The 57,671-nt window shown below is 65.0% G+C and carries 46 protein-coding genes and 1 tRNA gene (1 of these 47 running past the window's edge); 9 read left to right on the top strand and 38 right to left on the bottom strand.

Going from position 1 to position 57,671, the window contains the following annotated elements; translation table 11 throughout:
* The 17 genes from BCUN_RS04760 to BCUN_RS04840 form a co-directional block, all read right to left on the bottom strand.
* Positions 1 to 387, bottom strand: a 387-nt coding sequence (locus BCUN_RS04760; protein WP_156100126.1) for a helix-turn-helix domain-containing protein, incomplete at its 3' end; no start/stop codon positions are given.
* 150 nt (positions 388 to 537) lie between these two features.
* Positions 538 to 777, bottom strand: coding sequence for a hypothetical protein (locus tag BCUN_RS04765; protein ID WP_033516369.1), 240 nt, complete (start codon positions 775 to 777; stop codon positions 538 to 540).
* Between the two features lie 156 nt (positions 778 to 933).
* The gene (locus BCUN_RS04770; protein ID WP_033516368.1) at positions 934 to 1,689 is read right to left on the bottom strand and encodes a tyrosine-protein phosphatase; all 756 of its coding nucleotides are present in this window, start codon (positions 1,687 to 1,689) and stop codon (positions 934 to 936) included.
* A 97-nt stretch (positions 1,690 to 1,786) separates the two neighbouring features.
* A complete protein-coding gene (locus tag BCUN_RS04775; protein ID WP_051920790.1) occupies positions 1,787 to 2,098 on the bottom strand; it encodes a hypothetical protein in 312 nt (103 codons plus the stop codon).
* A gap of 102 nt (positions 2,099 to 2,200) precedes the next feature.
* A complete protein-coding gene (locus BCUN_RS04780; protein WP_051920791.1) occupies positions 2,201 to 3,340 on the bottom strand; it encodes a glycoside hydrolase family 5 protein in 1,140 nt (379 codons plus the stop codon).
* A 236-nt stretch (positions 3,341 to 3,576) separates the two neighbouring features.
* Positions 3,577 to 3,780: a hypothetical protein gene (locus tag BCUN_RS04785; protein WP_033516367.1), complete on the bottom strand. Its 204-nt coding sequence runs from the start codon at positions 3,778 to 3,780 to the stop codon at positions 3,577 to 3,579.
* Between the two features lie 136 nt (positions 3,781 to 3,916).
* Positions 3,917 to 5,845, bottom strand: a complete 1,929-nt coding sequence (locus BCUN_RS04790; RefSeq protein WP_238552329.1) for an ABC transporter ATP-binding protein — start codon at positions 5,843 to 5,845, stop codon at positions 3,917 to 3,919.
* A gap of 131 nt (positions 5,846 to 5,976) precedes the next feature.
* Positions 5,977 to 7,911 carry an ABC transporter ATP-binding protein gene (locus BCUN_RS04795; RefSeq protein WP_081895544.1) on the bottom strand — a complete coding sequence of 645 codons (1,935 nt, stop codon included), beginning with the start codon at positions 7,909 to 7,911 and terminating at the stop codon, positions 5,977 to 5,979.
* Positions 7,908 to 8,609, bottom strand: coding sequence for a MarR family winged helix-turn-helix transcriptional regulator (locus BCUN_RS04800; protein ID WP_051920793.1), 702 nt, complete (start codon positions 8,607 to 8,609; stop codon positions 7,908 to 7,910). Before BCUN_RS04800 ends, BCUN_RS04795 begins: the two co-directional genes overlap by 4 nt.
* A 202-nt stretch (positions 8,610 to 8,811) precedes the next feature.
* Entirely contained in the window at positions 8,812 to 9,375 is a 564-nt protein-coding gene (locus tag BCUN_RS04805) for an NADPH-dependent FMN reductase (protein ID WP_033516365.1), read from the bottom strand.
* A 137-nt stretch (positions 9,376 to 9,512) separates the two neighbouring features.
* The gene (locus BCUN_RS04810; RefSeq protein WP_033516364.1) at positions 9,513 to 9,992 is read right to left on the bottom strand and encodes a hypothetical protein; all 480 of its coding nucleotides are present in this window, start codon (positions 9,990 to 9,992) and stop codon (positions 9,513 to 9,515) included.
* 269 nt (positions 9,993 to 10,261) lie between these two features.
* A complete protein-coding gene (locus BCUN_RS04815; protein ID WP_033516363.1) occupies positions 10,262 to 12,580 on the bottom strand; it encodes a glycoside hydrolase family 3 N-terminal domain-containing protein in 2,319 nt (772 codons plus the stop codon).
* A 166-nt stretch (positions 12,581 to 12,746) separates the two neighbouring features.
* Positions 12,747 to 14,063, bottom strand: a complete 1,317-nt coding sequence (locus BCUN_RS04820; protein ID WP_033516373.1) for an MFS transporter — start codon at positions 14,061 to 14,063, stop codon at positions 12,747 to 12,749.
* Positions 14,064 to 14,767: 704 nt separating this feature from the next.
* Complete coding sequence (locus BCUN_RS04825) at positions 14,768 to 15,391, bottom strand: TetR/AcrR family transcriptional regulator (RefSeq protein WP_033516362.1); 624 nt, start codon at positions 15,389 to 15,391, stop codon at positions 14,768 to 14,770.
* A 35-nt stretch (positions 15,392 to 15,426) separates the two neighbouring features.
* Complete coding sequence (locus BCUN_RS04830) at positions 15,427 to 16,275, bottom strand: histidine phosphatase family protein (protein WP_051920795.1); 849 nt, start codon at positions 16,273 to 16,275, stop codon at positions 15,427 to 15,429.
* A 112-nt stretch (positions 16,276 to 16,387) separates the two neighbouring features.
* Entirely contained in the window at positions 16,388 to 17,659 is a 1,272-nt protein-coding gene (locus BCUN_RS04835) for a glutamate-cysteine ligase family protein (protein ID WP_033516361.1), read from the bottom strand.
* A gap of 194 nt (positions 17,660 to 17,853) precedes the next feature.
* Entirely contained in the window at positions 17,854 to 22,464 is a 4,611-nt protein-coding gene (locus tag BCUN_RS04840) for an acyl-CoA dehydratase activase-related protein (protein ID WP_033516360.1), read from the bottom strand.
* A gap of 302 nt (positions 22,465 to 22,766) precedes the next feature.
* On the opposite strand from BCUN_RS04840, the gene BCUN_RS04845 reads away from it, so the two are divergent.
* Positions 22,767 to 23,555 (top strand): hypothetical protein, encoded by a 789-nt coding sequence (locus tag BCUN_RS04845; protein WP_051920800.1) that lies wholly within the window; start codon positions 22,767 to 22,769, stop codon positions 23,553 to 23,555.
* A 257-nt stretch (positions 23,556 to 23,812) separates the two neighbouring features.
* Here BCUN_RS04845 and BCUN_RS04850 read toward each other — a convergent pair whose 3' ends face one another.
* From BCUN_RS04850 to nrdD, 3 genes are all read right to left on the bottom strand, one after another.
* Positions 23,813 to 24,100, bottom strand: coding sequence for a helix-turn-helix domain-containing protein (locus tag BCUN_RS04850; protein ID WP_033516359.1), 288 nt, complete (start codon positions 24,098 to 24,100; stop codon positions 23,813 to 23,815).
* A 231-nt stretch (positions 24,101 to 24,331) separates the two neighbouring features.
* Positions 24,332 to 25,033 carry an anaerobic ribonucleoside-triphosphate reductase activating protein gene (nrdG, locus tag BCUN_RS04855; RefSeq protein ID WP_081895545.1) on the bottom strand — a complete coding sequence of 234 codons (702 nt, stop codon included), beginning with the start codon at positions 25,031 to 25,033 and terminating at the stop codon, positions 24,332 to 24,334.
* A gap of 104 nt (positions 25,034 to 25,137) precedes the next feature.
* Entirely contained in the window at positions 25,138 to 27,531 is a 2,394-nt protein-coding gene (gene nrdD, locus BCUN_RS04860; protein WP_033517313.1) for an anaerobic ribonucleoside-triphosphate reductase, read from the bottom strand.
* A gap of 418 nt (positions 27,532 to 27,949) precedes the next feature.
* On the opposite strand from nrdD, the gene xseA reads away from it, so the two are divergent.
* Both xseA and BCUN_RS04870 read left to right on the top strand, forming a co-directional pair.
* Complete coding sequence (gene xseA, locus BCUN_RS04865) at positions 27,950 to 29,251, top strand: exodeoxyribonuclease VII large subunit (RefSeq protein ID WP_033517311.1); 1,302 nt, start codon at positions 27,950 to 27,952, stop codon at positions 29,249 to 29,251.
* Positions 29,252 to 29,359: 108 nt separating this feature from the next.
* Positions 29,360 to 29,677, top strand: coding sequence for an exodeoxyribonuclease VII small subunit (locus BCUN_RS04870; RefSeq protein ID WP_033517309.1), 318 nt, complete (start codon positions 29,360 to 29,362; stop codon positions 29,675 to 29,677).
* A 68-nt stretch (positions 29,678 to 29,745) separates the two neighbouring features.
* Here the strand turns inward: BCUN_RS04870 and BCUN_RS04875 are convergent, their stop codons facing one another.
* Positions 29,746 to 30,765 carry an endonuclease/exonuclease/phosphatase family protein gene (locus BCUN_RS04875; RefSeq protein WP_033517307.1) on the bottom strand — a complete coding sequence of 340 codons (1,020 nt, stop codon included), beginning with the start codon at positions 30,763 to 30,765 and terminating at the stop codon, positions 29,746 to 29,748.
* 327 nt (positions 30,766 to 31,092) lie between these two features.
* On the opposite strand from BCUN_RS04875, the gene BCUN_RS04880 reads away from it, so the two are divergent.
* Both BCUN_RS04880 and BCUN_RS04885 read left to right on the top strand, forming a co-directional pair.
* Positions 31,093 to 31,165, top strand: a tRNA-Arg gene (locus tag BCUN_RS04880).
* 314 nt (positions 31,166 to 31,479) lie between these two features.
* Positions 31,480 to 32,190: a DUF4391 domain-containing protein gene (locus BCUN_RS04885; protein WP_033517305.1), complete on the top strand. Its 711-nt coding sequence runs from the start codon at positions 31,480 to 31,482 to the stop codon at positions 32,188 to 32,190.
* A 112-nt stretch (positions 32,191 to 32,302) separates the two neighbouring features.
* On the opposite strand, the gene BCUN_RS04890 is transcribed toward BCUN_RS04885, so the two are convergent.
* A complete protein-coding gene (locus tag BCUN_RS04890; protein ID WP_033517303.1) occupies positions 32,303 to 33,268 on the bottom strand; it encodes a Ppx/GppA phosphatase family protein in 966 nt (321 codons plus the stop codon).
* A gap of 30 nt (positions 33,269 to 33,298) precedes the next feature.
* Positions 33,299 to 34,501 carry a pyridoxal phosphate-dependent aminotransferase gene (locus BCUN_RS04895; RefSeq protein WP_033517316.1) on the bottom strand — a complete coding sequence of 401 codons (1,203 nt, stop codon included), beginning with the start codon at positions 34,499 to 34,501 and terminating at the stop codon, positions 33,299 to 33,301.
* 975 nt (positions 34,502 to 35,476) lie between these two features.
* On the opposite strand from BCUN_RS04895, the gene BCUN_RS04900 reads away from it, so the two are divergent.
* Together BCUN_RS04900 and BCUN_RS04905 are read left to right on the top strand one after the other, a co-directional pair.
* Positions 35,477 to 36,619 carry a Gfo/Idh/MocA family protein gene (locus tag BCUN_RS04900; RefSeq protein ID WP_274518378.1) on the top strand — a complete coding sequence of 381 codons (1,143 nt, stop codon included), beginning with the start codon at positions 35,477 to 35,479 and terminating at the stop codon, positions 36,617 to 36,619.
* Positions 36,620 to 36,779: 160 nt separating this feature from the next.
* Complete coding sequence (locus BCUN_RS04905; RefSeq protein WP_033517301.1) at positions 36,780 to 38,219, top strand: hypothetical protein; 1,440 nt, start codon at positions 36,780 to 36,782, stop codon at positions 38,217 to 38,219.
* Positions 38,220 to 38,270: 51 nt separating this feature from the next.
* Here the strand turns inward: BCUN_RS04905 and BCUN_RS04910 are convergent, their stop codons facing one another.
* Together BCUN_RS04910 and glmM are read right to left on the bottom strand one after the other, a co-directional pair.
* Positions 38,271 to 38,918 (bottom strand): peptide deformylase, encoded by a 648-nt coding sequence (locus tag BCUN_RS04910; RefSeq protein WP_033517759.1) that lies wholly within the window; start codon positions 38,916 to 38,918, stop codon positions 38,271 to 38,273.
* 49 nt (positions 38,919 to 38,967) lie between these two features.
* Positions 38,968 to 40,350, bottom strand: coding sequence for a phosphoglucosamine mutase (gene glmM, locus BCUN_RS04915; protein WP_033517758.1), 1,383 nt, complete (start codon positions 40,348 to 40,350; stop codon positions 38,968 to 38,970).
* Positions 40,351 to 40,548: 198 nt separating this feature from the next.
* Between glmM and BCUN_RS04920 the strand changes: the two genes are divergently transcribed.
* Together BCUN_RS04920 and BCUN_RS04925 are read left to right on the top strand one after the other, a co-directional pair.
* On the top strand, positions 40,549 to 41,952 hold the full coding sequence (locus BCUN_RS04920; protein ID WP_033517756.1) for an Eco57I restriction-modification methylase domain-containing protein: 1,404 nt from the start codon (positions 40,549 to 40,551) through the stop codon (positions 41,950 to 41,952).
* Complete coding sequence (locus BCUN_RS04925; protein ID WP_033517754.1) at positions 41,934 to 42,884, top strand: BsuBI/PstI family type II restriction endonuclease; 951 nt, start codon at positions 41,934 to 41,936, stop codon at positions 42,882 to 42,884. Before BCUN_RS04920 ends, BCUN_RS04925 begins: the two co-directional genes overlap by 19 nt.
* A gap of 26 nt (positions 42,885 to 42,910) precedes the next feature.
* Here the strand turns inward: BCUN_RS04925 and BCUN_RS04930 are convergent, their stop codons facing one another.
* From BCUN_RS04930 to BCUN_RS04990, 13 genes are all read right to left on the bottom strand, one after another.
* Positions 42,911 to 46,822, bottom strand: a complete 3,912-nt coding sequence (locus BCUN_RS04930) for a type VII secretion protein EccC (RefSeq protein ID WP_033517752.1) — start codon at positions 46,820 to 46,822, stop codon at positions 42,911 to 42,913.
* Complete coding sequence (locus BCUN_RS12240; RefSeq protein WP_051920804.1) at positions 46,823 to 47,941, bottom strand: FHA domain-containing protein; 1,119 nt, start codon at positions 47,939 to 47,941, stop codon at positions 46,823 to 46,825.
* Complete coding sequence (locus tag BCUN_RS12245) at positions 47,935 to 48,192, bottom strand: hypothetical protein (RefSeq protein ID WP_051920806.1); 258 nt, start codon at positions 48,190 to 48,192, stop codon at positions 47,935 to 47,937. Before BCUN_RS12245 ends, BCUN_RS12240 begins: the two co-directional genes overlap by 7 nt.
* Before the next feature lie 27 nt (positions 48,193 to 48,219).
* The gene (locus tag BCUN_RS12250; RefSeq protein ID WP_051920807.1) at positions 48,220 to 48,879 is read right to left on the bottom strand and encodes a hypothetical protein; all 660 of its coding nucleotides are present in this window, start codon (positions 48,877 to 48,879) and stop codon (positions 48,220 to 48,222) included.
* A 45-nt stretch (positions 48,880 to 48,924) separates the two neighbouring features.
* Positions 48,925 to 49,329: a hypothetical protein gene (locus tag BCUN_RS04945; RefSeq protein ID WP_051920809.1), complete on the bottom strand. Its 405-nt coding sequence runs from the start codon at positions 49,327 to 49,329 to the stop codon at positions 48,925 to 48,927.
* 32 nt (positions 49,330 to 49,361) lie between these two features.
* Positions 49,362 to 50,441, bottom strand: a complete 1,080-nt coding sequence (locus BCUN_RS11395) for a hypothetical protein (RefSeq protein WP_051920811.1) — start codon at positions 50,439 to 50,441, stop codon at positions 49,362 to 49,364.
* Positions 50,438 to 51,688 (bottom strand): hypothetical protein, encoded by a 1,251-nt coding sequence (locus BCUN_RS12255; protein WP_033518029.1) that lies wholly within the window; start codon positions 51,686 to 51,688, stop codon positions 50,438 to 50,440. The genes BCUN_RS11395 and BCUN_RS12255 overlap by 4 nt, the downstream gene beginning before the upstream one ends.
* 48 nt (positions 51,689 to 51,736) lie before the next feature.
* On the bottom strand, positions 51,737 to 53,251 hold the full coding sequence (locus tag BCUN_RS12260) for a hypothetical protein (protein WP_156100127.1): 1,515 nt from the start codon (positions 53,249 to 53,251) through the stop codon (positions 51,737 to 51,739).
* A gap of 34 nt (positions 53,252 to 53,285) precedes the next feature.
* On the bottom strand, positions 53,286 to 54,836 hold the full coding sequence (locus BCUN_RS04970; protein WP_162178411.1) for a S8/S53 family peptidase: 1,551 nt from the start codon (positions 54,834 to 54,836) through the stop codon (positions 53,286 to 53,288).
* Positions 54,837 to 54,909: 73 nt separating this feature from the next.
* Positions 54,910 to 56,505, bottom strand: coding sequence for a S8/S53 family peptidase (locus BCUN_RS04975; protein ID WP_051920816.1), 1,596 nt, complete (start codon positions 56,503 to 56,505; stop codon positions 54,910 to 54,912).
* Between the two features lie 56 nt (positions 56,506 to 56,561).
* A complete protein-coding gene (locus BCUN_RS04980) occupies positions 56,562 to 57,017 on the bottom strand; it encodes a hypothetical protein (protein ID WP_152598163.1) in 456 nt (151 codons plus the stop codon).
* Positions 57,018 to 57,144: 127 nt separating this feature from the next.
* A complete protein-coding gene (locus BCUN_RS04985) occupies positions 57,145 to 57,432 on the bottom strand; it encodes a WXG100 family type VII secretion target (protein WP_033517289.1) in 288 nt (95 codons plus the stop codon).
* Between the two features lie 69 nt (positions 57,433 to 57,501).
* Positions 57,502 to 57,671, bottom strand: partial view of a WXG100 family type VII secretion target gene (locus BCUN_RS04990; RefSeq protein ID WP_033517287.1) — the 3' portion only. The gene runs 142 nt beyond the window's last position; 170 of the gene's 312 nt are visible here — the last part of the coding sequence; its start codon lies off the right edge, out of view; the stop codon is at positions 57,502 to 57,504.

Below are 57,671 nucleotides of genomic sequence, written 5' to 3' on the forward strand. Positions count from 1 at the left end.
CGCTCGCGCGTGGGCTCGACCGGCTTGTTCACCCGACCCCCTAGGCCGTCCCCGGGGCTTGGCGCGCAACGCATCGTCCCCGCCTTGCTTCCACGCGGCCCGCCACCGGGCCAGCACGCTCCTGGACGCGATATGCAACCCGGCCATCACCTGGCGCGGCGACTCACCCGCCTCCAGACGGCGTACCGCCTCGAGCTTGGTCTCGTACGCGTACGAACGATGCGTGCTTCCCATATCCAGCAAAGCCTCCTTGCCACAAGCCTCGTACAGGTCCTGCCAAGCACGTGCCACGCCCTGGCCTATGCCCAGTTTCGAGGAAACCGCACCATACTTGAACCCGTACTCGAACAGGACCAACGCCTGCTCACGTACCTCACGACGATACACAACCAAAAGAACCGTCCTCCTATTTCCTGTGTCCAGAAAACGGGGGACGGATCATTTTTCGTGGTATTTCTAGGGCGGACCGCTGGGGCGGTCCGCCCTAGAAATACCACGAAAAACGAGAGATTTCTCGGGGCTCGTATGTTGCGGGGGTTACTCCGGGACCTCCATGTGCTGCCAGGTGTCGGCGGACTCGAACAGGAGGTCCTTCTCGTTCTGCTCGGCCAGCTTCTCATGGCTGTCCTCGGTAACGTTGCGGATGCCCTCGTCCTCGGCTTCGCCGGTCACAGGATCCACCTGCTCGGGGCCGGAGGTCTCCTTCATGACGCCCTTGAGCTGCTCGATCCGCTCCTCGCTGAGGGCCTCGAGTCCTTCCTTCTTGTCTTCCGCCATGGGTGCTCCTTCACGTGTCGTGTTCCAATGGGTGGCCCGTCTGCAATGACGGCACGTCCCACTCTAGCCGATTCCCGACTTGCACACGCGGAAGAAACACCTTCTTTTCCCAATTGGCAGAACATGATAAGCGCTTCAGTAACGGGCAGCCCGGCATCACTCCAGATACGTTTCGCGCAGCGTGGCCAGGTCGTCGTCGCTCACCGCGCAGCGTTCCTGCAGATAGCCGACGGGACCGCCGAAGGAGGAGGTGACGTCGAGGTACGTGTCGAAATACAGGGGGGAGGCCACGAGGAACTCGTCGATGTCGGCGTCCATCCGCTCACCCAGGTGGGGTTCCATCTCCTCGACGAAATCGGGGATCTCCTTGCCCATGTACAGGTTCGTCTGCAGGTAGTCGTCACGGATCAGGGCCTCGTCCACCCCGAGCGCGGCCAGCACGAGCGCGGCGGCCACGCCAGTGCGGTCCTTGCCCTGGGTGCAGTGGAACAGGGTGCCGCCCTGGTTGTCCACGAGCAGCCGGAAGAAGGCCGTCCAGCAGTCCACAGCGGCCTGGTCTAGCACGAGATGCGGGTAGAGGTCCTCGATGAAGGTACCCGGCCGGGTGACCAGGTCGCGCAACTGGACCTTGAGTTCCCCGGCCTCGCGGAAGGTCGGCAGTTCTGCCACGGTCCAACCGGGCAGCAGCCTGTCGCGCTTGAGCCGGCGTTCGGGGCGCGAGCGCAGGTCGACGACATGCCGGACGCCCCGGCAGTCGAGGGTTTCGAGGTCGTCGTGGCTGGCGTGGTGCAGGTTGGCGGAGCGGATGAGCAGGCCGTCCTTGACGTGCCGTCCGTCGGTGGTGGGGATGCCGCCGAGGTCGCGGCAGTTGTCGATGCCGGACAGTTCGAGGTGTTGGGAGACGATGCGCATGGATGGTTCCTTCGGTTCGGTTCGGTATACGGCATCGGCCGCGGGCGCCGGGGTCTTCCCGGGGCCCGCGGCCGATGTGGTCACGGGTGTGCGTGAATCAGGCTTCGCCGTTGCCTTCGCGGGCCATGGCGGAGTCCTCCATGTAGGTGTCCTCCCACTGGTTGGCGTTGGTGTCCTCCTCGGGGGCGTCCACTGCCATCTGCACGGCTCCGTCGTGCTCTTCACGGCGTTCCTTGGCCTGTTCGTCCACGCCGAGCTCGTCGTGCGGCACGTCGGTGTTCGGCTTGCCGGTGATCGGGTCGTCGTAGGGGTGGTCGGTGGCGTCGACGACATTCGCCATCTCCTTGGCCTGCTCGTCGCTGATCGCGTCGAGTCCTTCGTGGGTGTTCGCCACGTCTTCTGCTGCCATGGTGCGCTCCTTTATATATGGGCTGTGTTGCTGTGTGTCCCACTATAGTGCGCGTCCCGTGGGCCTGTCGCTCCTTCACCCCTGCGGCGAATGGAAGGCGGCTCACTGCCGGTCGGCGTGCGCGCGCAGGTAGCCGCGGTACCAGCGTCCCTGTTCGGACAGGTCGGATTCGGTCGGGTGCGTGCTGTTGTCCGTGGTGAACAGCGCGGAGGACTCTTCCTTGTCGGACAGGCTCCAGATGACGTAGGAGACGTGGTACCGGTCGAGCACGTCGAGCCAGTTCTCGGCGGCTGCGGTGTTCACGGTGCCGTTGCCGCCGGCGTCGGTGGTGCCGAATTCGGAGACGAAGATGGGCGTGCCGGCTTCAACGGCGGCCACCAGCCGGTCGCGCAGCTGGGCACTGTGTTCGTTGGCGTAGAAGTGCAGCGTGTACATCACGTTGTCGAAGTCGAGGGGGTCGCGTTGCGCGTCGGCGAGGTCCTGGTCCCAGTCGGGGGTGCCGACCAGCACCACGGCGTCGGCGTCGTTGGCGCGGATGGCGGGGATGACCTGCCCGGCGTAGCGTTTGACGTCGTCCCAGTTGGTGGCGCCGTTGGGTTCGTTGCAGATCTCATAGAGTACGTTGGCCTTGCCGGCATACTCCTTGGAGATGGCGGAGAAGAACTCCTTGGCTTCCTCGACGTGTGTGTTGGGGTCGTTGTCGGAGAGCGTGTGCCAGTCGACAATCACGTACAGGTCGTGTGCGATGGCCGCGTCGATGCCTTGGCGCATCAGGTCGGTCAGCCGTGCGCGGTCGCCGTCGGTGCAATAGCCGTCGCTTTCCGCGGTGTACATGCTCAGTCGCACCGTGTTGATGTCCCAGTCCTCCTTGAGCCAGCCGAAGAGGTCGCCGTTGACGTATTGCGGGAACCAGGCGATGCCGTGGGTGGAGACGCCGCGCAGCTGCTTGGGCTGTCCTTGCGCGTCCACGAGGTACGCGCCGGAGACGTGCAGCGGGACGACGGCGTCGGCAGACTGGACATTCGACGGCGAAGTGTCCGGCGACGGTTCGTCGCGTCGGGTGACGGTGGTAGGGGTGTCGGTCGGCGATGCATCGCCTGCGGTGGCGGCGGCATCCGTGGCGCCGCAGCCGGCGAAGAGCGGCGACAGCAGCAGCAACAAGCTGACGAGTATGGCAGTCGCCATCAGGTGGGTCGGTCTGACGTCACCTGCGGGACCATGGTTCTCCTTCCAGGCGTTCATGGGTCCACTCCCGAGATTCTTCTTGGTCTTCTGTGTCTCTCTGCCGCCCGAGGGCAGTCTCGTGCACAAGATAACAAAAAGCTTTCCGCGGCGGGAGGAAAATTTTCCGGCAGCTGATTTCGCCGCATGGCGTCCATGCAACACAAAGGGACCCACCGTGTCGGCGGGTCCCCATGCTCAATCCTGTGATTCCCATGCCGGACCGCTCGGGACCGGCGCAAGTCTCATTCCCTGACTCAGTGGGTCTGGTGGGTTTCCTCGGCGTGCGCGATGCGCTGCTTGTCCTCGTCCTCGACGGAGGCGGATTCCCAGCCTTCCTTGGCACCCTTGACGGCACCCTTCACCTTCTCGGCCATCGGGCCGAAGTCGTCCTTGTGCTCTTCGATGCGTTCCTTGATCTGCTCGAAGTTTTCCTTCATCTTGTCGGTCATGTCAGTCATGTCTACCGTCCTTATGTCGTTTCCGTTCGGTCTGACTTCCATTACAGCACACTGCGCAACCGCGGCGGGGCGGTTGCGCAGTTAGGGGAAAGATGACACCCCCGGCGTGGCTGCCGGAGGTGTCGTCGGATATGCCTTACTCCAGTTCCAGGGAACCGGTGTAGAGCTGGTAGTACTCGCCCTTCTCGGCAATGAGTTCGTCGTGCGATCCGCGTTCGATGATGCGGCCATGGTCGAGGACCATGATCACGTCCGAGTTGCGCACGGTGGACAGGCGGTGGGCGATCACGAAGACCGTACGGCCTTGCATGAGGTTGTCCATGCCCGCCTGGACGACAGCTTCGGTGCGCGTATCGATTGACGAGGTCGCCTCGTCGAGGATGAGCGCCGGCGGGTTGGCCACGGCGGCGCGCGCAATCGAGATCAGCTGGCGCTGGCCCTGCGAGAGGCCGGAGCCATCGCCTTCGAGCACGGTGTTGTAGCCTTCGGGCAGCATGCGGATGAAGCTGTCTGCGTTGGTCAGCTTCGCCGCGGCGATGCATTCCTCGTCGGTGGCGTCGAGCTTGCCGTAGCGGATGTTGTCCATCACGGTGCCGGTGAACAGGTTGACGTCCTGCAGCACGATGCCCAGCGAGCGGCGCAGGTCGGGCTTGCGAATGCCCTTGACGTTGATGCCGTCGTAGAGGATCATGCCTTCCTGCACGTCGTAGAACCGGTTGATGAGGTTCGTGATCGTCGTCTTGCCCGCGCCGGTGGCACCGACGAGCGCGATCTTCTGGCCCGGCTTGGCGAACCAGGTGATGTCGTGCAGCACCGGCTTGGCCGGATCGTAGCCGAAGGTGACGTCGGTGAAGCGCACGTCGCCGCGCAGCAGCGTCAGGCGGCCGTTGGACGAGGTGACCGCCTGCTCGTGCGCCTTCTGCGCCACTTCGAGCGCCTTCGGGGAGAGCTTGCGGGCGGCTTCGCGCGAACGGGTGCCGTCGTCGCTGGCTTCGCGCTTCCATGCCCAGTGGCCGGTCACGCGGTCGGTCTCGGTCATGGTGCGGCCGTCGGAGCCGAGCTCGACGTTCACCAGGGTCACGGTGCCCTCGTCGGTCTCCGGCTGGGCGTCCATGAGCTCGAAGATGCGCGAGGCGCCGGCCAGGGCCATCATCACCATGGTGAACTGCTGGGAGACCTGGCCGATCGGGTTGGTGAAGGAGCGCGACAGGGTCAGCAGGGAGATGATCGTGCCCAGCGAGTAGACGCCGACGCCCGTCAGGCCGAAGTTGCCCCAGTTGCCCAGGATCGCGAGTCCGCCGAAGACGGCGGACAGCACGTACAGCAGATAGCCGAGGTTGCCGACGACCGGCATGGTCACGTTGCCATAGGTGTTGGCGGCGGTGCTGGCGTCGTAGAGGCGGTCGTTGCGCGCATCGAAGTCGGCCTGCATGGCGTCTTCGTGGTTGAAGACCTTGACGACCTTCTGGCCGTTGACGGCTTCCTCGACGAAGGCGTTGACGTCGCCGAGCTCCTGCTGCTGCTTGACGAAGTAGCGGCCGGAGCGGGAGACGAGCACGCGCAGGATGAGCACGAGCAGCGCGGAGAACACGAGCACGAACAGCGTGTACGGCACGGACAGGTACAGCATGGCGATCAGTGCGGCCAGCGCGGTGACGCCCGAGGAGAGCATCTGCGGGAAGGACTGGCTGATGGCCTGGCGCAGGGTGTCGGTGTCGTTGGTGTAGCGGCTCATGACATTGCCGTGTTCGTGGGTGTCGAAGTAGGCGATCGGCAGGGTCTGCTGGTGGGCGAACATGTCGTCGCGGATGGTCTTCATGACGCCCTGCTCGACGTCGACGAGCAGGAAGTTGAAGAGCCACTGCGCGAAGGTGCCCACCGCGTACAGGCAGCCCATGAGCACGAGCGCCTGGACCAGCGGCGCCCATACGGGGTTCGACTTGCCGACCAGCGGCAGGATGTAGCGGTCGATCAGGGTCTGCAGGAACAGTGCGGAGCCGGCCTGAGCGACTGCCGCGAGGATGATGCTGACGACGATGATGACGATGCGCACCTTGTATTTCATGATGTAGCCGAACAGGCGCTTGAGGGTGCCCGGGTTGGCCTTGCGCGCGGGGTCCGTGCCCGGCTTGCGGGCATCGTCGTTGAGGGTGTCCTCATCTGTGACCATGGCGACGGGAGCGGTTGCTGCGCTGCTCATCGTGCGTCACCTCCTTCCGTCTTGGTGCCGGCGGCGGCTTCGTCGTGCATGTACTGCTGCTTGAATGCGGCGGCCTCGGCCTCTTCCTCATGCCAGTCCTGGGACTCCTTGTCGAGGTCCTGGGCGCTGTGCTGCTGGGTCTGGGACTCGTAGATGCTGCGGTATTCCTCGCAGCTGGCCATGAGCTCGTCGTGTGTGCCCTTGTCCAGGACGCGGCCCTCGTGCATGACGATGATCATGTCCGACTCCTCCACGGAGGCGACGCGCTGCGCGATGATGATCTTCGTGGTGTCCGGGATCTCGTGGTGGAAGGCCTCGCGGATGAGCTTGTCGGTCTTCGTGTCCACAGCGGAGGTCGAGTCGTCGAGGATGAGGATCTTCGGCTTCTTGAGCAGTGCGCGGGCGATGCACAGGCGCTGGCGCTGTCCGCCGGACACGTTGGTGCCGCCCTGCTCGATCCAGGTGTCGTACTTGTCGGGGAACTCCTGGATGAAGCCGTCGGCCTGCGCGAGCTGGCAGGCGTGGCGAATCTCCTCGTCGGTGGCGTCGGGGTTGCCCCAGCGCAGGTTCTCGGCGATGGTGCCGGAGAAGAGGATGTTCTTCTGCAGGACCATGGCCACCTGGTCGCGCAGGCTCACCAGGTCGTAGTCGCGCACGTCGGTGCCGCCGACCTTGAGCGAACCTTCGGTCACGTCGTACAGGCGCGGGATCAGCTGCACGAGGCTGGACTTCGCCGAGCCGGTGCCGCCGATGATGCCGACGGTCTGGCCGGAGCGGATGTGCAGGTCGATGTCGTCGAGCACGGGCTTCTCGGAGTTCACCGAATAGCGGAAGGAGACGTGGTCGAAGTCGATGGAGCCGTCCTTGACGTCCTTGACGGGGGTGGCCACCTCGCGGATGGTGCTCTCCTCGGTCAGCACGGAGCAGATGCGCTCGGCGGAGGCGCGGGAGATGATCACCATGACGAAGATCATGGAGAGCATCATCATGGCCATCATGATCTGCATGGCGTAGGTCACCAGGGCGGTCAGGTCGCCAGTGGTCAGGCCGACCGCGGCGTTGTTGCCGGAGGCGACGATCTGGCGGGCGCCGATCCACGCGATGGTGATCAGGGAGGTGTACATGCACAGCGAGAACAGCGGCGAGTTGATGCTCAGCATCTTCTCGGCCTTGCAGAACTGGCGGTAGATGAGCATGGAGACCTTCGAGAACTTGCGGTCCTCGTGGTCCTCGCGGTTGAAGGACTTGACCACGCGGATGCCCTGGAGGTCCTCGTCGACGATGTTGTTGAGCTCGTCGTAGGTGTGGAAGACGCGTTCGAAGATCGGGTGCACGGCGGCGGCCATGCCGATCAGGCCCACGCCGAGCACCGGAATGCAGGCGAGGAACACCAGCGAGATCTGCGGGCTGATGCGGTACGCGAAGATCCAGGAGACGATGAGCATGACCGGGGCGCGCATGCCCACCCGGATGAGCATCTGGTAGGCGTTCTGGACGTTCGTGACGTCGGTGGTCAGTCGCGTGATGATCGAGCCGGTCGAGAAGCGGTCGATGTTGGTGAAGGAGAAGTCCTGCACCTTCTTGAACTCGTCATGGCGCAGGTTCTTCGCGAAGCCGGACGAGGCGACCGCGGCGAAGCGGCCGGACAGGAAGCCGGCGCCCAGGGAGACGGCGGCGCAGACGATGAGGATGCCGCCGTATTCCCAGATGTCGTGCATGGAGCGGCCCGTGATGCCCTTGTCGATGAGGACGGCGATCACGGAGGGGATCACGATTTCGATGACGCCTTCGACGACGACGAAGAGCGGCGAAAGCAGGCTCGCGGTCTTGTATTCACGCAGTGACTTGAGCAACGTGCGTATGGTGTGCTTGGGCGGCAGCTTGGTCTTGGCTGCCGTGGCTGCAGGCGCATCCACTGTGATGGCGCTCATTGCGCATCGTCTCCTTTCTTGGTGTTCTTGGTGTTCTTGGTGTTGTCTTGCCTCGCGGGCGACGTTTCGTCGGCCTCATGGGAGGAGATGGGCGGGGCGTGGGTCGGCTGCGGCGGGGAGCCCACCGCATCGGTGGCATGGTCCGTGCCGACGAGCCCGGTGCCGATGAGGTTGCGACGCATGGCCAGGAGCATGTCCATCGCCTGGCTGCGTTCCTCTGGCGAGAACCCTGCGAACAGGATCCGTTCGAGGTTGGTGGCGGCCTGCTTGAACCGGACGGCATAGTCCGTGGCGGCATCCGTGAGCGTGATCTTGCGCACGCGCGCATCCCAGTCCACGCCGGTGCGTTCGACCAATCCCTTCTTCTCCATGAGGGAGAGGACGCGGGATGCGGTGGAACGCGTGATGGAGAAGGCCCGTTCGATGTCGTATTGGAAGACATCGTCGTCACGGTGATCATGCAGGTACAGGATGATGGGGGTATTCGAGCCCGACATGCCGGAATCCTGCGGAATGGAGGCATTCCAGTAGCGGCCGATGAGGTTGTGCAGGGCGCGGATTGCGCGGCTCGGCTGCAAGTCCATGACGTCCGCACTCTCGATGTCGTTCGCGTCGCACATGTCCGTCACCCTCTTGTCGTTCTCGTCGCTCTCGTTCCCGGCGTCACCGCCGTCTGCGTGCATGGTGGCAGTGGCCATGCCCGTTGGAACCGAAAAGCATTATATGTTGTCTCACATACAACAGTTGCATCTGCAACGAGTGTCATCCCTGAGCGTAATGCTGTGGGGGCTCTGGAAATCTCACGGAAAAACGAGAGATTTCCAGAGCCCCCACAGCATTACGACGCGAGGCCGCGTCCGGCAGTGCCGGGCGCGGCCTCGCAAAGGGGAATCGGCTGCCTTACTTCTCTTCGTTCTCGGAGATGAAGGCCAGGAAGTCGTCGGCCTGCATGTCGATGGCCTTGACGTCGGCCTCGTCCAGCACCCACTTGTCGGTGGCGAGGGCCTCGTCCGGCACGGACAGGCCGACCTCGACCGGGAAGACGCGCATGTTGTTGGCCTCGAGCAGGTCGCCGAGCTGCACGCGGGCGAACATGCCATTGAAGCCGCCAACGCCGGTGATGGCGACCGGCTTCTGGTCGAGCACGCTGGTGGTCTGGCTGTCGTTGGCCATCGGGGTGCTCAGCCAGTCGAAGAGGTTGTGGACCATCGGCGGGATGGACTTCTGGTACTGGGAGATGAAGACCCACACGGCGTCCGCGTTGCGGAACTTGTCGCGAATCGCGAGCGCGGCATCAGGGGCGGCCAGCTTGGACTTCTCGTTGAGCAGCGGCAGGTCCTCGTAGTCGACGGTGATGACCTCGGCGCGGTCGCCGATGGCCTTGATGGCTTCCTTGGCCAGGTCGGCCTCGAAGGAGCCGTCCGTCAGCGATGTTTCCACGAATGCGATATTCGGCTTTGCCATAAGTGTTCCTCCTTGTGACCCGAGGGGACGCGCATGGAGGTCATGGGCGCCGTACAGGCCGTGAACTAGGTACCATCATGGCCCCGCCGTCACGGTTGCGCGCCGCGTCATCGCCAGCAGTGAAAACCAGCTTCCTGTCAGTCTACGGTGATTCGCATGCGCTCGAAGACGTCCCGGGCTTCCTGCTCGCCGGCCTGACTGCCCAGCAGGACGGCGGTGGAGGAATCCTTCACGCGGATCACGTAGTCATACTCCATGGTGCCGTCGTTGTCGACGCTCCAGAACAGGTATTCGTTGCCGCCCTGCTCACCTTCGGCGATCACTTCGGCATCCTCGTCGTCGGCCACCTGCTGGCTGTAGAGAGAGTAACCCTCGTCGCCCTTGAGGAAGGTGCCCTGGGTGACGGTCTCACCGTCCTTGGTCACGGTGAAGGGTACCTCGTCGTCGATGTCGTAGCCGCCGGTGGTGTCCAGTTCGATCTTGATGGCGTCACCGGTATCCACGTTGTAGGTGTAGGACTTGGCGGTGTGCGTGGAGCAGCCGCCCAGTGCGAGGATCGTGGCGAGCGCGGCCGAGGCGAGGGCCGAGGTGCGAGGGGTGCGGATGGCGGTGGTCATGGTCTCTTTTCTCTCCTGTGCTTGCCCGTTCGCGTGGCGGGCGTGCGCACAGTGTAGGCATCCGTGAGGCGTCCACGGCGCACTTGCTCGCATCGCGGGACTGGCGCATGCGGGTAAAGGTAGGAGGTGGCGTGTGCCACCGCACCAACCGATATGCCGCTATGGCTATTGCCTGTAATACACGGTGCCGTCGGTAGGAGCCATACGCCTTCCCGACTCTCCGAAGCCAATCTCGCCCATTTCGGCATTCGAGAAGGCCCCACAGGCCCCTACCGCACGGTGAACGCCGCCTCCTGCAGGTCCTTGAGGCGGCTGGAGTGGCCGACGAGCACCTTGAACTCGCCGGACTCGACCACGCGCCTCGCCTCGCCGTCCACGACGGTGCAGTCGGCCACCGGCAGCTCGAATTCGACGGTGGTGCGCTCCCCCGCCTCGAGGCAGACGCGCCGGTAGGCCTTGAGCTCACGCTCCGCCCAGGTCCACGAGGTGACCACGTCGCTCACGTAGAGCTGCACGGTCTCGGTGCCGGCACGCGGTCCCACGTTCTCCAGCTCGACTTCCACGTGCACCGTGTCCCCCACGCCGAATTCACTGCCGTTCACGATGCGCGGCTCGCCATAGGAGAACTCGGTGGTGGACAGGCCCTCGCCGAAGGCGAAGGCGGGATCCTGGGTGAGGTCGGCGTAGCGGTCGCCGTGCTGGCCGCGCACCTGGTTGTAGTAGACGGGCAGCTGGCCGGCATGCCGCGGGAAGGTGATGGGCAGGCGTCCGCTGGGCTCCGTCACGCCGAGGATGATCTCCGCGATGGCGCGGCCGCCTTCCATGCCCGGGTTGGCCGCGTAAAGGAACGCCGCGACGCCGTCGGTGCAGGAGTCATCCACGAAGACCCCGTTGCGCCCGATCACGCACGGCGGCATGACCTGCGGCTTGGAGCTCATGAGCACCACCACGAGGGGCTTGCCGGTTTCACGCGCCTGGGCGGCGAGCGCCTCGAGCAGCCGGTTCTGGCCGCCCTGCAGTTCGAGGGTGGCGGTGGAGCAGGTCTCCCCCGTCAGTTCGACGACGTCGCCGACGACCGCGACGGTCAGGTCCGCGTCGCGCGCGACGTCCAATGCCTCGTCGAGCAGTGTCTGGTCGACGGGGGCGGCGACGGCGAGCTTGGGACGCGGCTGGCCGTCGGGGAAAGTGGCGCCGGCGGGGTCGTCGACCAGGTCGATGACGTTTGCTCCGCGTGCGTAGGTGACGTCGGCGTCGCCGGCGAGTGCGCGCATGCCGTCGAGGACGGTGGTGATCAGTTCGCGCGGCTGGCCGTCCTGCATCCACGGCACCTGGCCGGAGGAGCCGGCCCAGTCGCCCAGCTGGTTCTGTGCGTCGTCGGCGAGGGGGCCGACCACGGCAATGTGCTTGGCACCGTCAGCGGCGAAGGGTATGGCACCGCGGTTGGTCAGCAGGGTGACGGATTCGCGGGCGATGGCCAGGTTGGTGGCGCGGTGTGCGTCGCTGCCGATGGCTGCCTTGATGCGTTCGGGGTCGGGCAGGCGCGGGTCCTCGAAGAGGCCCAGCTGGAACTTGAGGGTGAGGATGCGGGCGACGGCGTCGTCGAGCAGCGCCTCGTCGAGCATGCCGGAGCGGACGGCTTCGATGGCCCCCTCGTAGAACTGCGGCGTGGTCATGACGAGGTCGTTGCCGGCGCGTACGGCGTCGGCGGCGGCGTGCGCATAGTCGGGCTTGACGTGCTGTTCCCACACGGCGCGGCCGACGTTGTCCCAGTCGGTGACGAGGGTGCCGGTGTAGTTCCAGTTGCCGCGCAGCGTGTCGGAGAGCAGCCACTGGTTGAAGGTGACGGGCGTGCCGTCGATGGATTCGTAGCCAAGCATGAAGGTGGCGCAGCCGGCCTTGGCGGCGCGTTCGAAGGGCGGCAGGAACCAGGAGGTGAGCTTGCGGCGCGACAGGTCCGCCTCGGAGGCGTCGCGGCCGCCTTCGGTTTCGCTGTAGCCGGCGAAGTGCTTGGCGCAGGCGAGGATGGCGTCGTCATCGAAGGCGTCGCCGGTGCGGGCGCCCTTCTGGTAGCCGTCGATCATGGCGCAGGCCAGGTCGCCGATGAGTGTGGGGTCTTCGCCGAAGGTTTCGTCGACGCGTCCCCAACGGGTGTCGCGGCCGATGCACAGCACCGGTGAGAAGGTCCAGTGCACGCCGGTGGGCGCGACTTCCTCGGCAGTGGCGCGCGCCGCCTGGCGCACCAGCTCGGGGTCCCAGCTCATGGCCATGCCCAGTTGGCTGGGGAAGATGGTGGCGCCGGGCCAGAAGGAGTAGCCGTGGATGCAGTCGTCACCGATGAGCAGCGGGATGTGCAGGCGCGTCTCGTCGTGCACGAGTTCGGCGGCGCGTACGATGTCGTCGGCCGCGGTGTGCAGGATGGAGCCGACGTGGCGGTCGACGACGAGGGCGTGCAGGTCGCCGTCGCGCGCGTCGAGCTGCAGCATCTGGCCGACCTTCTCTTCGAGGGTCATGCGCGAGAGCAGGTCGGCGACGCGTTCGCCGATGGGCAGGTCGGGGTTGAGGTACGGGTAGGGGGATGCAGTGGACATGTTGGACTCCTATGTTCGTATGTTCCGTTGTTGCGAGGGTTTTGTCGGCTTGGTCCGGGCAGTGCCGTGCGGCGGAGCGGTTCACTGCCCCTGCTTGCAGTCGTACCAGCACTGTGCGCGCTGTTCCATGGGCGAACACGGCCGGGCTGCCCAAGGCTGCCGGGGATTACTTGACGCCGCGGATCAGCATGATGAACACGCAGCCGAGCAGTGCGAAGGCGATGGCGATCGGGAAGGCGAAGGCGTAGCCGAGGGAGAGAGTGATGGCGGACATGAGTACCGGGCCGAGCATCTGGCCGAGCGTGGTCGCCAGGTTGAGGATGCCCAGGTCCTTTCCTGCTTCTTCCTTGTTGGGCAGCACGTCCACGTTGAGCGCCTGGTCGACGGACGAATAGACGCCGTAGCCGAGGCCGGCGATGCCCGCGTAGAGCAACATGCCGGTGGTGGTGGGCCAGACCCAGGGCATGGCGATGCCGACGGCGAAGAGGACGGAGGCGATGACGATCGGCACCTTGCGCCGTCCGATCATGTCCGAGAGCGGACCTGCGGCGATGGAGCCGACGAGGGAGACGACCATGGTGATCACGGACATCGTGGAGATGACGACGCCTGCTTCCTTGGTCCCCAGCCCCACGTAGTTCTCGAGGATGTACAGCTGGTAGATGGTGATCATCTGATAGCTCAGCAGCATGCACAGGCGGCCGGCGAAGGCCTTGTAGAAGTCATGCGCCATGGAGAACTTCGGCGGCCGGAAGCTCATGACGACTTCACGCAGGCCGTCCTTCTGGCGCGGCAGGAAGTCGGCGGGGGCTTCCTTGGGCAGGACGACGACCGCGACGATGCCGGACAGCAGCATGAGGACGCCGGCGAGCACGAAGCCGGGTACCTGGTTGGCGATGAAGACGGCGCCGATGAGCGTGCCGATGGGCGAGCCGACGGTGGAGCCGGCACCGTAGAATGCGGACATCGTACCACGTACGCCCATGGGGATGCGGTCGGAGATGATGGCCACCATGGGGGCGAGCATGCAGTTGAGGCCGAACATGCACAGGCAGTAGACGATGGTGATGAGGACCGGGTTGAGCGACATGCCGGTCAGGAAGAGGGTGACGCCGCCAAGGACCGCTCCCCCGAGGATGAAGGGGGTGCGCCTGCCGCGCCGCGAACGGGAGCGGTCGGAGAAGTTGCCGAACATGAGGTTCGAGACGAGCGATGCGACCGCGGTGCAGGAGTTGATGATGCCGACCAGCGCCTCGGGTGCCACGCCGGGCACGCTCTTGAGGTGTTCGGGCAGGAGGACCGCGGAAACGATGCCCAGGCCGCTCATCCACAGCAGGCCGAAGACGAGGAAGGCCGCGGCATAGCGCGCCTTGGTGCGTGACGGCATGGGCTTGCCCGTCTCGGGAGACAGGTGCGGGTCCCGGCGGGCCGCTTCGAGGTTCTTGTTGTAGATGGCCAGTCGCACGCCCAGGTCCACGGGCATGGCCGCGCTCTCGGCCGCCCCCAGGGCGACGCCCTCGTCCACGATCGCTTCGTCGAGTTCACTGCTGGCGATTGCACTGACCGCATCGGACAAGGGTCGTGCCGCGGCTGCCGGTCGCCCGGTCGGCCCTCCATGCTTCGGCTCACTCATGATCCGGTTCCTTTCGTCCTCGTCGACCGGCAGTTCCGCGCCACTGCGAATCTGCCCCATTTATATCTAACAGATGTTAGATATAAACATGATATCGATGTGCCACGCCTCGTCAAGCTCGAGGAATTATGGCGTGTCTTGGCTGAAATACAAGGATTTGACGCTATATCTAATAAAAATTAGATACATTTTCGAAGGAAAGTGGCTCTTCACGTTTTAGTGTGTGAGGGCCGGGTGCCTTCAGGGATCCTGCCCGAGTGTCGGGACGGTGCGAGCCGTATGCGCCGTACCACCCCCGGAGCCATGCGCTGCAGTCGCTGGACACCGAGTACAAAACGCAGGTTCAGTTTGCGTTTTCTACTCGGCACCCGAAATGCGGCGTGCCAAGTGGAGAGGAGACATGAGCTCAGGGACATGCCTGCACACCCAAACGCGAAGAGCCAGAAAAGTCATACTGACCTCTGGTGCCAGGGGCATCACGACATGGTCCGGGTGGGTTCGGCGTTGCCCGACGAAGATTCGGGCGTAGGCGTCAGGCGAGGCGTCGCAGGCTGTCAGCGGTAGCCGTCCCAGATGGGGGACGGGAAGATCATCCGCTCGAAGACCAGCCATTCGTCATACAGGTCGACCGGCGGCAGGCACAACCAGCGCATCTGCACGCCGTCCATCGCCTCGATGACGCGCCTCACGTACGGGCGCATGCCCGGGTCCCACTGCCCCACTTGCGGCGGGATGCGCCACGGGTAGCGCGAATAGTGCTCCCAGATGTTCTCGGGACGGTTGCGGTAGTAATCGTGCAGGGGATGGTCGGGATTCACCGATTCGATGTAGAGCATGAGGAAGAGCTGCACCATCTGCCGCTGGGCGGCATTGTGGCGGACCAGGAATCGCAGATAGGCGGGGAACAGCGGCGCCTCGGGGTCACTGCCGGGCAGCCCGGACGCCATGAACTCGGCGGGAGTGCCGTGCGCGTCATACATGTCGGTGATGAGCAGGGACAGCAGCCCCTCCTTGTTGCCGACGTAATGCAACAGGCCCGGCTGGCTCATGCCCACTTCCTCGGCGACGTCCTTGAGCGAGATGCCGTTATAGCCGCGTTCCGCGACGAGTCTGGCCGTGGCCTGCTCGATTTCCCGCATGCGTTCCTCGGGACTCTTGCGCACTCGTTTCGTCACCATGGAGGTCAAGTGTAGCTGGCGCACGGACGGCATGTTCAGCGGCGACGGTTGCGGCCGCGGGTCAGCGGGGCGTCGTCGGGGATATGGCGGTCGACGTTGCGTACGGTGGCGAGCAGGTCGCCGTTGGTCAGCAGCTGGCGGCGGAACTCGCGCCACGGCTCCTCGCGGATTTCCCACTTGCCGTCGACGCATACCGGCTTGGCGACCTGCACGAAGCGCAGCCGTCCGTGGGTCTTGCCGGTCACCGGGTCCTTGCGTGAATAGTGCAAGCAGGTGCAGTTCGGGATCGCCCACTGCGGGTCGTGGCTCATCTCCAGGTACTGTTCGTCGCTGAGGTCCTCGATGGTCAGGCGCAGCGCGTCCATGAAGTCGCCGTGCGTGACCATGACCACGGATTCGCCGTCTGCGTTGCGCGACAGGTCGTTGAGCAGGTTCTGCACGCGGTTCTCGCTCACGTCGGCGATGCTTTCGCCGGCCGGCGGACGCCAGTACAGCGGGTCGGCCTCGCGGAAGTCCCAGTTGTTCGGGTACTGTTCGCGGAATTCCGTGCGCGGCCGCGTGCTGATCTCGCCCCACGAGCGTTCGCGCAGCAGCCGGTTCTCGCGCCAGCGCGCGCCGGGCAGTTCCATGTTCACCGCCGTCTCGCGGGCGCGGATGTACGGGGAGACGAGGTACTGGTCGAAGGACTCCTGCTTCGAGACGAGCCAGCGGCCGATGAGGTGCGCCTGGCGGCGTCCGGTGCCGGTCAGGCGCCAGGAACGGTCGGGCACGGTCACCAGCTCCTGGGTGAAGACCTCGTCGTTGCCGTCCTCGTTCGCCTTCACCAGCTTGTTCTGTTCGGACTGGCCGTGCCTGACCACGTACATGTCCATCGGCATCCTCATGCACCCACCTCTTCCTTTGCATTCCTTGCGATCCTTGGTTGCACTGCGTCCCATTATGGTCGCTTTCGCGGGACCGCGCAGGTTCGGCCGGCAGCGGGATGCCGAGGACGGATCAGCGCTGGAAGACGGCCGGGTGGAGCGGGTCGCCGGGGACGTCGGCGCGCACGTCGTCCAGGGCGAGCAGCTCCCGCCAGTGGTCCAGCGGCTTGCCGTAGGGGCGGGCGTCGGCGCCGTCGGCCTGCAGCACGGCCTTCGCGGCGTGCACGTCCTCGCCCTTCAGGCCGCTGAAGTAGCTCTCGAGCGCGGTGCGCTTCGCGGGGTCGTAGAATAGGTCGGCCACAATCTGGGTGAGGCGTTCGGCACGTTCGACGGGCAGGGAGTCCCAGTGGCGCATCTCGATGAAGTTCTTGAGGCGCACGTCGTTGAAATGCGTGCTCAGCACATGGTTGACCTCGTACTCGTTGAGCTCGCGGTCCGGGTAGACGTCACCCGCGGTTTGGTAGAAGGCGGCGAATTCGAGTTCGCGGGAGGGCCGTCCGACGGCCTCGGGCGTGTGCGTCAGGTCGGCGAACATGAGCGGTGTGCCCAGCACGTCCGCCGCGTAGTCCTCCCAGCCGAAGCGCTCGTCGTACAGGCCGGGCGTCACGTTGGTGCGCTGCACGTCCAGGTAGTCCCACATGCGCTGGCGGCACAGGGGCCACGGGTTCTCCACGCCCTCGAAGTACGGGGTGTTGCGGAAGAACCAGGCGAGGATGGGGCCGATGGCGGTGCCCAGACGCATCTTGGCGATCGCGTCGGTTTCGTCCACGTAGTCGATGCTCACCTGCGTGGAGGCGGAGGCGCGCATCATGCAGGGGCCGAACTGGCCGATGCGGCCCAGGTATTCGGTCATCGCGGCATAGCGCAGCTTCGGGTTGACGGGGATGTCCTCGAAGGAGGTCTTCGGCTGGTAGCCGTATTCAATCAGGCGGAAGCCGAGGTCTTCCATGATGGGGTCCGCCTCGCCGCGGAAGCGCCGGTAGATGCCGAGCAGGTCCTCCGGCTTGCGCAGGATGCCGATGGAGGCCTCCACCTGCCCGCCCGGCTCGAGCGAGATGCCGATGCCCTCGCGGCCCAGTCCCACCAGGTGGTCGTCCTGCCAGTACTCCTTGGCGGGATCGTAGTAGGGGCGCAGGCGGCGCAGCAGCTCCTCCACGCCGGCCGGCTCGAAGTAGGTCACCGCCGTGTCATCCGCATTGTGGACGGGCAGGTGTTCGATTTCCACGCCGAAGCCACCGGTGCCGCGCTTCGAGCATCCCTCCTCGAAGAAGCGCACCAGGCTGCGCACGTGCTTGGGATTCGGCCGCACCAACAGGTGCGCGTACGAGATTCGTGGTGTCGTCATAACCGCCCATGGTAGCGCGGTCAGCTGGTGACACGACGGGCGCGTTCACGGAAAAACCGATAACGTGTGCAAAACTTGCACATACACAAGAAATTGTTCATTTTTCTGAACAAAATCTAGGGCGAGCAGCACAGGCGGCCCGCGGCCTAGATTTTGTTCAGAAAAATGAACAATTTCTCGGGAAAGGCGGCCCGCTAACGGGAGGCTTCGGCCGCGGCCTTCTTCGCGGCGGCGATCATCAGCTTGATGCGGTTGAGCTGGTTCGCCTCGCTCGAGCCGGGGTCGTAGTCGATGGACACGATGTTCGCCTGCGGATACATGCGCCGGATCTTGCCGAACATGCCGCGGCCGGTCACATGGTTGGGCAGGCATGCGAAGGGCTGCGCGCAGATCACGTTCGGGCAGCCGGACTCGATGAGCTCCACGATTTCGCCGGTCAGCAGCCAGCCTTCGCCGGCCTGCACGCCCAGGGAGGTCACGGAGGCGGCCTTGCGGGCGATCTCGCTCATCGGCGCATCGTTCTCGAAGCGGCGCGAGGCGTCGAAGGCGGAGCGGATCGGCTTCATGTACATGTCCACGAGCTTGCGGTACGCGTCATACATGGCCGACGGGCCGCCGGTGCCCAGGTGCCGCTGGTTCCAGTCGTTGATATAGGGACGCTGGGTCATGAAGTCCAGGATGCCCGGCACCACCGCCTCGCAGTCCTGCGACTCGATCACGTCCACCACGTGGTTGTTGGCGTCCGGATGGTACTTGACCAGGATCTCGCCAACCACGCCGACGCGCACCTTGCGCTCCTCGGTCGTCACCGGCAGCCGGTCGAAGGTCTGCACGATCTTGCGACACAGCGCCGGATAGGTCCAGTGCAGCCTCCCGAAGAGCATCTGCGCCGTACGTGAGTTGCCGTGGTGCTCCAGGGTCTCGCGCACGATGGCGTTCCACCGTTCGTACAGCCGGTCCGCGCTGCCCGGATGCGCCTCGTAGGGGCGCACCCGGTAGAGGCACTTCATGAGCAGGTCGCCCAGGATGAGCGCCTTGGCCGCGCGGTGCAGCAGCGGCAGCGTGGGCGTGAAGCCGGGGTTGTCCACCAGTCCCTGCGTGGAAATGGCCAGCACCGGCACCTGCGGGTAGCCGGCGTCCACCAGCGCCTTGCGGATCAGGCCGAAGTAGTTCGTGGCACGGCACATGCCGCCGGTCTGCGAGATGGCGAGCGCCGTGGTGTCCGGGTCGTAGCGGCCCGACTTGATGGCCTCGACGAGCTGGCCGACGGTCATGATGGCCGGGTAGCAGGCGTCGTTGTTCACGTACTTGAGGCCGGTTTCCACGTCCTGCTTGTCGGCGGTCTCGAGCACGTCGAACTTGTAGCCGGAGGCGCGCACCGCGGCTTCGACGAGCCGGAAGTGGATGGGGCTCATCTGCGGGGCGACGATGGTGTGCGTCTTCTTCATGCCCTTGGCGAAGGGCGCACGCTTGGCGTAGTGGCTGAGCGTGGCCGTCTGTTCGCGATGCTTCCTGGCGTGCGGGTTGTCCGGCATGACGGCGTCGAGCATGACCTGGCGGCCCGGCGTGGGCGCCTCACTGCCCGTGCGGCGGAAGCCGCCGCGGTTGCGTTCGCGTTCCTCGATGGCGGCCTTGAGGGAGCGCAGGCGGATCTTCGCGGCGCCCAGGTTGGTGACCTCGTCGATCTTGAGCATGGTGTACACGTCGGCCTTGTCGGCGAGGATCTCGGCGACCTGGTCGGTGGTGATGGCGTCGAGGCCGCAGCCGAAGGAGTTGAGCTGCACGAGTTCGAGGCCCGGGTAGTGGGCGACCACGTCGGCGGCCTGGTAGAGGCGCGCATGGTAGGCCCACTGGTTGGTCACGCGCAGCGGCATGGTGACCTTGCGGTCCTCCACGTGACGGAACCCGTCGGCGTTCCTGGCGCGCGGGTCCTGCTCCCCCGCCGCGAGGAAGGCGGTGAGGTCCGGCTTGGCGGTGGGGTCCATCCAGCTGATGGAGTCCTCGGAGAGCACCACCATGCCCAGCGAGCAGATGGTCTCGGGGATGCCGTGGTTGACCTCCGGGTCCACGTGGTAGGGGCGGCCGGCGAGCACGATGCCGCGGCAACCGTGCTCCTTCATGTAGGCCAGGGCACGCAGGCCCTCCATCTGCACGTCGTGCTTGAAGACCTTGTCCTCGGCGTAGGCGGCAGCCACGGCGGTCTCCGCCTCCAGGCGGCTCACGCCCGCCCAGGCGAACTCGTCGACGATGCGGTCGACCATGAGCGCATGGTCGGCGAGGTTGAAGTAGGGGTGCATGAAGCGCACGCCCTCCTCGCGCAGTTCCGCCATGTTCGCGCCCACCACCAGCGGGTAGTTGGCCACGACCGGGCAGTTGTAGTGGTTGTCGGTGCCCTCGACGAGGTTCTCCTCGTAGGTGATGCACGGGTAGAAGACCGTCCGGATGCCCTTGCCCAGCAGCCACTTGATGTGCCCGTGCACGAGCTTGGCCGGGTAGCAGATGTTCTCCGAGGCGATCGACTCGATGCCCGTCTCGAAGAGTTCGTGGTTGGAGCGCCCGGAGATGACGACCTTGAAGCCCAGCGACGTGAGCAGCGTGAACCAGAAGGGGTAGTTCTCGTACATGTTGAGCACGCGCGGGATGCCGATCTCGCCGCGCGTCGCCTTCCTGTCGGTCAGGCGGCGGTACGCGAAGGCGCGCTTGTACTTGTAGTCGTACAGGTTCGGCCGGTCGCTGCGCTTGCGCTTGGCGTCGCCGCCGCGCTCGCAGCGATTGCCGGTCACATAGCGCGAACCGTCGTGGAACGTGGTGATCGTCAGCTTGCAGTGGTTCTGGCACAGCTTGCACACGTCGCGCTCGGTGGTCATATCCAGTTCGTCGAGTGCCTGGCCGGACAGGATGGTGGAGACGGTATGCTCGCCGCCGGCGACCTGCGCGGTCGGCGCCTCGCCGGAGCGCGCGTCGCCGTCGGTGTCGTCGGCGACGTCGTCGTAGTGCATGCGCGCGGTCAGCGCCGCACCGTAGGCGCCCATGAGGCCGGCGATGTTCGGCCGTGTCACCTCGCGTTCGGTGAGCAGTTCGAAGGCGCGCAGCACGGCGTCGTTGAGGAAGGTGCCGCCCTGCACGACGACGGTGTCGCCCAGTTCGCCGGAGTCGCGCAGCTTGATGACCTTGTACAAGGCATTGCGCACGACGGAGTAGCACAGGCCGGCGGCGATGTCCTCGATGGAGGCGCCTTCCTTCTGCGCCTGCTTGACCGACGAGTTCATGAACACGGTGCAGCGCGAGCCCAGGTCGACGGGCGCGGTGGAGGCGAGCGCCGCCTGCGTGAACTCCTCGATCGTCAGCCCCATGGACTGCGCGAAGGTCTGCAGGAAGGAGCCGCAGCCGGAGGAGCACGCCTCGTTGACGGCGATGGAGTCGATGACGCCGTCGTTGATCGCCAGGTATTTCATGTCCTGGCCGCCGATGTCGATGACGGCGGTCACGCCGGGGCTGGTCATCTCCGCGCCGCGGTAGTGGGCCATGGTCTCCACGACGCCTTCGTCGAGGTGCAGGCCGGTGGTGATGAGTCCTTCGCCGTAGCCGGTGGCGCAGGAGCGCGCGATCCACGCATCCTTCGGCAGCTCACGCTGGATGGTGCGCACGATGTCCACGGCGGCGGTCAGCGGGCTGCCGTCGTTGGTGGCGTAGGAGGACCAGACGATGTCGCGGTCGTCGTTGACGAGGGTCGCCTTGATGGTGGTCGAGCCGGCGTCGATGCCGAGGAAGTGAGGGCCGGTGGCGCCTTCCAGGGTGCCGACGTGCACGTGTTCGCGGTGGTGGCGCGCGTCGAAGGCGGCGCGGTCGGCGTCGGTGGCGAACAGCGGAGGCATGGTGTCCGCGGCCGACGGCTGCGTGCTCAGCCGTTCGAGCGCGTCGATGATCTCGGTCGCGGTGTGGGTGCGCGCACGTGAGGGGTCGTCGAGCCGGTCGGGTTCGTTCAGCGCGAGCGCGGCGCCGTACGCCACGTACAGGTGCGCGTCGGTGGGCGTGACGAACTCGTCGACCTTCCCGTCGAGGGCGCGGCGGAAGGCTTCGCGCAGTTCGCTCATGAAGAAGAGCGGGCCGCCGAGGAAGACGACGGTGCCATGGATGGGCCGTCCGGCGGCAAGTCCGGCGATGGTCTGCGTGGCAACGGCGGTGAAGATGGAGGCGGCGAGGTCGGGTTTGGCGGCGCCGTCGTTGATGAGCGGCTGCAGGTCGGTCTTGGCGAAGACGCCGCAGCGCGAGGCGATCGGATAGAGCGTCCGGTACTGCTTGGCCATGTCGTTGAGGCCGGCGGCGTCGGTGTCCAGCAGCGTGGACATCTGGTCGATGAAGGCGCCGGTGCCGCCGGCGCACGAGCCATTCATGCGCTGTTCGGGCGTGGGCTTCAAGTAGGTGATCTTCGCGTCCTCGCCGCCGAGCTCGATGATGACGTCGGCCTGCGGGTAGGCGGCGTCGATGGCGTCGGTCTCCGCGATGACCTCCTGCACGAAGGGCACGCCGAGGCTGTCGGCGATGCCCAGGCCGCCGGAGCCGGTGACGGCCAGCGTGAGCGGCTCGTCGGCGCGGCCGAGTTCGGACAGGCGCTGCCTGATGTCGCGCAGGAGTTCCTCCATGGTGGCGCGCACGTTGGCGTGATGGCGGCGGTAGTCGGCATAGACGGCGTCGGCCAGCCGATCGGTGGCGTCGAGCACGACGGCCTTGACGGTGGTCGAGCCGATGTCGAGGCCGATGCGCAGCCCCGGGGTCGTCTGCCGCTGCGGCGTCGTCTGAACCATTGTTACCTCTGTTCCCATGAGACTCTTGAACTCTCAGATTTTAGTGCAGGGTCTGCCTCATGTCACGCAGGTGTTCGCCGACGGTGGGCGGGCGGTGTCCCCTGTCTCTTCAGTGCCGGGCCGTGGTGGCAGTTGACACATTTTTCTGCGCCGTGAATTTGTGTCGGTCCCTGGGCCGCACTTTTCCCGATTGTGCAGGCCAGGGACCGACACATTTTGCATGCCCGGAGAAAATGTGTCCGAGCGGCGGCCGGCGGGCAGGCTAGGATGGCAACAGACATGCCGACGACTGGGGGCCACACATGACCAAGCAGGAGCAGACACTGCCGACCGAGCGGATCGTCATCGCCGAGGAGACCGTGCCGAGTTATGTGCCGCCTGCACCGCCGGCCAGGAAACGGCGGCGCTGGCCAATCGTCGTGGCGGTACTGGTGGTGCTGGCGATCGTCGGCGGCGTCATCTACGCGAACCAGCACACGAAGGCGCTGGAGCGATGCCGCGGTGCGGTCACCAGCTTCAGCGGGGCGCGCAAGTCGCTCATCGACACGACGGAGAACACCAGCGGGATCCGGCAGTTCATCCAGGGAGCGCTGGGCGTCGACGACGCGCTGGACGCCGTGGCCAAGGCGATGGACGCCGCCGAGGGCACCGTCTCCGAGCAGGGGTGTGCCACCAACGCGACGATCACGCAGCTCAACCTGGTGGCGAACGTGCTGGACAGTGCGACCGACTCGCTCAACGACTCGGTCGCGCAGATGAAGAAACAGGCCAAGCAGCAGGCCAGCGAGCTGTTGGGCGGCACGTCGGACCCTGCGGACGGCGACGCGTCCGGCAGCGCCAAGGACACACTGAACGACTCGATTGCGCGGGGCAAAACGCTGGTGGAGCGGCTGCGGTCGGAGTATGCGGACTCCGGCGTGGCGACGACGCTGGCCAACGGGCTGCAGTCGACGCTCGACGCGGGCCAGCAGCTGGTGGAGCGCAGCGGCGTGACCGACACGAAGCTGTACAAGGCGGCGAAGGTCACGCTGGACGAGGCGATGTCGGCGGCCAATGCGTGGATCGACGCGCAGGCGGCGAAGGCAAAGTAGGGTCAGAGGGCTCTTTGGGCGTGACCGGTGCCGCATCCAGTGTCGCCTGACTGGACACGATCAGGTCGATGCCCTTTGCGTGTGGCCGATGCAGTGCTGGGCTGACGGTACTTTCCGGGAGCCGGACAGTACCGTCCGACGAATTCGCGCGGCGTGCAGTGAGGCATCGGGCACGAGGCGAAGGCGGCTGCGTCACGAGTGACGGTGGCAGCCATGCCTCCGGACTCCGCCACGGCTCTGAACCGCGAGCGCAGACGTCACTCCACGGGATGGCGCAGGTTGGGCCACGGCATCGGGGCAAGCTCGTCCAGGCTCACTTCGAAGACCTCCGCAAGGGCCATGATGTTGTGCAAGGTGGGATTGGCAGGGGTGCCGGGCTTGGACTCCCCTTTTTCGAATTTCTGGTAAGTGTACCTGGACATGCCGGCAGCCTCGGCCACGCGCATCTGCGACATGTGCCTGCTGGTGCGCAGGCGTTGCAGACGGAGACCCAGCTCTTTCGCGAAGAGGGTCCATTCGTGGTCGTCCGGTGTTTTCTTCGGCATACGGGTAAAGGTAGGAATGCAATTCGCTCGGTATGCCATATGGATATGGCTTGGCGAGGTGCCGTACACCACTTCACGTCCAGGCTGTCCTCGATGACATACTGTCGAAACCACTGGCCGCGGCGCCGTAATTCATGATGCCGCAATTTTGCCATATCCATATGGCGTCTTGCGCCTAGGATAACCGACTTCCGCGGGAATGTCGAGGGTGTCGTGCCGCCACTGACGTGCTCAGCTGGCGTCACCCTCGCCGGCGGCGCGCTCGTGGCCGTAGATCTCGGGGATGAAGCGTTCCTGGTCGTGCAGTTTGGACCAGATCACCACCTTGCCCTGTTCCAGACTGGCAGGCACGTCGATGATGCGCTGGTTGCTCGAGCCGCGGAACTGCAACAGTGAGTCATGCAGGGTCTTGATGTAGCGGCCGTCGACGAGGATGTCTACCTGCCCGAGCAGGTCAAGCTTGTCCTGGGTCTCGCCGTCGCGCATGAGCTCTTCCCAGGTGTAGCCGGTCCAGCACCAGATGTCCTTGGTGTGGCCGAAGCGTTCGCGGATCCTGCGCGTCAGGGGCAGGAGCACGCCGGTGTTGAGCAGGGGTTCGCCACCGAGGAAGGTGATGCCCTGCACGAAGCTCTGCGACAGGTCGTCCATGATCTGCGCCTCGAGCTTGTCGTTGTATTCGTGGCCCGCCTGGAAGTCCCAGATCGAGGAGTTGTAGCATTCCTCGCAGTGGAAGGGGCAGCCGGACACGTACAGGGAGCAGCGGATGCCTTCGCCGTCGGTCATGAGGAAGCGCTTGTAGTCGGCGATCATGTTATGGCTCATGCGGTTGGTCCACTGGCCGGCGCGGGGGTTGTTGGTCAGGGGGCTGGGCACGCTGGGTCCGCGGTATTCCTTGGTCTTGACGAAGTCGTGGCGCGGTGCGGCCTGGACCATGGGTTGGAATGCTCCTTCAGGGGGTGTGGGGAATGCGGGATTGGGGCCGTGAGATTTTGTTCAGAAAAATGAACAATTTCTCACGGTGCTTCGTACGGCGGCTGCTACTTGGTCTCCTCGAACCACTCGCGGGTCTCGCCGTCGGCCAGGGTCACGCGGCCGGTCTCACCGGCCATGTGCTTGACGCGGTGGGAGATCTCCTCGTGGCGACCGTGCACCATCGGACGCTGCACCGGGTTGCCCAGGTAGCCGCAGGTGCGCTTGGTCACGTTGCACTTGTCCGGGTCGGAGTTGCCGCACTCGGGGCACTTGAAGCCCTCTTCGGTGGGCTCGAAGTCGCCTTCGAAGCCGCACTCGAAGCAATGATCGATCGGGGTGTTGGTGCCCAGGTAGCCGATGCCGATGTTGTAGGCGTAATCCCACACGGCTTCCAGCGCCTTCGGGTTGGCCTGCAGGCACGGGAACTCGCAGTAGTGGATGAAGCCGCCGGCGGCGTACTGCGGGAAGTCCTTCTCGTAGTTGAGCTTCTCCATCGGGGTCGGCTGCAGCCAGACGGGATAGTGGAAGGAGTTGGTGTAGAAGTCGTGGTCGGTCACGCCCTCGACCTCGCCGAACTTCGCGCGGTCCATGCGGTTGAAGCGGTCGGTCAGGGACTCGGCCGGCGTGGAGTACACGGAGTAGTGGTAGCCTTCCGCAGCGGCCCACTCGTGGCACAGGTCGTTCATGCGGCGCACGATCTCGAGCGCGAACTCCTTGCCCTGGGGGTCCCAGCCGTGGTCGCGCATCCAGTTCTTGCCGTAGAACACGGCGGTCGCCTCATACAGGCCGATGTAACCCAGGGAGATGGTGGCGCGCTCGTTGCGGAACAGCTGGTCCACGTTGTCGTTGGCTCCGAGGCGGCCGAAGGCGCCGTAGCGGAACAGGGTGGGGGCGTTGACCGGGGTGGCCTGCTTGCAGCGCATGATGCGGAACTGGAGGGCCTGGTGGGCGGTCTCCATGCGCTCGTCGAAGAGGCGCCAGAAGCGGTCACGGTCGCCGTGGGACTCCAGCGCGATGCGCGGGATGTTCACGGTGACGACGCCCAGGTTCATGCGGCCGTCCTCGACGTCCTCGCCGGTCTCGGGGTCGATCCAGCCCTGCAGGAAGGAACGGCAGCCCATCGGGGCCTTGAAGGAGCCGGTGATCTTCACGATGTTCTCGTAGAACACGACGTCCGGATACATGCGCTTGGTGGAGCACTCCAGCGCCAGCTCCTTGAGGTCATAGTTCGGGTCGCCCTGGTCGGCGTTGACGCCGTGCTTGATGGTGAACACGAGCTTGGGGAAGATGGCGGTGTGGCGATCCTTGCCCAGGCCGCGGATGCGGTTGAGCAGGATGGCGCGCTGGATCTCGCGGGCGAACCAGTCAGTGCCCAGGCCGAAGCCGACGGTCACGAAGGGCGTCTGGCCGTTGGAGACGCGGTTGGAGTTGATCTGGTACTCCATGGTCTGCATGGCGTCGTAGATGGCCTTGCGGGTCATGATCTTCGCGTAGACCTCGCGCAGCTGGTCGAGCGGCGGCAGCTCGGTGTCGAAGGGCTCGTCCATCGGCAGCGGCTCGCGGTTCTCGAAGTGCAGCCAGCGCGGCTCCTGCGCCTTGAGTCCGGCGACCATGTCCTCGGCGACCTCGACGGGGGTGGAGTCCGGAATCATGGCGTGCGCCATGTCCATGTTCTTGGCGTAGTCGCGCTTGGCGTATTCGGCGAGCATCTCGTCGGCGCGGTTGACGGTCTGGCCGCCGTACTGGGCGCCGGCGATATCCTTGATGATCTGCGTGATCTGCGTGGCGGCCGTGCCGATGGACTTCGGGGAGTCCATCATGGCGTTGCCCAGCGCGAAGCCGTGGCGCAGCATGTCGCCGAAGTCGGGCAGCGAGCAGTTGTTCATCGAGGTGAAGGGCGAGTAGTCGGCGTCGTGGAAGTGGATGTCGCCCTTCATGTGGGCGTTGGCGACGGCTTCCGGCAGCATGGCGAAGGCGGAGGCCTTGGAGACGGCTCCGGCCAGCAGGTCGCGCTGCGTGGCGTAGACGTTGGAGTCCTTGTTCGCGTTCTCGCGCACCAGCGACTCGTCCTTGTTCACCAGGCGCTTGACGGCTTCGTTGATGTCGGTGACCTTGGCGCGCTGGATGTCCTTGTCCAGGCGGTAGGTGGTGTAGGTGCGCGCCACCTCGTACAGGTGGTCCTCGATCAGGGCGTGCTCCACGAGGTTCTGGATGTCCTCGATCTTGGCGGGGCCGTTGTAGCGTTCCTTGATCTCCCCCTCGACCTGGTCGGCGAGGTCGCGGATCAGGCGCTCCTCCTCCGGGCCGACTTCCTTGTCGAGGTCGGCGAAGGCGCTCTTGACGGCCACCACGATGTTGATCGGGTCGAAGTCGACGATGCGACCGTCCCGCTTCTCCACCAGCACCTTGGCTGCGGTCCTCGGCCTGACCTGGATCCCGTCCAGAACATGAGCTTCCATTCGCATTCCTTTGCTCTCGGGGGCCGGCGTCTCCGCCTGCCCGTTTTGGGCCGCGCTCGACCCTGCACGGTGAGGGGAGCGCGTTGATGACTGATACGACTCTAGCCCTAGATGTAGTGCGACGCGCCGAAAAAACCACAAGATGTCGTGTTTCGGGCGTGTCGCAAAGCCGATTTTCCTTGTGATTCCAGCGAAACCTCCGGGAGCGTCACCGGGTGTGATTCAGGACACGTCCGTCGTCTGTTCGCCGCTCGCAAAGCCCGGTCCATTGTGCCGGGAGGCATGGATGGGCAGCGACGTCCGCCGGCGGCGTGACGGCCCGGCGAAACGGCCCCGTCCTTGGGGTTTTCAGCGCAAGGAGTACAACACGCCGCGTTCCTGGCTTGAAGATGTCGGATGACTGGTGGAACCTGTTGGTATGGCTTGGAACAATGGATATGTCGCGGGTGCAGCACCCCGCGCGGACATGCAGGCGGCGGTCCCGGACGCCGCCCGGCCGTTGCCGCAATATGCGCGCGACACCACCCCGGAGAATCCGTGGCCCGTGCATGTGCTCAGCCAGCACTTCCACGATGCCGTGGAGCGTTGGCCCGCGACCTGGATCGAGGGGCAGATCACCGAGATCAACGCCCGTCGCGCCACCTCCGTCTACATCACGCTGCGCGACAGCACGCAGGACGTCTCCATCTCGGTGAGCGGCTTCGGCGCCTTCGCACAGATGGCGCGCGCCTTCAAGCAGGGCGACCGCGTGGTCGTGCACGGCCGCGCCGACCTGTGGGTGAAGGCGACGCGCCTAAGCTTCCGCGGCGACGACATCCGGCGCATCGGCACCGGCGACCTCAAGGAGCAGATCGACCAGCTGCGCATGAAGCTCAAGGGCGAGGGCCTGTTCGACGAGTCGAACAAGGTGCCGCTGCCGGAGTTCCCGCGCACCATCGGCCTGGTGTGCGGACCGGGCGCACGCGCCGAGGGCGACGTCATCACGAACGTGCGGCTGCGTTGGCCCACCGTGCGCTTCAAGCTGCAGTACACGCACGTACAGGGCCCGCAGTGCCCGCCGGAGGTCATCGCGGCCATCCAGGCGCTGGACGCCGACCCGGAGGTGGACGTGATCATCGTGGCCCGCGGCGGCGGCGCCTTCGAGGACCTCATCGGCTTCTCCGACGAGGGCGTGGTGCGTGCCACCGCCGCCTGCGTCACGCCGATCATCTCCGCGATCGGCCACGAGGACGACTGGACGCTCATCGACCTGGCGGCCGACGTGCGCGCCTCCACCCCCACCGACGCCGCCAAGCGCGTCGTGCCGGACGTACACGAACAGCAGCAGCTCATCGCGAACGCCATCGGCGCCATGCGCATGCGCATCGGCGCCATGGTGGACAACGAGATGCGGCTCATCGAAGGCTACGCCAACCGTCCGAGTCTCACCCAGCCGCAGACCATGCTGGAACGCTACGAGCGCGAGATCACGGACGCCACGCAGACCATGCGCATCGGCCTGACCCGCGTCATCGACGAGGAGCAGCTGCGCGTGGAAAAGCTCAAGGCCACGCTCACCGCCCTCTCGCCGCAGTCCACGCTCGACCGCGGCTACGCCGTCGTGCAGGGCGTCGACGGCCACGTAATCGACGACGCCTCCGACATCGCGGTCGGCGACGAACTGACGATCACCCTGCGCGCCGGCGGCGTCGTGGCGCAGGCACAATCCGTCACGCAGTAGACGGCATCCCCTGCCGAGTAGCCGCCAACCAGCGGCCGACCGGCACCAAACCGAGAACGACCCATCAGCAACGGCCCGCCAACCGGGCACCAACGGGAAGGAAACACCATGGCCGAGGAGACCATCATCGAGGAGCAGGAAACCGTCGAGACGCCGCAGGCGGCGTCGAGCCTGACGCAGGAGGAGCGCGACGCCATCGCGCAGATGCCGTACGAGGAGGCGCGCGACAAGCTCATCCAGGCCGTGCGCGCGCTGGAAAACGGCGGTCTGAGCCTCGACCAGTCGATGCGCCAGTGGGAGATCGGCGAGGCCCTCGCCCAGCGCGCCCAGTCGGTGCTCGCCAGCGTGCGCGCCCGCCTCGACGCCGCCCAGCAGGAGCAGGCCGCCACCGCCGACACCGCCGGCACCCAGGCGAACCTGCAGTAAGCACCCATGTCGCCCCTTCTGGAAAAGTCACGGAAAAACGAGATGTTCCCAGAAGGGGCGACAGCCAGCTACTCCCCCACCTTCGGGAACTGCAGGGTGGCCAGCAGGGCACGGTGGTCGGAACCGGCGATCGTCTTCGCCTCCACCTGCCCCACCGTCACGTCCTTGCCGACGACGATGTGGTCGAGGCAGACGCCTGCGGGCACCATCTTGCGGTCCATCGGCCAGGTGAACACCATGCCGTGGCCGCTGGCGACGGTGGCGTCCTGGTAGTCGGCGCCGAGCATGTGCCGGAAGACGGCATGGTCGGTGGTGGCGTTGAAGTCGCCCATGAGCACGTAACCGCCCTTGCCGGTGAGCGTGCGCAGTTCGTCCACCGACGTGCTCCACTGCTTCCAGGTGGCCGGGTTCGGCGAGGTGGTGTGCACGCTGACGAAGCGCTCGAAGAGCCGCCCCTGGTCGAAGGCGACGGTGCCGGCGGGCATGAAGGACGCACTGGAGTTGAATTCGGCGTCCTGCGGGCTGTCCAGCGGCGTGGCCGACCACAGGCCGTTGCCGTACACGCCGTCCGAGGAGGCGACCACCGAATACGGCAGCAGCATGGACAGGCCGGCCTCCTCCAGCTTGGCGACGAAGTCGTCGGTGGTTTCCTGCAGCGCGAGCACCTCGACATGCTGGTCGCGCACGAGGTCCACGATCTGGCCGGCGTCGGCCTGCCCCTTGTAGACGTTCGCCGTCATGACGCGTGCCACGTTGTCCGTGGTGTCGGCGCGCGGCCGGGACATCGCCTGCAAGGTGTCGGTGCCCAGGGAGGGGCCGTTGACGAAGTAGGGCATCTGCCAGGACACCTCGAGGGCGATGCAGCCGGCCGCCACGAGGAGGGTGAACCAGCGGTGGGTGATCAGGGAGAGGATGGCGGCGAGCAATGCCACTACCGTGAACCACGGGGTGGCGGCCACGATGACGGGCACCCACGGCAGGGTCTGCAGGGACATCGGCAGCAGGCGGGCGGCGCACCCGAGCACGGCGACGAGGGCGAAGAGCGCGGCGAGCGCCTCGAGGATACGATGGCGGCGTTGCAAAGCCAAAAGCGGCCTCCTTTTCGGTGGCGGATGGACTCCAGGCCGGCAGTGTCGGCCCCACGAATATGCGACCATCCCCGATCGACTCGGGAACGATCAAAGGCACCGATGTCGGGCCTGCGAACGCTCGGCCGCCTCGTGGCCGGTGATGCCTGCGCGTCGCAGCCCGGTCGGGCCCACGAATGCGTGAACCATCCATGTGACAGATATGACACTAGTCGGTCGCACCGCCCACGTGCATCATTCCTTGGGCTGATTCACGCCTGTTTCATGCAACGTTTCACGAATGTGTGGTGCCTCGGCCGCATCGTGGTGTATAATGTCAGCTTGTGCGCCCTGGTAGCTCAGTGGATAGAGCACCGCTCTCCTAAAGCGGGTGTCGCGCGTTCGAATCGCGTCTGGGGCACTGCATCTCCCCGGGGATTTCTCGTTTTTACGGTGATTGGCTTCGGAGAGTCGTTTTTGGGCGATACCCCCCAGCATGGGTGTTGGAAAATGGCCATTTTCCAACACCCATGCTTGGGGGGTATCGCCCAAAAACGACTCTCCGAAGCCAATCTCACCCTTGCAGGCCCCCTCCACCTTGGATTCCAGGCAACATCCTCGCTCCCAGTGCCTGTTCCAACGCAGTGAAACCGAAAAACGAGAGATTCGCGGAGCGGCAGGACCGCTTCGACTACGCTGGAAAATCGAAACCGCATATGGAAAGGCTGGCCGACGATGACGATGGCGACTTGCGGCACGGTGACCGCACTGACATTGGGACTTCCCGCATCCTGCGCGGTCCCGGAGGCAAAGGGCGCCCTGCCCAAGGGCGTGTTCGTGGCGAAGGCGCCGGCATCGGCAAAGACCAAGCAGCATCTGGCCCATGACGTAGCGCGCATCGTGATGCTCGCCCTGCTGCGCCCCGCGAACACGGGACTCGAGGCCGGCACCCGCATCCCCGAGGTGCTGGTCATGGGCCTGGAACTGGCGGACGGCACCCACGAAGCACCGCAGGACGTGGTGGGGCTGATCGCCGCACAGCGCAAGTCGGGCATGCTGTTCGCCTGCACGCGAACCCATCCCGACCTCGGCGACCAGGTGGCCTTCGCCGTGCGACGCGCCCTGCCCGGCCGCGCCGGTCACACCCCCACCTACCACGTCTACGTCACCGACTGGCAGCCTGCCGCCGACGCCCACCTGACCATCGCCGGCACCACCATGGACGCCCTCTTCGACTCCCTGTGCTCACAGGTGATCCTCGGCACCCCGGACGCCGAGAACCTGGACGAACGCATCGCCCGCGCCCAACGCATCACGCAGCTCGAGGCGGACATCGCCAAGCTCACCGCCGACCACCAACGCGCCAAGAACCCCCAGGTCCGCAACCAGGCCTATGCGAAGCTGCACAAGGCGAAGCAGGAGCTGGAAGCGCTGCAGAGCGCCTGAGAAACCTCTCGTTTTTCCGTGACTTTTCTCGGGGAGGGGCGCCCCTCCCCGAGAAAAGTCACGGAAAAACGAGAGGTTTCTCAGGGCATGGCCAAACAGGCCCCGCAGAAACTCAGAACCCGAACCTCGTGCGGCCATATTGGTCGAGCCAGCGCAGGATCGCCCCCTCGCGCAAGGCCCACGGGCACACCTCGATCTCCTCGATGCCCAAGGCATCCATGACCTCCACGGCCACGATGCCCGCACCCACGATCGTCTTCGCACGGTCCTGCGTGATACCTGGCAAGGCGGCACGCTGGGCGGGTTCGATCGCCGCCAGGCGCGGCAGCCAATCCTCCAACTGGGAATGCTGCACCACCAGCGCGTCCTCGCGGCCCGACTGGTGCAGTACCGAACCCGCCAGGCGCGCCAGGGAACGAATCGCCTTCGACGTGCCCACCGCATGCGAGGAGAAATCCTCACGCGGTACCGCATCCACCACGGGCGCGATCATCTTGCGCACCTTCTTGCGCGCCGCCGCCACGTCCTTCGCACTGCCCATGCCGCCAGGCAGGAAGTCGCGCGTCACGACGCCCGCACCGGCCCGCGAACTGGCCGCGATCGCCGGCTCCTCATCATCGCCCAGCGCCACCTCCAAGGAGCCGCCGCCGATGTCGATCACCAGCAGGCGCCCCGCATCCCAGCCGTACCAGCGACGCGCCGCCAGGAAAGTCAGGCGCGCCTCGTCGTCGCCGGACAGCACCGTCACGCGCTGCCCGATCGCCTCCTCGATCCGGTGGATGATCCTGTTGCCGTTCGGTGCCTCATGGATTGCCGAGGTCGCCAGCGCCAGCAGCTGCGAGATCTTGTACTGCTCCGCCAGGCGCATCGCCTCGTCGACCGCCGCCAGCAGCGCCTCGACGCCCGACTTCCTGATGCTGCCGTCGTCCTTGGTGTAGTCCATGAGCCGCACCGTCGTCTTGCAGCTGGCCTCTGGCTCGGGACGCGCGCCCAGCACCGCGTCCACGATGAGCATGTGTACCGTGTTCGAGCCGATGTCCAGCACGCCCAGCCGGGTCGCCTTCAGCTTGATGTTCATGACTGCGTCCTTTCCGTCCTGCGACGTGCCCTATGCGTCCGCGGCCGTCCGGTACTTGCGCACATGGGTCACGAAGCGCCGCAGCAGGCTCAGGCCCTGCTCGATGTCCTCGCGGCTGGCGGCATACGACAGGCGCACGTGCGTGTCCGCGGTCGCCTCGCCGAAGTCCGCGCCCGGCGTCAGCGCCACATGCGTCTCGTGCAGCACGCGTTCGCAGAACTCGGTGGCGCTCATGCCCAAGGAGCTTACGTCCACGTACGCGTAGAAGGCGCCGTTGGGCGCCACGTCCACCGGCAGGCCCAGCTCCTCCAGGCCGTGCAGCATGAGGTCGCGTCGCTCCAGCAGCTCCAGGCGGCGCCGTTCGCTGATCGCGAGCGCCTCGTCGTCGAAGCAGGCGACGGCCGCCATCTGCGTGGGCGTGTGCGCGGAGAGGAAGAAGTTCGCTGAGAGGTTGTCCACCGCGTCCACGGCGCGTTCGGGCACGACCATCCAGCCGAGGCGCCAGCCGGTCATGCCGAAGTACTTGGAGAAGCTCGAGCAGACGATGGCGTCGGGGTCGATGGACAGCACGCTGGGCACGCGGCCGCCGTCCTCGGCGCGGTCGGCCAGGTCGAGGTAGGTTTCGTCCACGATCCGCCAGGCGCCGCGGTCGGCGGCCGTGCGGCAGACGTCGCGCAGCATGCCGGGGTCGATGACGGTGCCGGTGGGATTGGACGGCGAGGTCACCATCACGGCTTTCGTGCGCTTCGACCAGTACTCGTCGAGCAGTGCCGGCGTCAGGTGGAAGCGGGTGTCGGCGCTGGTGGGCACGTCAACGACCACGCCGCCGAAGGAGCGCACGAGCTCGCGATTGGTGGGGTATGAGGGGTCGGCGATGAGCACTTCGTCGCCGTCGTCGACGGTGAGTGCGACGGCGAGCAGGAGTGCGGAGGAGCCACCGGCGGTGATGACGATGCGGGAGGGGTCGACCTCGACGTCGTGTTGGGTGCGGTAGAACTGCGCGATCTTCCGTCGCAGTTCGGGCAGGCCCTTGGCCTCGGTGTAAGGTAGGGGGCGTCCGTCGTAAAGGGCGCGCATGGCGGCGACGACCGGCTCGGGGGCGTCGTAGTCGGGCTGGCCGAGGTTGAGCTTGATGACGTCGTCGCCGGCGGCGATCATCACGTCGGCCTGTTCGGCGATCTTCATGGCACGGAAGGGGTGGATCTGGGCGGCACGTCGGGAGAGGCGCGGCATTGGGGCGCCGACGGAGGCCGACGCGGGATTGGAATCGACCGTGCTGTTGTCGCCCTTGGCAACAGGCTCTGTGAGGTTGGCGGTGTTGTCCATGCTCATATATGCTCATGCTCCTTGTCTTGGCCGCCTTGGGACGCTGGCGCTGTAGGGGCGTATGCGGTATGCACATCTGCATGCGCATCGCATTGCAACCGCGTCACGTCGCGGCATACTGCCCACCACTGTACGCCGACCACATGCCGTTGAACCACGTTTTTCCATGTGGTTTCTTGTGATGCGGCATATTCGGGATCGTCCAGGGGTCTCCGGGGAGTGGGTATTGACGGACTCATGAAGCGTTTCACTTACGCGCTGATGCATGGTGCCAGGGGCACCTGACGTTGGGAGATATCAAGAATGGGCCTACTGGCCAGTATAGGATTTGCAAGAATGGCGGAATATCAAGCATTTCGATGGAGCCATAGTGAGCGGTAGGCCCATTCTTGATATCTCCCAACGTCAGATGCCCATATCCATTGCCTGTGCTCCATGCTTGTAGCGCGCTGAGAGCGCTTTTGCGGCCTTCCATGCCTTCCAGACTGCCTGCCAGGCGCCCTTGTCGGGTCAGATTGGCTTCGGAGAGTCGTTTTTGTCCTGCACACTCCAATCCGGCCGACCACTCTGGCTGCTCAACTTCCTCAACCGCTCCGACCTCCCACCAATCCCCTTTCATTTCACCCACCCCAAGACGCCGTGGATCCTCGAGCGCCTTGGCTGCAAGACCTTATGTCAGTCTGGTTTCGCCACAGAAAAAGGACTGCCGAGACGGTCGTTTTGGCGTAGCGTAGAACCTAGGCGTTGCGAGGAAGGGCAGTCATCCGCATGCCTCGCGGCACGGTACACGACGCACATGCAAGGAATGCAAGAGCCGAGAAACACAGGAAGCAACCCCAGCCACGAGACGCCGCATCCAGCACATGAATAGGAGAACAAGACATGACGATGAATGACCGGGCAAGCACAGCCGTCCATGCGGCCACGGCCGACGACACACAGGGCGCGACAGCGCAGACCGCACCAAGCGCACCGAACCCCACTCCAACCCTTCCCCCGCTGAAAGTGGCGATCTTGGGCGCGGGCAGGATCGCCGTCTCGATGGCGCGTACCCTGACGATGATGGCCGCCGACGACCGCTACCGCACCCTGGTGGATCCTTACGCGGTCGCCTCCCGCGACCAGGCCCGCGCAGACGCCTTCGCCAAGGAACACGGCCTGCCCAAGGCCTACGGCTCCTACGAGGCGATGCTGGCCGACCCCGAGGTCGACCTGGTGTACATCGCCACCCCGCACAGCCTGCACGCCAAGCAGGCAATCGCCTGCATGCGCGCCGGCAAGCATGTGCTCGTGGAGAAGGCCTTCGCGCTCAACGTGGAGCAGGCGCGCGCCATGATCGACGTCTCCGAGGACACCGGACGCTTCTGCGGCGAGGCGATCTGGACGCGCTTCATGCCCTCCCGCCTCCTGGTGGACGAGGCACTCTCCGCCGGCGAGATCGGCGACGTAACGGCCGTCCACGCCAACCTGTGCTACCCCATGACCCACAAGGCGCGCCTCAAGGACCCGCGGCTGGGCGGCGGCGCCCTGCTCGACGTGGGCGTCTACCCGCTCAACTTCATCGACATGGTGCTCGGCGAGCGCGAACTGCGCCGCCTGGACACGACGATGGTCACCTTCCCCACCGGCGTGGACGCGCAGAATTCCACGACCCTGGTGTACGCGAACGACACGATGGCCACCGCCTACTCCTCCATGATGAACGCCTCCGACCGCGACGGGCGCGTGGACGGCACCGAAGGCTACCTCGTCTGCCGCAACATCAACGACATCGAGGGCATCGACATCTACGGCACCGACCATGAGCTCAAGCGGCACGTGGACGTGCCCGCGCAGCTGACGGGCTACGAGTACGAAGTGAAGGCCGCGGTGCGCGCGATCCGTGCGGGCCGCCGCGACTGCCCGGAGATGACGCACGCGGACACGCTGCGCATGATGGCGCTCATGGACCGCATCCGCCGGGAGTGGGGCCTGCATTACCCCACCGAGGACGACGCCGTCGACGGCACTGCCGACGCCGACTGACCGTTGCACCCCATGGCCGGTCCATCGAGTGGACCGGCCATGACCTGATGGTGGAACACTTGCCCGCCGTGCACACACAAACCTGTTAGCTTGTGGTCACGGACCGACTGCCGGCCCGTGACCGCCGGCACCAGCCAACCGCAAACCAAGGGGGATCCCCATGACGAACACCGCACGTCCGCGCGCAATGCGGCAGTACCGTGAACTGTCCGCGATGCTCGCGTTCCTGAACGACGAGTGGGACCTGTCCGGCGAGTTCGGCGGGCCGACCTTCCTGTGGGACGATTCGATCGGCGAATGCTCCGCCCATGACGACGAGACGCGCGCCGACCTGCCGGTGGCGCCGGCCGAGCAGGCGAAGACGGTGATCGGCACGCCCATGCAGTGGTATTTCGAGTCATTGGCGGCGAGCGTGCCAGGCGCGGTGCGCGAGGCGGACCATGTGGACATCCCGCGCAACCTGATGCCGACCTTCCGCCTGGATACGCAGGCCCTGGCGGGCGTGGACGCGGTGGTGGCGAACGCGATGGCGTCCAACCGCTGGCTGGACGGGGTGCGCAACCTGACGACGGCGGTGCGACTGACCGCGCAGTTCATCAGCTCGTGCATGGACCGCGACCAGGAGGCGCTCGACTACCTCAAGGAACTCATCCAGAACGTGCGCATCTACATGGATTCCGTGGCACGCAACGCCGACCCGGCGACCAGTGCGCTGGCGCTGCGGATAGTGACCGAGACGGCCTGCCTAGAGGATTTCCGTTTCAACCCGATGCCGATGGTCGAGCTGCTGGCCTGCACGCTGTCCTTCGTCCGCTGGGACGACACCCGCGTACTGGCGTACGACGCGCTCAACCATGCGACGCGCGTGATGGACGGGATGGTCGCCGGGTACGGCGACGCCGTGGAAATGGACGAACGCTTCCACGAACTGTTCGGCATCTACGCCGACCAGTTCGACGACCTGTCGGACAGTTCCGACTTCGACGACTACGAGGATGCGCTGTCCTTCCCCGGCGACGAACGCGAACTGCAGCTGCAGGCGCACCACCAGTTCACGCAGGCGGTGGAACTGCTGCGCCACGACCTGCTGCGCATGGGAGGCGACGACGATGCCGCCGACGAACTGCTGCTGCGTCACGCCGACCAGGCTCCCCTGGCCGACACCTACGCCGCGCGGCTGCTCCAGGCGGGCCGTTTCGAGGACCTGCTCGCCTTCACCGACAAGGTGCTGGCCGACACCCCCAACCGTTTCACGATCATGTTCCCCGAGGAGCTGGTGCCCTACGAATGGGAGTCGCTGCGCGAACTGGCCCTGCAGGGCCTCGACCGTCGTGACGCCCTGCGTGAGATGTACCGCAGGAGAATCGTGGAAGCCAGCGACGGCACCGACCTGCGCGCCCTGTCCAACCTGCGCCGCCTGAGCGGCCGCGACTGGAAGAACCAGGTCGCGCAAATCGTAGAAGCCTACCAGGACGGCAAGGACCGCATGATGCGCAACCCCGTCTACGAGCGTCTCCTGATCTCCCAGGGAATGCACGAGGAAGCCGTGCGCTACCTGACCACCTTCCCCGAGGCCCTCCCCGACCTGTCCGGCATCTGATAATCATCATCCGTGAGATTTTGTTCAAAAAAATGAACAATTTCTCAACGGTCAGCCAAGGTTGAACCCCAGCATCTGCGCGGCCTCGGTGGGGGTGGGGTCCTCGCACCAGAAGTCCTCCAGGTTCTCCACGGTGGTCAGGGAGCGGATCTCGGCCTGGTCGATGTAGAGTTCGCCGCTCAGGTGGTCCGTCTCGTGCTGGAAGATGCGGGCGGGCCAACCGTGCAGGTGTTCCTCGTGGCGCTTGCCTTCCTCGTCGTGCCAGGCGGCCTTGATGTCGAGCCAGCGGCGACGCACGGCCTGGTAGCCTTCCACGCTCAGGCAGCCCTCGTAGAAGGAACGCGTCTCGGTGCCGATCGGCTCGTACACGGGGTTGATGATGGCGTGGAAGGGGAACTCCGCGAACTCGCGGGGGTCGTCGTCGCCGTCGTCGTGGTCCTCGACCACGGCGATCGCCAGGTTAATGCCGATCTGCGGACCGGCGAGCCCGACGCCGGGGGCGGCGAGCATCGTCTTGCGCATCGCCTCGATGAGCTTGTGCAGCGTGTGCTTGCTCAACTGGCCGTCGTACTGCACGCACTGTTCACGCAGGACCGGCTCGCCGGCCTCCACGATCGGCAACACGCCGTCCTTGCCTGTCTTGATCAACCGCTCGATGTCACGGTTCAATGCCATGTCCACGCGCTTGTTGCCGAACATATCCGAAAGACTCCTCACTACTTGCGACTACTTGACGACTTGGAGGGACCTACAGCGCCAGCTCGTCGGCGACGACCTGCGCCAGGCGTGCGGTCACCTCGTCGGCCATCTCCTGCGTGGCGGCCTCAGCCATGACGCGCACGAGCGGCTCGGTGCCCGAGGGGCGCAGCAGGACGCGGCCGGTGTCGCCCAGCAGTTCCTCCTCGCGGCGCACGGCCTCCTGCACGGCGGCGTTCGTGGACGCGGCCGTCTTGTCCACATTCGGCACGTTGATCAGCTGCTGCGGCAGCTGCGGGAAGTCCGCGGCCAGCTCCTTGAGGGAGCGGCCGGAGTCGACGACTTCCTTGCACAGCGTCAGCGCGGTCAGCGTGCCGTCGCCGGTCGTGGCGAACTCGCGGTTGATGACGTGGCCCGACTGTTCGCCGCCCAGCGAATAGTCGCCGCGCAGCATCTCCTCGAGCACGTAGCGGTCACCGACGTTCGTCTGCACCGTGTCGATGCCCATCTCCTTGAGCGCGAGCTTGAGGCCGAGGTTGCTCATGACGGTCACGACGAGCGTGTCATGGTTGAGCTTGCCCTCGCGCTGCTTGGCGCGCGCCAGGATGCCCATGATCTGGTCGCCGTTGACGAGCGTGCCGTCCTCGTCCACCGCCAGGCAGCGGTCCGCGTCGCCGTCGAAGGCGACGCCCATGTCCGCGCCGGCGGCCTTCACCATCGCCTGCAGCGCCTCCGGATGTGTGGAGCCCGCGTTCTTGTTGATGTTGTAGCCGTCCGGGGAGGCGTTGATGACCACTACGTCGGCACCTGCACGGCGCAGCGCCTCCGGGGCGACCACCGACGTGGCGCCGTTGGCGCAGTCGGCGACCACGCGCAGGCCCTTGAGCGGCTTGGACTGCACGCCGTCGCGCACCGGGGCGACGGTGGCCACCAGGTGGTCGATGTACATGTTCGTGGCGGTGTCCACGTCATGGCTCACGCGGCCCACGCCGGCACCGGTCGGGCGGTCCCAGTCCTGGCCGAGCACCTCCTCGATCTCGTCCTCCTTGGAGTCGGGCAGCTTGAAGCCGCCGCGCGCGAAGAACTTGATGCCGTTGTCCGGCATGGGGTTGTGGGATGCGGAGATCACGGCGCCCATCTCCACGTTGAGCACGCTCGTCAGGTACGCTACGCCCGGCGTGGGGATGATGCCCGCGTCGATCACGTCGAAGCCGCCCGCGCTCATGCCCGCGGCCAGCGCGTTGGACAGGAAGTCGCCGGAGACGCGCGTGTCGCGGCCAATCAGCGCGCGGCGGCGGCCGGTCGGCTGGTCGGGGCGCGGCGTCTCGTCGCCGAGCACGCGCACGGCGGCATCGCCCAGGTCGAGGGCCAGCTGCGCGGTCAGGTCGCGGTTGGCCAGTCCGCGGACGCCATCGGTTCCAAACATACGGGGCATGTCGTTTCCTCACAGTCTGCGCAGGACGCCCGCGGGCCGGTGCCCGCGGGCGCCGTACGCGCACTCACACAGCCCTCACCCAGACGGACGGGCTGCTCACCTAACCCACCATGGTACTGCAGCGGCGGCCATGCTTGACGTGGAGCGAAAAATGGTTCGGAACAACAACTTGACCACCAAGGTGATTAACCTAGGGTCATGCTCAGTACGATTGCCCAGATTCGCAACAACGCAGCCAAGATGCTGTCTTCGACACGTCAGCAAGAACTCGAGCAGTTCCTCACGCCGGAAAATGTGGCTCGCCAGGCAGTCAGTCTTTTTACGTCATCCTCTCAGCCCATACGGGCACTCGACCTTGGTTCGGGATCGGGCATCCTGGGGGCATTCCTCATGCAATCAGCTGCTTTGGGAAGCAGCGTGACCGCAGTGGAGCAGGATTCGGATCTCGCGACATTATCCGAGGAATCACTTGATGAAGTATGCAGCAATGTGACAGTCATCAATGCGTCTATCTTCGACATATTCCTCGACGCGGAATATGACCGAGTGATACTCAACCCGCCATACAGGAAAATCAGTCCCATGACCATCAGCACCAGTGGCGGAGGCGTCAAGGTCACCAATCTCTATACCGCATTCCTCGTCACTGCAGTGCAGTCCATGCGCGAGGGAGGCGAATGCGTGGCCATCATTCCCAGATCCTGGATGAATGGTGAATACTTCAAGGATTTTCGGCAGTGGCTCTTCGGCGAGTGCAGCATAGACGTCCTGGCTGTATACGATTCCCGGCAGGATCATTTCAGGGACATGAACATTCTCCAGGAAATCATGTTGCTCAAGATCTCCAAAGGCCCCCAACACGGAAAAGTAACCGTGTATTCAGAGGCCTCTCCCAATGCGCCACTCATCGAGCAACCCCACGACTCGGCGGATTTATCTTCATTACTGGTGGGACGCAACCGCATACTGCGCATTCACCAAGAAGACCATCGACTTGCTCGCTTCAGCACCCTTGACGAAGTGGGCCTATGGGTGTCCACCGGAAAACTGGTATGGTTCCGCAATCGCGACATCCTTCATGAAGATCGGGCAGAACATGATTTTCCTCTGTATTGGAGCGACAACCAGCACGGCCTGTCCGTTGACCATCCGGTCGTCAGTGACCGCGAACAATGGGTGGCACCGGAAGCCGAACGGCGCAAAGTGGTATTGCCCCCGGGAAGCTACGTGCTGGTCAATCGATTCTCTGCGAAGGAACAGTCCCGGCGCATACAGGCGTCCTATCTTTGCAGCGACGTCGCCTTCGTGGCCGACAACAAACTGAATTACATCCATGCCGGCACATCGCGCAAGACTGTTCCTCTGGACACCAAGGTAGCCCAAGGGTTGACCCTTTGGCTGTCCTCTACGATCATCGACCAATGGTACCGGGAGATCTCGGGAAGTACCCAAGTCAACGCGACCGATCTTCGGCACCTCCCCTCCCCACCGCAATCACGACTTATACAACTCTCAAACCGATTCTCCCAACTCTGTAATGCAGATCAAGCGAACATTGATACGGCCATAGAGGAGGTATTGTCATGGTCCAGGGCAAGCTGATCGAACAGGCTTTGGAAGCCCTGCGGTCGCTGGAAGTCGGCAAAAACCAACTAAACGAGCGCAGTGCCATGACGCTGCTGGCGTTGCTTCGGCTTCGGGAGGGAGACCCTTGGGAATCGGCAACCAATCCGATGATGCGCACCCTCGACATCATGAATTGGATCCGTGACGAGTTCGGTGTGGAATACAAACCCAATACACGGGAAACCATCCGGCGTCAGTCCCTGCATCAGTTCATTCTTTCCGGGTTCGTGGAAGAGAATGCCGATGACCCGATGCGGCCGATCAATTCGCCCAAATGGAATTACCGGATCACCGATGAAGCCCTCGCCCTGTTCCGTACACTGGGAACCACGAACTATGTCTCGTCCGTCGAACAGTTCCTTGCCAACCACGTGTCATACGCAACATTGAGCGCTGAGCGGCATACCATGCCTCAGACACCCGTGACGCTTCCGTCCGGGGTATCGCTGGAGCTTTCCGCTGGCGGACAATCCGTGCTGCTCAAACACATCATCGAAGACATGTTGCCTCGTTTTGCTCCAAGTTGCGCAGTGATGTATATCGATGATACCGACCATCGTCACGGGGCCATCGACCCCGTGCTCATGGACCGATTGGGTATCACGCTCAAGGCACGGGAAAAGGCCCCTGATCTCATAGCGTGGGACAGCGAACGCGAATGGCTGTTCCTTGCTGAGGCAGCATCCACTCACGGTCCCATCAACGTAATCAGAAAGGCGGAGCTGAAAGAGCTTTTCCGAGATCAATGGAACAAGGTCGTCTTGGTCTCATGTTTTCCCGACCGCAAGATCATGCAACGATACCTTGCTGATCTTGCATGGGAAACCGAGGCTTGGTGCGCTGACTCCCCCGACCACATGGTGCACTTGAATGGCTCACGTTTCATGGGACCATACCAAGAGCGATAACGGTTAGAGGCAACGGACACACAACATCACTCCACCACCGCCGGATACGCGAACTGCGCCACGAACAGGCCGGCGTCACGGGTGACGACCTGGGCGCGGCCAGGCACGGCGCGCTTGGGCTTGACGCGGCCGATCAACTGGCCCTCGTTGGGGTCGCCGTCCAGCAGGATGCCGGTCATGCCCAGGTCCTGGAAGGCCTGCAGCACCGGCTCGTACATCGCACGGCTGGCACCGCCGGCACGGCGCGCCACCACCACGTGCAGGCCGATGTCGGCGGCCTGCGCCAGGTAGGGCACGATCGGCAACAGCGGGTTGGCGCCCGACTTGGGTGCCACCAGGTCGTAGTCGTCCACCAGCACGTACACTTCCGCACCCGTCCACCAGGAGCGGTTGCGCAGCTGTTCGGGCGTCACGTCCGGCCCGGGCAGGCGCGTCTGGAGGTACTCGGCGAGTTCGCGGAAGGTGGCGGAGGCCATCTCGGCGTTGGTCATGTAGTCGCCCATGTGCGACTGCGGCACCTGCGCGAGGTTGGCCCGCCGGTAGTCGACCATGAAGATCTTCGCCTCGCTGGGCGCGTAGGAGGCACACACTTCCTGCGCCACGAGGCGCAGGAAGGAGGACTTGCCGGACTTGGAGTCGCCCAGCAGGTAGCAGTGCGGCACCGCGTTCATGTCGAAGGTCACGGGTGCCAGGGAATCCTCATTCACGCCCAGTACCAGCTCGCCGCGCTTGGGGGCGCCGGCGGTGCCCCTCGGCGGCAGGGAGGCCGCGAACGGCGCATACTCGAGCATGGTGGGCAGCAGGCGCAGCTTCGGCGGCTGCGGGCCGTCCCATGCGGCGTTCACCTTCGCCACGAGGTCGGCCACGCCGTCGGAGACGGTGGTGGCGTCGTCGTCGCCGTCGATGCGCGGCAGGGCGCCCATGATGTGCAGCTTGTTCTGGCTGATGCCGCGGCCGGGCATGCCGGCGGGCACCATCTTCGCCAGCGGCCGGTCGAGGCGCGAGTCGTCGGGGTCGCCGAGGCGCAGTTCCACCCTGGTGCCCACGAGGTCGGCGATGTTCGCGCGGATCTCCATCCACCGGTTCGCGCCGAGCATGACGTGTACGCCGAAGGCGAGGCCGCGCGCGGCGATCTGCTGCACCTTCCCCTCGAGTTCCTCGTAGTCGGCGCGGAAGTTGCCCCAGCCGTCGATCACCAGGAAGACGTCGCCGTAGCCGTCGTCGACGGTGCCCTGGGCGCGGCGGCGACGGTAGGTGTCCATGCCGTCGATGCCCTGTTCCTTGAAGAAGCGTTCGCGCCGGTCGATCACGCCGCTGACTTCGGCGATGGTGCGGCGCACCTTCTCCTCCTCGTTGCCGCCGGCCACGCCGGCGACGTGCACGAGCGGCTCGAGGCCGGTGAAGGTGCCGCCGCCGCAGTCGACCACGAAGAACTGCGTCTCCAGCGGCGAGTGCGACAGTGCCAGCGACGTGACGATGGTGCGCAGCATCATGCTCTTGCCGCTCAGGGGGCCGCCGACCACGGCCACGTGGCCGCCGGCGCCGGACAGGTCGAGTGCGTGCACGTCGCGCTTCTGTTCGCGCGGCCGGTCCTCGAGCATGCACGGCGCCATGAGCGTGCCCGCCTTGCGCCACGTCGGCGAGACCAGTCCCAGCCCAGGCACGACCTGCAGGTCCGGCATGAACTCGTCGAGCGTGTTGGGCGTGACCAGCGGCGGCAGCCACACGGCGTGCGCGGGGCGCCCCTTGCCGCGCATCTGTTCGACGGCGTACTGGAAGGTGGTGGTCTGTGCGCCGGTCGCCTCGAGCGCCGCCGGCACGCCGGACACGTAGGAGGCGCGGAAACGGCTCATGGTGCCGCCCGGCGTCTTGAGGAAGCCGATGCCCGGCAGGCTGGGCAGTTCGAAGGCGTCGGGCACGCCGAGCACGGCGCGTGATTCGGAGGCGGAGAAGGTCTTGAGGCCGACGCGGTAGGACAGGTGTTCGTCCAGGCCGCGCAGCTTGCCCTGTTCGAGGCGCTGCGAGGCGATGAGCAGGTGGATGCCCAGGGAGCGGCCGACGGCGCCGACGCGTACAAAGGTCTGCACGATGTCCTCCTTCGCCTTGAGCAGTTCGGAGAACTCGTCGACGACGATCACGAGCGCGGGCAGCGGCTCGAGGTCGTCGCGTCCCTTGTTGACGCGCGCATCCTCGTAGTCGGTGATGTTCGCGATGTTGCCGGCGTCGCGCAGCAGCTCTTGGCGGCGGTTGATCTCGCCGTCCAGCGCGTCCTCCATGCGGTCCACGAGCGAGGCCTCCCGGCCGAGGTTCGTGATGATGGAGGAGATGTGGGGCATGCCGTCCATGCCGGCGAAGGTGGCGCCGCCCTTGAAGTCGATGAGCACGAAGTTGAGCTGGTCGGGCGAATGCGTCAGGGCGAGCGAGAGCACGAGGGTGCGCAGCACCTCGGACTTGCCCGAGCCGGTGGCGCCGACGAGCACGCCGTGCGGGCCCATGCCGTGCTGGCTCATCTCCTTGATGTCGAGCTTGGCCACGGTCAGGTCGTCGTGCAGGCCGATGGGCACGTTGAGGCGTTCCGAGCCGGTGTGGTACGTCCACAGGCGGTTGAAGTCGATGTGGCGGATGTCCTGGATGCCCAGCAGGTCGGGCAGCTCGGAAGAGCGCTTGCGCGAGGAGCCCTGCGCGGACTGGGAGTCGTCCTCGATTGCCGTGTCGGCCACGGACAGGCGTTCCGCCAGCGCCACGCATTCGCGCAGGGTGAGCGAGTCGGGCTCGGCCGTCTTCTTCTTCATGACGGTGGAGTACACCTCGAGGATGCGGCGCGGCTCTTCCTGGAGCACGTTGAGCCCCACTTCCTCGGTGGAGTCCTCGAACAGCACGCGCAGCACGTGGTCCTCCTCGAGGTCCTCCCAGGAGGCGGGCATGTCGATCACGGTGACGCCTTCCAGGCCGTGCTCGGTGAAGAGCCGGGTCTGCTGGGCCAGGGAGACGCGGTCGAAGCCGTCGTTGACCACCAGCACGTGCGGCCCCACTTCGTAGCGGTTGCCGGTGAAGCGACCTCGTTCGGTCACCTCGCCGCCCACGGCGTCGTCCACCTCGTGCATGCCGGTGACGACCATGGCATTGCCCTGCCCGTCCTCGGCCTGGGCGTGTGGCAACGCGGTCACCCACTCCCACTGGTCCACGCGGTCCGGCGCGGCCAGCACGCAGACGCGCAACACTTCAGGCCCATGCCAGGTGACGGCCTGGGCGAGCATGGCCCGCACCAGCGCCTGTGCCTGGGGCAGGGCGCCGAGCACTTCCACGCGCTTGTAGGCGGCGAGGTTCACCGAGTACGGCATGTGGTGGAGCGTCTCGTGGGCCATCATGAAGCGGTGCGCCGCCGACGCGGAGACCGGGTCGAGCTCGGCCAGGGGTGCGACGTCCGGTGCCTGCAGGGTGATGCCGAGTGGCTGGTCCTGGGTGCCGAGGCGTACCGAGAGGAAGTCGTCGTCCGAGGGCATGCGCTCCCACCGGCGTTCGGGTTCCTGGGCGAGCGTCAGGAGCGCCTGCGGGTCGGGTGCGTTCCACAGCGCCGCGTTGCGCTGCTGGTGGCCGGCACTGCGGATCCTGGTGCGCAGTCCGGACAGGTACGTGAGGTAGTCGTTGCGCGAGGCGGTCAGGTTCGCCATGCGCTGGGCGCGCTGGCGTACGCCGTTGACCACTACGAAGCCCATGGAGGAGATCATGAACATGCCGCCGGTGAGCAGGCCGGTCAGCCCGGAGTTGGTCATGAGCATCATCACGATGGCGCTGACCGACCCGAGCAGCGGCACCAGGGAGGTGAGCAGGGTGCTCACGCCGTCGCTGGCTTCCAGCGTCGGTGGTGCCTGCATGACGATCTTGCCTTTGGGTACCCTGGGGGCGTCGAGTCTGCTGTTGCGCTCTTCGGAAGCCATTCATGCACTCCTTTGCGTGGCGGTGACGATGCTGCAGCCGGTCTCCCCCAAGGACAGCCGACTTCCTGCGGACAGCGGCGTGCGCACCTTGGCGGCCAGGGCGCGTTCCTCGCCGCCGTCGATGATGCGCGTGCCGTTGGTGCTGCCCAGGTCGGTGATCCACCACTGGCCGTCGAGCAGTTCGAGACGCGCATGGTTGCGCGAGACGGTGCCCGTGGTGTCGGGCACTGCGATGGGGATGTCGCCGGGACGTTGGGCACTGGGCTTGCGGCCCAGCACCAGCGTGGACGGCACGCTCAACGGCATGGACGTGCCGTCGGCGAAACGAAGGAACAGCCGGGTGCGGCCGCCGGTCTGCGGCACCGGACGGCTCGGCAGCGACGGCGTGGGTGCGGGGACGGCTGCGTGGCGTGGCGCCGGCCGCTCCGGGAGCGGGACCTGCATGACCGGTGCGGCCGGTGCGGCCGGTGCCTGGACCGCGACTGCCGGCCGCGGCGGCATGGCCGGCCGAGGGGTGGGCGTTGACGCCGCGGCAGCCGGCTGCGCCACCGACTCGGCCGGAAGAACGACAGGCATGTCGAGGTGGACGTCCAGGGAGTCGTCGGACCTGGAGTAGTCGGGGATGTCGCGGGGCTTCACGGGCACGGACACCAAGGTGCGCGAACGCACGTCCACGCGGGCCACGGCGCCGGCGCGGTCCGCCCATCCGCGCCGCGACGCGCTGAACAGCGGCGAGCACAGGGCGATCGGCAGCCCGACGACGAAGAGGCAGGTCGAACCGGCCAGGACCAGGTACTTGCGGACGATGCGCGCCGTACCCGCAGGCAGGATGCCGGCGCGGGCGTCGCCGAGCGACTCGGCGCGCACGGTGCGCACGCCCAGCGCCAGCTGCCCCGGCGTGGCGCCGCGCGACGCTTCCCACAGCGCGATGACGAGCACCGCCTGGAGCGTGCAGAGGGCGGTCAGAGGTACGGACCGGCTCGCCACGAAGACGGCGGTGCCGACGAGCAACACGCAGGCCAGGTCGATGAACGACGCCGCGCTCTGCCGGCCGGCTGACGCCTCCGTATAGCGCGCCACCAGGCGGGTGTCCGGTTCCAACACGTCCAGGGTCACCATTGCATCCCCCTCAACCATTCCAGGAGTCCTGCCGCCAGCAGCGCCGACGACGGCACCAGCCCCAATGCCAGGAAGCACAGGCCGTCGCCGATGCGCGACAGGACCAACGAATACAGGCCGCCGCGCTGCGCCAGCATGACGGCCACCATGAGGCATCCAGCCACGACGAGCACGACCGCCGCGTCCAGGGCCATGGCCGCGGGCAGGTGGGCCAGCGCGATGGCGGCCACGGCGATGCCGGCGATGCGCATCAGGTAGCGTTCGAAGCTGCGGCCCGCCTAGCGCGGCCTGAGCAGCAGCCAGCAGACAAGCGAGACCGTGAGCACCAGCAGGCCGATGCGTGACCACGGAGTGTCCGCCGGCGCCCATTGCGCCAGTCCCGCGTAGGCCAGGGGCACGAGGCAGGTGCACCATACGATGCCCGCGTCGTAGGAGGCCAGGAAGCCGTCCATGTCCGGCTGCACGTCCCGGGCGCGCAGGATGCGGGCCTCCTGCGGGATCGTGCCGCGCACCGTCCAGCGGGTGCTCATGTAGGTGCGCCATTCCACCAGGTAGCGGTCCGGCACGTGCACCACGAGGTTGGGCATGAGCTGCATGGCGCAGATGGCCACGGATATCACGAGGGCGGCAAGGAGGGCCGGGCTCAGGTCGCACAGCAGCGTGGCACCGCTGGCCAAGGTGCCCAGCAGCCCGACCACCATGTTGGCACGTGCCACGCCATGCATGCGCGTGCCGCCGCCGGGGAAGGCGTTCACGCAGGCTGCGCAACAGGCAACGGCGCTCATGGCGCACAGCGCCACGAACACTGCATGGTGTGCCGCCCATGGCAGGAACGGCATCACGGCCCCCATGCACAGCACCCCGGCGACTGCCACCGCCCAACGGCTGCTGTCGCCGGGATGCATGACGCGGACGGCATCACGTTGGTCAGCGATCAACGACTTCTCTCCCTCGTATTCTTCCCTGTGGCCACGGTCACCCGGTCAGAGCCCTGCCTCGCGTTCCATGCGATGCAGTTTTGCCTGTTCCTCGGCGAGTCGGTCGCGTGCGATCACCAGCGGGCTGTCCGGGTCGTCGTCGGCCAGCATCTTCTTGCGGTAGATTGCCATGTTCTTGGCCGCCGTATCCCGCACCTCCTTGGCTTCGGGGGATTTGTCGAAACCGTAGACGATGTCGCGTTCAGTGGTCTTGCCCATGTCGATGCGCTGCTGCAGCACCTGCCAGGCGCGTCCGCATTCCCCCGCCCGCCGCTGCTGGGCGCGTTCCTCACTGCGTTCGGCCATCTCGCGGTCGATGTCGCGTTTCTGTTCCTCGAATTGCCTGCGCTGTTCCTTGAGGTTACGCTCGAGGTCGCCCATCAGGGCCATGAAGTCCCGTACCGTCGTCATGCTGTGTTCCTCCTCGTATCGTTCCTGTCAAGTCAGGCGCCGGTGCCGAAGACCGAGGCTATGGTTTCGGCGGTCTGGATGGCTTCCTGTACCGACATGGTGGTCTGGTTGAACGTCGCGGTGGCTTCCGTGACCTGCATGATGGCCTTCACGATCTCGCCCGCCAGCACCACGGCATGGGTCACCTCGGCCGCGATGGCTGCCCAGCCGACGACCGGTGCGGCAAGTTCGGGAATGATCCATCCGGCGATCGTGACGATCTCGTCGATGATGTCCATCACCAGGTCGAAGGCGTTTTCCGCGAAATCGGCCAAGGTTTCCAGTGCCTGGGCAGAGTCCTCGCACGGCGACACCCCGCATTCGGCGGCCTTGGCAAGGCTTTCGGAACGCTTCTTGAACATGTTGGCGTCCAGGCCGGCCCACGTGCTGTCGTCCACGGCGGATGCCAAGGCCTGCAGTGTGGCGCTCAGGTCCACGAGCTGGTTGCCCAGCGCAGTCCACTTCGCAGCCGTTTCACGCAATTCGTCCCAGTCGCCGAAGAAGGGCTTGCTGATCCATTCGTCGATGGGGCTGAAGCCGAAGATGAACTCGATGCCCGCGTCCACCGCCTTCACCGCCAGGGAGGCGCACTCGTAGCCGGTCTTGATCTTCGTGGCCAGTCCGAGGGCCTTCGGGGTGGCTTTCGAGACTCCCTGGGCCACGTCTCCGGCCTTGTCCTCGACTTCCTTGGCGGCGGCCTCCAGACCCTTGCCCACCTTGGCCGCCTCTTTGGCCTTCTTGCGGTAGTCCTGTACCTTTTCCTGAAGCTTCTTGGCGTTCTGGACCGCATCGTCCAGCTTCTTGACGGGGTCAAGGACATTGCCAAGCCGCTCGCTGGCGGGTGTGTCGTCCTGTCCGCCGGAATTGCCGCCCTTGTTGAAGGTTGCGTTGGTGCCGCCCCAGTTGTCGGCTGCCGCCTTGATGCCGTCGTACAGCAGGGCCCCGCCGGGGTTCATCAGCCTCAAGGCACCCGTTGCCTGGTCGAATGCCTCTTGGGCGCTGTCGGGCACGTCGTAGGAAAACGGTCCGAGATGCACATCGTTCGCGGATCCGTCGTTGTTCTCGCCGCTCATGCGTTCCTCCCGGTCAGGGGTTCGAAGGTGATCGTGTTGTCTTCGGGAATGGTCAGGACGTCACGGTCCTCGAAGAGGGCCGCCAGTTCCTCGCCGGACCGCCCGAGCGGGTCGTCCTGTGCGATGCGGTTCCAGACGGTGGCTTCGGCCTCCTGCCGGATCCGTTCGGTCTCCGCGGCGGAATCAGCCGTGCGCACCACGGCGTCGTAGTCGCCGTCGTTGTCGAAGTCGATGGCCGCGTACTGGCTGTCTTCTTGTTCGTAGATACTGAGCCGCACGTCATCACCTGCCTGCGGGGAGAGGTGGATGTCATCGAAGCCGTCGCCGTTGGCGTCCAGGGTGAAGAATTGTCCGCTCTCCTGCAGCCTGTCCGGCATGGCCATGTCGGTGGCGTCCTTGGTCAGGGTGATGGAGCCGTCGGCGCCCACCGTGGCATGCGTACCGCCGTTTGTGAGGTTGAGCGAGAAGTCGTCCGTGGCATCGCCATTTGCGTCAAGGCCCACCGTATTGGTCTGGTCCGCGGGGAGAGCGCTGCTGGTTGCCTGGCTGCTGCTGTCCACGGCGACGCCGTTCGTTGGCTGCTGGGTTCCGGAAAGCGTTCCGGCACCCCCGGCAGGCATGGATGCCAGGTTGGAGGTGTCCGGCGTCGCGGCCGCAGCACCGGTACCGGACTGCAGACGGCGTTCGGCATCGTAGTCGTCCAGATTCACGGACGGTGCGGGGGTGCCCGTTCCCACCGACGAGGTACCACTACCCCCACCGGCAGAACCGCCACCGCCGCCGTACGATCCTCCGCCACCGGAGGAGCCGCCTCCGCCGTAGGAACCGCCGCCTCCGCCGCCGTAGCCACCGGGATTCGAGGTTCCGCCGCCACCGCCGCCAGTTCCCGAGTCGCCGCTGCAGTTGCCCTGCTTGTCGAGCTTGGATTCCATGGATTCGACGCTTTCCAGGATCTTGCGCAGTATGTCTACGGCCTCCTGCTCTGCCGATTCCTTCTCCTCGACGGCGCCGGAGACGGAGCTGCTGAGCGTGGTGAGCATCTGGGCGATGCTACCGAGGTATTGGACGGTTCCCTGCTTGGTCTGGTCGTAGTTGGCCTTGATGTTCTGGAACAGGTAGCCAATGCCGCCGCTGCCCGAAGCGGAGAACTCACCCTTGACGCTGGATATGCTCGAGGCCGAACCGCTTAGGGATTGGGCCACCGCCGTCAGGTCGGTGGGATTGATGTAGATGGGCGATGTCACCACTCACCCCTTTCCTTCATGTTGCTGGTTTCTTGGGTTGCCGGGGCTGCGTCAGTCCATCGCCTTGCGGTGCCCGGCCATGGCGGCACGCGGCTTGGGCTCGAATTCCTCCATGTCCTCGATGTCCGGGAGCACGTAGGCCATGCCGCGGCGCTTGCCCTTCTTCTCGTTGGCACCGGCACCCTGCGAACCCATCATGCCGGGCGTGGCGCCACGGGTGGCGCCCTTCGCGGCGGCGGGCGAGGTCGCCGAGCTGTCGGGAAGGCCGGCGGCCATGCCACGGGCGCCCTTCACCGAGGAGGTGACGGGAGTGGCCGTGACGGGCGTGTTGGTGTAGAAGGAACCGGTTGCACGGCCCGCTCCCCCGATGCCGAGGCTGCCTGCGCCAGCGCCGCCGACGCCGACCATGCTGCCGGACAGGCCATTGGATCCTGCGGCACCCGAGACATGCTTGGCCAGTGCCGCGCCGCCGATGCCGGTGCCCGCGGCGAGGCCGCCGGCCAGCGCGCCACTGCGGAACGAACCGTTCAGGCCGCCTTGGCCGCTGTCCACGGACATGCCCTGGGTATGCCAGTCCGCCGGTTCCCAGCGTCCGGTCTCGGAATTGTAGATATAGCCGTCGCGGTAGGCGTTCGAATCCTGATTCCGGGAGCTGAAGGTGCCGCCCGGAGTGGTGGATGCGGCTGAAGCCACGCCGCCCGTGTGGGCGGCGGTCTGGCTGGAAGGCATCGCCGGTACCTGGTGGCTCTTCAGCCATGCCGCGGTAGCGGGGTTGGCTGCGCTGTTCGAGGAAGGCAAGGTGCGGACGCCCGAGGATGCGGGGGAACCGGCACCCGAGGAAGAACGTGCCGCCGCCGCGGCTGCGGCTGCGGCAGCGCCAGCCCCTGCACCGGCGGTACCGGCAGTGGTCCAGTTGGGGTTGCCTTGGGTGGAGGTGTCCTGGTCGGAAGGATCATGATGTTCATCATCATCGGAGTTGGAACTGCGGTAGGGGGGATCAATGATGGGGACAGGAGCTACGATACCAGTCGGCATCATAGATTGAATACGATGAAGTTCTGCTTCAGCTTCCTTCCTGCGATTATCAGCAAGCAGGGAGTTCACAAAGTTGAGTCCCGCCACCCCACACAGGCCTGTCAGAGTTCCGAGACCTGGCACAACCCAATCCATGGGCTTGGTGGCGTCCATGATGTTCTGTGCCGAAACATCGTCGAGGAAGGAGCCAGGAAGTTGGTCAACGATGCTATTGGCCTCCGAAATGGCCTCATTGGCACCGTCAATATCATTTTTCATGATGCTGATGCGCTGACTCATCTGTTCCTGATGATCATTGATAGCTTTTAGGATGTCATTACTGGCTTTCGTTGCCTTTTCACCAGCCGCACACGTCAGGACGCCTTCAGCCTGCAGCGCCTTCTGCGCCTGATAAATACTGTGATAGGCCTCTTGGAGCATGTCGCAGTATTGGTTAATCTGCTTTGGCATCTCCCACATGGGAGTTTTTGCAATGACTTCTAATAGTTCTTCAGCATTATCGATAGTCATATTTTTATCGACAGTACTCATTTCAATCTCCTTACATAAATAATTAAAAAGTTGATTATTGCGCTTTTCGTCGATGTATTACTAGAACAATCAAAGTGATACATGCAGCAAGAAGCAACAACGCACCTACAACGAGGGCAACCCACGCCGCAACCGGTACGGCACGGGACTGGGACGAGCTTGAAGACACAGAAGCCGACGTATCCGAGGAACCGGCATCTGCATCGGTCTTGGACGCGGTGGCGGTGGCGGAATACTGCATGCAATCCACACCACCCTCGGCACGGCAAGATTCTACTTTCGCCCACGCAGCCTTCTGCCGCTCATACTCCTTACCCACCATGTCGGCATTCTTCAACACACGAATCTCATACGGAAACGCATCCGTATTACTTCCCGCGCCTTCAGGCCATGCACTATGGTCTGCGTACATGCCTTGGGTTTCGACATGGGCTTCGCTGCGCTGCATCACCTGCTCCAACAGCGGATTGACATCCGGATACTGCGACGGATCCACAGCCAGCAGCTTGTTCAGGTCCACCTGGCCAAAACCACGCTTGTGCTCCGCATCCAACACAGCCTCACCCGTATCGTTGCCCTTCGTGTTACGCACCAAGGACTGCAACACCTGATTGCCCGTCGCATCAGGCCACTTCTGCATCACCAACGCCAAATACCCATTCAACACCGCAGCAGCATCAGACGTACCCCCACCCTTAGCTACCTTGCTATCCGTCGTCTGCTCATATGTGGCGGCGCCCACCGCAGGCGACAGAATCGACACGTTCCCATCCTTCGTATCCGACAAAACAGACAGGTTACCGTCCCTGTCGACCGCATTGACCGTGACCACACCAGGGAAATAGTTGTTCTTCGTGGGCTCGCCCACCAGATCATCGGCACCAGGTAAGTCCTGGTTACCACGCGCCGAGATCATGATCACCCCGTGCTGCAGCGCGTACACGTAATCCGACACATCCTCGTCATTAACAAACCCATTGATATAGGACATGCTCACCACGCGCGCACCAGCATCAATAGCGGCACGAATATTACGATTCCACGCCACATGCTCACCCTGCGAATTATCACAAACATGAATACTTACTTCACCAATCGGGCCAAGAGGAGTTACACCATTGACATACGCCAGCACCTTTGCCTTCGGCGCCACACCCAACACGCCTAGATTACCGTCATACCCTTGTCCGTTGCCCACTATCAGTGCAGCCATACTCGTTCCGTGCGTCACTATCGCCCCTTGGGTCTTACCTGCCAACAATGCTGGCAGGTCCGTAGACAAAGTCACGTCACCAAGTGGCGTTTGCGCCGTGCACGAGGTCTCACCATCCGCCACCAGCAGGTGAGGTTCTACATCTTGCCCCTCAAAACCCGGATAATCGGACACAATCGGATCATCAATGATCGCTACAGTCACGCCTTCGCCGGTCACGCCATCCTTCCACGCATCACGCACACCCGTCGAATCCACATACCAGTACAGGTCATCCGTATTATCATCGGCGACCGCCGGCGGCACGCACAACCCCAACGCCACCACCGCGGACACCACCATCAACACGGCGGCACGAGCCTTGCGCCACATCCTCACGTCCCTCATAACCAAGCCTTTCCAAGAACAAACAAATAACAAACAAATGCTGAACAACCAGCAGAGCTCACTGCCAACCCGGAGGACCGGCAACACCAAACCCAGACACCACCGCCGTCCTCTTCCTACGCCGCACCAACACGACAACCAAGACGATGATTGCCGTAAGAAGCAACAGAGCACCCGCACCGATGGCAACCCACGCGGCAACCGGCACCGCATGGGACTTGGACGAACTCGACGATGCGGAAGCGGATGTATCCGAAGAACCGGTACCCGCATCCGTCTTGGCCGCAGTGGCAGTGGCGGAATACTGCATGCAATCCGCACCACCATCAGTACGACAGGCCTCCACCTTCGCCCAAGCAGCCTTCTGCCGCTCATACTCCTTGCCCACCAAGTCCGAGTTCTTCAACACGCGAATCTCGTAGGGGAACTTGTCCGTATTACTCCACGTATAGTCCTCCCAGGCCCTGTGGTCCTGGTACATGCCCTGGGTCTCCACGTGGGCTTCGCTGCGCTGCATCACCTGCTCCAGCAAAGGGTTGATATCCGGATACTGAGTCGGATCGGTCGCCAACAACTTCGTTAGGTCGACCTGGCCGAAGCCACGCTTATGCTCCGCATCCAACTGCGCCTCACCGCTGTCATTGCCCTTCGTGTTGCGCACCAAGGACTGCAGGATCTGGTTACCCGTCGCATCAGGCCACTTGGACATCACCAACGCCAAATACCCATTCAGCACCGCAGCAGCAGTCGACGTGCCCCCACCCTTGGTTATCTCACGATCCGACGTATCCACATACGTGGCCGTGCCCACCGCCGGCGACAGAATCGACACATTGCCATCCTTCGTATCCGACAAGACCGCCAGATTGCCGTCCTTGTGGACCGCATTGACCGTAACCATGCCAGGGAAATAGTTGTTCTTCGTGGGCTCTCCCACCAAGTCATCAGCACCGGGCAGATCCTGGTTGTCACGTGCCGAGACCATGATCACCCCATGCGAAAGCGCATACACGTAATCCGCCACATCCTCCTCGTTGACAAAGCCACCAACATAGGACATGCTCACCACGCGCGCACCAGCATCCACCGCAGCACGAATATTACGATTCCAGGCCACGCTCTCCCCTTGCGAATTATCACACGCTTGAATGGTCACAGCGCCAATCGGACCAAAAGATGCCACACCATTGACATACGTCAGTAGCTTCGCCTTGGGAGCCACACCCAGCATGCCAGGATCGCCGTCGTAGCCCTGACCATTACCCACGATCAGCGCAGCCATGTGCGTCCCATGCATCGTCATAACCCCGTACGTTTTGGCCGCCAGCAGCGCAGGCTGCTCCATAGACAATGTCACAGGACCCTCGTCCACCTGCGCCGTGCACGAGGTCTCGTCGTCAGCCACCAACAGATGCGGCTCTACGTCCTGACCAGTGAACCCCGGATAGTCGGACACGATCGGCTCGCCAATGATCACCACGGTCACACCATGGCCGGTCACACCATCCTTCCACGCATCACGCACACCCATCTCATCCACATACCAGTACAGGTCCTCCGTATTGTCGTCGGCCACCGCCAATGGCACGCACAACCCCAACGCCACCACCGCGGACACCACCGACGCCACGGCACGCCTCAGCCTCGTACGCATGCGGTTCTCCTTCCCCTTCGTTCCCTCGGCAGGTCACCATCGATCCTTGCGGCAGCTCAGTGCATGCCGCCACTGCTGCCTGCGCCGCCTCCCGACGAGCTGGGCGCACCGGCGCCACCGCCCTGCACCGTCTTGGCAGCCGGCACCACGTAGTTGTCGCGGTCCCACTGGCTCTCGGACTGCAGTATGGTTCGCACGCCGGCCACGGACCTGGAGACGGCCTGGATGAGGTCCTGCTGTTCCTCCTCGCCTTCCTGAAGATCCTTCAAGGCAAGCTCGGCGGCCTCCATATAGGCCTTGAGCGACGCCGCCAGATTGGTGCGCGACTGGTTGAAGCTCTTGACGAAGGCGTTCATGCGCGCATCCATGCGCGCCTCAAGGTCAGTGCCGGTGCCTCGCAGGTCGCCGTCCCAGTCGGCACCGCGGCCGGTCTTGACCTTGGAGCTCACTTCCGAGAGTGGCTGGATGGCCTTGCTTGCTTCATCGAAGTCGATATCCATACGGTCTGTCATGGTTCCCCTCGTTTCCTTCTCGCCCTGATGGGCAACGATGCCCCATGCCGGAGGGGCATGGGGCGAATGGCGAGCCGGTACCCTGCCGGCCCGCCCGGTGCGGCTGCCTCGTGCAGCCGTCAGTGTGTCAGAAACGGGCCGCCGAGCGGTTGTCCGATTCCACGTACTGGGATGCGATCTGCGAGGTCGCCTGCGAGATCTGGTTCAGGATCTGGTTCATCTCCTGGATCTTGGCGTTCCAGTCCTGCTGGGCGCGGTAGTACGCCTCGCGGGCCTCGCCGTCCCACTGGTCGATCAGGGACTTGACCTGGGCGTCCAGGTTGTCGAGTTCCTGCGAGATGCCCTGCGAATCGTTGCGGATGTCCGCTGCGAGGGTGTCCACCATCTGGGGACGGACGGAAATAGAGCCGACCATGGCTCCTCCTTACATGACTTGGGTGATACGTATACGAATGGGTGAATGGAGTGGTCGAGCGGGCATCGGTCAGCCGAGCATGGCTGCCAGACGCGAGGTCTTCGACTGGTTGTCTTCCTCATTGGCGGCCTGGTCGCTGGCGGTGCCGCGGAGGTTGTCACGCAGGTCGTTGAGGATGTTGTTGAGCGCGTTGGCCTTCTCCTGCCAACGCATCATGAGCGTCGAATACGCCGTGGCAG

This window comes from Bifidobacterium cuniculi, from assembly GCF_000741575.1.
In the GTDB taxonomy this organism is placed as follows: Bacteria; Actinomycetota; Actinomycetes; order Actinomycetales; family Bifidobacteriaceae; genus Bifidobacterium; species Bifidobacterium cuniculi.

Coding starts and splice junctions, on each gene's coding strand:
- BCUN_RS04815 (WP_033516363.1), bottom strand. CDS start 12,580: ATGTCCACTGCATCCCCCTACCCGTACCTCAACCCCGACCTGCCCATC.
- BCUN_RS04975 (WP_051920816.1), bottom strand. CDS start 56,505: ATGCGTACGAGGCTGAGGCGTGCCGTGGCGTCGGTGGTGTCCGCGGTG.
- BCUN_RS12260 (WP_156100127.1), bottom strand. CDS start 53,251: ATGAGTACTGTCGATAAAAATATGACTATCGATAATGCTGAAGAACTA.
- BCUN_RS04840 (WP_033516360.1), bottom strand. CDS start 22,464: ATGGTTCAGACGACGCCGCAGCGGCAGACGACCCCGGGGCTGCGCATC.
- BCUN_RS04925 (WP_033517754.1), top strand. CDS start 41,934: ATGGTCCAGGGCAAGCTGATCGAACAGGCTTTGGAAGCCCTGCGGTCG.
- BCUN_RS04890 (WP_033517303.1), bottom strand. CDS start 33,268: ATGAACATCAAGCTGAAGGCGACCCGGCTGGGCGTGCTGGACATCGGC.
- BCUN_RS04775 (WP_051920790.1), bottom strand. CDS start 2,098: ATGGCAGCAGAAGACGTGGCGAACACCCACGAAGGACTCGACGCGATC.
- BCUN_RS04765 (WP_033516369.1), bottom strand. CDS start 777: ATGGCGGAAGACAAGAAGGAAGGACTCGAGGCCCTCAGCGAGGAGCGG.
- BCUN_RS04930 (WP_033517752.1), bottom strand. CDS start 46,822: ATGGCTTCCGAAGAGCGCAACAGCAGACTCGACGCCCCCAGGGTACCC.
- BCUN_RS04895 (WP_033517316.1), bottom strand. CDS start 34,501: ATGCCGCGCCTCTCCCGACGTGCCGCCCAGATCCACCCCTTCCGTGCC.
- BCUN_RS04825 (WP_033516362.1), bottom strand. CDS start 15,391: ATGGTGACGAAACGAGTGCGCAAGAGTCCCGAGGAACGCATGCGGGAA.
- BCUN_RS04920 (WP_033517756.1), top strand. CDS start 40,549: ATGCTCAGTACGATTGCCCAGATTCGCAACAACGCAGCCAAGATGCTG.
- BCUN_RS04810 (WP_033516364.1), bottom strand. CDS start 9,992: ATGACCACCGCCATCCGCACCCCTCGCACCTCGGCCCTCGCCTCGGCC.
- BCUN_RS04835 (WP_033516361.1), bottom strand. CDS start 17,659: ATGACGACACCACGAATCTCGTACGCGCACCTGTTGGTGCGGCCGAAT.
- BCUN_RS04900 (WP_274518378.1), top strand. CDS start 35,477: ATGACGATGAATGACCGGGCAAGCACAGCCGTCCATGCGGCCACGGCC.
- BCUN_RS04795 (WP_081895544.1), bottom strand. CDS start 7,911: ATGAGCGCCATCACAGTGGATGCGCCTGCAGCCACGGCAGCCAAGACC.
- BCUN_RS04870 (WP_033517309.1), top strand. CDS start 29,360: ATGGCCGAGGAGACCATCATCGAGGAGCAGGAAACCGTCGAGACGCCG.
- xseA (WP_033517311.1), top strand. CDS start 27,950: ATGGCTTGGAACAATGGATATGTCGCGGGTGCAGCACCCCGCGCGGAC.
- BCUN_RS04790 (WP_238552329.1), bottom strand. CDS start 5,845: ATGAAATACAAGGTGCGCATCGTCATCATCGTCGTCAGCATCATCCTC.
- BCUN_RS04985 (WP_033517289.1), bottom strand. CDS start 57,432: ATGGTCGGCTCTATTTCCGTCCGTCCCCAGATGGTGGACACCCTCGCA.
- BCUN_RS04830 (WP_051920795.1), bottom strand. CDS start 16,275: ATGAGGATGCCGATGGACATGTACGTGGTCAGGCACGGCCAGTCCGAA.
- BCUN_RS04945 (WP_051920809.1), bottom strand. CDS start 49,329: ATGACGACGGTACGGGACTTCATGGCCCTGATGGGCGACCTCGAGCGT.
- BCUN_RS04970 (WP_162178411.1), bottom strand. CDS start 54,836: ATGTGGCGCAAGGCTCGTGCCGCCGTGTTGATGGTGGTGTCCGCGGTG.
- BCUN_RS04820 (WP_033516373.1), bottom strand. CDS start 14,063: ATGCCCGTGGACCTGGGCGTGCGACTGGCCATCTACAACAAGAACCTC.
- BCUN_RS04910 (WP_033517759.1), bottom strand. CDS start 38,918: ATGTTCGGCAACAAGCGCGTGGACATGGCATTGAACCGTGACATCGAG.
- BCUN_RS12240 (WP_051920804.1), bottom strand. CDS start 47,941: ATGGTGACCCTGGACGTGTTGGAACCGGACACCCGCCTGGTGGCGCGC.
- BCUN_RS04780 (WP_051920791.1), bottom strand. CDS start 3,340: ATGAACGCCTGGAAGGAGAACCATGGTCCCGCAGGTGACGTCAGACCG.
- BCUN_RS04905 (WP_033517301.1), top strand. CDS start 36,780: ATGACGAACACCGCACGTCCGCGCGCAATGCGGCAGTACCGTGAACTG.
- nrdG (WP_081895545.1), bottom strand. CDS start 25,033: ATGGTCCAGGCCGCACCGCGCCACGACTTCGTCAAGACCAAGGAATAC.
- BCUN_RS11395 (WP_051920811.1), bottom strand. CDS start 50,441: ATGAGCGGCGAGAACAACGACGGATCCGCGAACGATGTGCATCTCGGA.
- BCUN_RS04800 (WP_051920793.1), bottom strand. CDS start 8,609: ATGGCCACTGCCACCATGCACGCAGACGGCGGTGACGCCGGGAACGAG.
- glmM (WP_033517758.1), bottom strand. CDS start 40,350: ATGCCCCGTATGTTTGGAACCGATGGCGTCCGCGGACTGGCCAACCGC.
- BCUN_RS04805 (WP_033516365.1), bottom strand. CDS start 9,375: ATGGCAAAGCCGAATATCGCATTCGTGGAAACATCGCTGACGGACGGC.
- BCUN_RS04770 (WP_033516368.1), bottom strand. CDS start 1,689: ATGCGCATCGTCTCCCAACACCTCGAACTGTCCGGCATCGACAACTGC.
- BCUN_RS04885 (WP_033517305.1), top strand. CDS start 31,480: ATGACGATGGCGACTTGCGGCACGGTGACCGCACTGACATTGGGACTT.
- BCUN_RS04845 (WP_051920800.1), top strand. CDS start 22,767: ATGACCAAGCAGGAGCAGACACTGCCGACCGAGCGGATCGTCATCGCC.
- BCUN_RS04980 (WP_152598163.1), bottom strand. CDS start 57,017: ATGACAGACCGTATGGATATCGACTTCGATGAAGCAAGCAAGGCCATC.
- BCUN_RS04850 (WP_033516359.1), bottom strand. CDS start 24,100: ATGCCGAAGAAAACACCGGACGACCACGAATGGACCCTCTTCGCGAAA.
- BCUN_RS04785 (WP_033516367.1), bottom strand. CDS start 3,780: ATGACTGACATGACCGACAAGATGAAGGAAAACTTCGAGCAGATCAAG.
- BCUN_RS12245 (WP_051920806.1), bottom strand. CDS start 48,192: ATGCGCATCGCCGGCATCGCCGTGGCCGCCATCGCGCTGGCCCACCTG.
- nrdD (WP_033517313.1), bottom strand. CDS start 27,531: ATGGAAGCTCATGTTCTGGACGGGATCCAGGTCAGGCCGAGGACCGCA.